The following is a 57,671-nucleotide window of genomic DNA, read 5'->3' as shown; positions in this document are numbered from 1 at the left end:
TCGGCGTTCTCCCCCGGCAGCGCGTCCTGAACTGCCGAGGTGAGCGCCTCGGCGTCGGTGACCGCACCCGCTGTTCCGTATCCGGCGGAGATGGCAAGTTCGCGAGAGCGTTGCGAGAGTGCGGCGAGGTCCTTCGCGCCGATCTGCCATCTCGCTCCGGTGAGCAGCCGAACGGCGGCGCTACCCGCCAGCGGATCGGCGACCACTCGGAGCATGGCGATCACGTCCGCCACCTCGGGTGTGTGCAGGAGCCCACCGAGTCCGACCACTTCGACGGGCAGACCTTTGGACCGCAAAGCCTCGGCCAGCGGGGCAGCATCGGCGTTGCGGCGGATCAACACCGCTGCCGTGGGCGTCGGGCGGTCTTCGGCACGTGCCGCCTCGTACTCTTCGGCGATCTTCTCCGCAACCCACTGACGTTCCTGTTCGACGTCTCCCAGCAGCGCCAGTCGAACGTCTCCGGCGACGGCTCCCGGCCGCGCACGAAGTGTGCTGACGGCCACACCGCGTCGGCGCAACGGTGCCGACGACAGGTTTGCCAATTCGAGAGCCTCCGGCGGGTTACGCCAACTGGTGAGCAGTTCGAGTGTCGGAGCCGGCTTTCCGTTGGCAAGCGGGAAGTCGGTTGCAAACCGTGGCAGGTTGGCCGCCGACGCGCCTCGCCAACCGTAGATCGACTGCATCGGATCGCCGACGGCTGTCAGCGCCAACCGGCCGTCGGCTCCCCCACCGAACAACGAGGACAACAACACTCGCTGAGCGTGACCGGTGTCCTGGTACTCGTCGAGAAGAACTACCCGAAAGCGCTCACGCTCGGTTTGCCCGACCTCGGGATGTTCGGAGGCGACACGGGCCGACAGCGACATCTGGCTGCCGAAATCCAATGCGCCTTCACGCCGCAGCGTCTCACCCAGCCGGGCAACGAGGGGCAGTAGCTCGATGCGTTTGTGTTGCACATCAAGGTAATTCAACAGCTCTTTGCTCGGCCCACCCCGCTGTTTCGGACCGGCGGGCAGAGTGTGAATCAGCTTGTCCAACTCGGTGTGAGCCTCGAGCAACTGCTCGGGGTCGACCAGGTGCTCCGCCAACTGACCGGCAAGGGCCAGAACGGTTTCGGTGATGGACCCCGGATTCTTGTCGGTGTCCAGATCACTGTCCCAGCCGCTCACGACGCGGTGCGCAACCTGCCACAGTTCGGTCTCGGACAACAGCGTCGCCGAGGGTTCGATCGGCAACAGCAGTCCGTGCTCGGACAGCAACCGTCCCGCGTAAGCATGGTAGGTACTGACTTCGGGTTCCCCGGCCAGAATCCGGGAACGCACTCCGCCGGTCGGGTCGAGTGCCCGCAAAACGTCCGAACCCGCCAGTCGCGCCAAGCGCTTGCGGATTCGCGACGTGAGCTGTTGTGCCGCTTTGCGCGTGAAGGTCAATCCGAGAACGGCCTCGGGATCGACGAAGCCGTTGGCCACCAGCCACACGACGCGAGCAGCCATCGTCTCGGTCTTACCGGCACCGGCACCGGCGACGACCAATGTCGGACCGAGCGGTGCGGCGATGACTGCCGCCTGTTCCGGCGTCGGCGGGTGTTGACCGAGCGCGACCGCCAGGTCGACAGGATCGATCTTCGGTCGGCGTGCCTTCTGCGTCGCGGCAGCCACTTAGTTACTCACCTGTCGTCCCTCGTCGTGTGCCGGGCAACTCGAGCGCACCGGGCAATGTCTACATCCGTCGTTGACCCTGGCCAGATACTGCGGCCCTTGGGTCGCTGCCGCTGCGTTGTGGATGACGTCTCGCCACATCTCGACGGCTTCGGCCGTCAGCGGCGGCTGAACTCGCTGCGCCGCACCGTCTTTCTTGTTGGACTTGGCCACGAATACCAGGCGTGCACCGCCGGGTTGTGTGGCCGGTTCGCCGGCAATCGCACCTTCGGCCGCTGCGACCTGGTACGCCGCCAACTGCGCGTGAGATTGCGCGGCCTCGTTGCTGACAGGGTTTCGCGCAGTCTTGACGTCGACAACCACCGGACGGCCTTCGGTGTCGCGCTCGAGCCGGTCGATCCGGCCACGAAGCTTGACCGCAGGCGCTCCTTCTTCGCGCGGTTCGAGGACCCCCTCGACCGCGACCTCGACGCCGACTTCGGTCAGTTCGCCGCGAGTTGCGTTCATCCAGGCGGTGAACGTCGCCAGCATCTCCCGAGTTCGATTGAGTTCGCGGCGCGAGTACCACTGCGATCCCAGATCGATGGATTTCCAGGCATTTTCGAGTGCCTTCTCGACCTGATCCGGTGGAATCCGGCCGGCCAATGCCTGCACCAAGGTATGGACCAGCGTACCGGCGATCGCATGAGTGTTGTCTCCGTCGCTGCCGCCATGACGCTCGAACACCCATCGGAGAGGGCATGTTTCGAGAAGCTCGATGGTGGACGGCGATAGTGAAACCGGTCCGTCCTCGGGCTGCCACATGGGAGCAGCGGTACTCGGCTCGGCTGTGCCGTACCACTGATCCGGGTGCGCGCCGCGTACCCCGGCAGCGGCCAGACGTGCCAACTGGCGAGCGGCCCGGGAATGCTTCTCGGGGTCGAAATGCGCGATGTCGGGATCACACACGACGCTGCGAAGCTGTGCGACCAGCGCAGGCAGCGACAGAACCCGGGTATCCCCGGTCTCGGGTGCAACGACGTCGAGATCGGAGGACGGATCGTCCGAGTAGGCGTCACCACGGATCAATTCGTCCACGAACCGCGAAGGCACCAAGTCGGTGTCCCCCGAAGCCGATTCGACTGCGGTGATCAGCAGACGGCGACGAGCACGGCTACAGGCAACCAGGAACAACCTGCGTTCTTCGGCCAGAAGCGGTGCGGTTCGCGAGAGTCGTTCGGCAGCCGAGTCACTGCCGTCGGAGACTCCGTTGACCAGGTCGATCAGCGCTTCGGTACGCAGTAGCGATCCGCGTGCCCGCAAACTCGGCCAGAGCCCCTCCTGCACACCCGCCACCGCCACGACCGCCCATTCGCGACCCGCCGCGGCGTGAGCGCTGACCACGGTGACGGCGTCGGGAGTGATGACCGATCGGCTCCGCGAGTCGGTCGGTATCTCCTGGCTAGTCAAGTAGTCGACGAAACCGGCGAGTTGCGAACGCGGCAACCGGTCGACGTAGTTGGCGGCCGCGTCGAAAAGTGCGACGACTGCGTCGAGGTCACGATCGGCCTGTGAGCCGATAGGTCCGCCGCGCGCCGACGCAGCCGCCCAGCGTCGTTCCAGCCCCGTCGCCTGCCATGCCGCCCACAGAACTTCTTCGACCCCGAGACCTCGCTCGAGAGGCACTCGGGCCTTGCGAAGGACCGACAGCACGCGATTGAGTGCCGCAGCTTCGACGTCTGTCAACTTGCCCATGAGGCGCTTGGACTGCGCACGATCCTCGTCGATCAGAATGAGCCGCAACAACTCCGAGGAGTCCCGATCACTTCCCGATGCCAACTCGACCCGGCGCAGGCCACGACGCAACCGGCGCAGGGTGACCGGCTCGGCGCCGCCGATGGGACCGGCCATCAGGGCAAGCGCGTCGTCGCCGGTGAACTGATCGCCGCCGAGCGCCCGAAGGACCAGCAGCAGGCCGGACACTCCGTGTTGCCTGGCCAGCGGCAATTCGGTGGCAGCGGTCGTGACGGGTACCCCGGCCGCGAGCAGCGCTCGCCGGAGAGGGGCGAGAGTGCGCGGGACCGACCGAACGATGACGGCCATGTCGGACCAAGCAATCCCGTCCAGCAGATGCGCCCGGCGCAAGGTATCTGCGACGACTGCCGCTTCTTTGGCCGTCGTACCGAGAACCCGCACCGACGCCCGCCCCGGCTCCTCATCGGTGAGATCGGATGGAACCGCGATGCGATGAGCAAGGTTGCCGGGCAGCCGCGCAGCGATCTTGGCCGCGATCGACGCGACGTCGGCGTTGTTGCGAAACGTGGTGGGCAGGACGATCTGGCGCTCGTCTCCGCGCTCGGCGAGTCCGAGTAGGAACGCCGAATCCGCACCGCGGAACCCGAAGACCGACTGATCGGGATCACCGGCGATGACCGTGCCCGCAGTTGCGGTTCCGATCAGCCGAACCAGCTGCGCCGCCTGCGGATCCAGATGTTGTGCGTCGTCGACGAGTAGGTGCCGGATCCGAGCGCGCTCGGAGCGAAGCAATTCGGGATCGGTGGCGAACGCGGTCAATGCCGCACCGATCAACTCGGCCGCGTCGAGTGCCGGCGCCGTCGCCTCCGGAGCCTCGACACCGACACTGCCGCGTAGCAGCACGCCTTGCTCGTAGGCCTCGGCGAACCGCCCGGCCGCCACCCACTCCGGACGGCCACGCTTCTTGCCGAGCTTGACCAGATCTTCGGGACCGAGTCCGCGCTCGTTCGCTCGCAGCATCAGATCTCGAAGTTCGACGGCAAAGCCGTTCAAACCCAATGCGGGTCGCAGGCGCTCCGGCCACCGGAGCGCACCGTCTTCGATGTCGCCGCGCAACATCTCTCGGAGCACCGAGTCCTGCTCGGCGCCGGTGATCAGGCGTGGCGGCGCGTTGCCGTGCGCTGCGGCTTGAAGCCGGAGTACGGCAAAGGCGTACGAGTGAACGGTGCGGACCAACGGCTCACGAGTTGCCTGCGGTCCGCGTTCTTGTTCGTACCCGAGCAACCCGGCCGTGATCTGCTCGCGGACCTGCGTCGCTGCCCGGCGCGACTGGGTGAGCACCAGGACCGATTCAGGATCTTCGCCACCGGAGATCTTCTGCACTGCCAGATCCACGAGAAGGGACGTCTTGCCCGTTCCGGGGCTGCCGAGTACCTGCCAGGGACTCCAGGCGGCCCCCGAGCCGAATGAAACAGGGCCGAACGCGAGTTGGAAAGGATCCTCGGACGGCGGCGCGAACAGCCGGGCCGTCCCTCCGTCCCATGTTCGGGGTATCGGAGACGGCGCAGTTCGGTGCACCAACCGCGCCCGCGGGATGGTGACCTTGCTGCGTGTTGCCGTCTCACTCACCCAGGCATTCCACCAGAGCGCACCGACAACTCACACATCGCCTGCTTCCGGCATGATTGACCTCGTGTCTGCACTCCATACGTATCTCTACGGACCCGTCGGGGCACCGGAGATCCTTTCGCTGCACGGTCTGACCGGTCACGGCCGACGTTGGCAGTCGATGGCCGAGAACCAACTGCCCCAAGCGCGCTGGATCTCGCCCGATCTGCGTGGTCACGGACGCTCGACCTGGGCTCCTCCGTGGAACATCGAATCCCACGTGGCGAGCCTGCTGGAGACGCTCGACGAACATGCCACCGGACCGGTGGTGATCGTCGCGCATTCTTTCGGCGGAATGCTGGCGCTGCACCTCGCGGCCACCGCACCGGAACGCGTTCGTGGGCTCGTCCTGCTCGACCCGGCGATCGGGTTGGATCCGACTTTCATGCAGGAAGTGGCCGAACTCACAATCGGCTCACCGGATTACACCGATGCGGCAGAGGCATACTCCGAGAAGATTCACGGCTCGTGGGGTGAGGTTCCCACCCAGGACCTCGACGTCGAGATGGCGGAACACCTGATCGAACTGGGCAACGGACGCGTCAACTGGCGCCTGTCCACGCCCGCGATCGTGACCGGGTGGGGCGAACTCGCTCGCCCGATCGTGCTGCCTCCGTCGTCGATGCCCACCGTGCTGGTTCAGGCGATGAAGGTCCAACCGCCGTACGTCACCGCCGAGCTCCGGGCAGCACTCACCGAGCACCTCGGTGAAAATCTGACCGGTGTCGAATTCGACTGTGACCACATGGTCCCGCACGTGCGGGCCGACGAAGTCGCCGCCCTCGTTCGCAGCATGCTCTGAAGGAACCGACATGGCAGCCACCACCGAAGAGCAGATCGAAGAGGTACGGCGCCTCATCGCGTCGATTCCGGCCGGTTTCGTGGCGACGTACGGCGATATCGCTGATGCTGCAGGACTTTCCAGTGCTCGCACGGTCGGTTGGATCATGCGAACGGACTCTGCCGACCTGCCGTGGCATCGGGTTCTCGGCGCCTCCGGCAAACCGTCGGCGCACCTGGCTCATCGTCAGATCGCCAAGCTCGAACTCGAAGGCGTGCCGATCAAGGACGGTCGGATCGACCTGAAGAAAGCTCGGTATCACTTCTGATTCACGTGTCACCGGTCGTCGTGACGCGGGCGATGGGGCAGCATGGAGGTATGACCGTCACGCCGCCGACAGCCGCCCTCATTCTGGCGGGTGGTCGCGGGACCCGAATGGGTGGTGTCGACAAACCCGGCCTGCTCGTTCACGGCCGCAGGCTCCTCGACATCGCGCTTTCAGCGACGGCGCATCTGGACGCCGTCGTCGTGGTCGGTCCACATCGCCCTGAACTTGATCCTGGCATCACTCAAACTCAGGAAACTCCGGCCGGAGCCGGCCCTGTCGAGGCGATCTGGGCCGGATTGTCTGCGACCCGGTTACCCGACGACGCCGTGGTGGTGGTCCTGGCGTCCGATCTGCCGCACATCGAGGCCGTATCAGTCGACGCTTTGATAGCTGCCACGTCGACGGACAGTCCGGTGACGTGTGCCGTGGACGAGAACAACCGAACCCAATTCCTGCTCTCCGCGTGGACATTTCGCGAGCTCCGGCAACGCCTGTCCACATTGCGGGAGAGTTCGGGGTTGGAGAATCAACCTATGAAAGCGATTGTCACCGAACCGTTCTCGACGCTGCGTGTCGCTGGTACCACTGACTGCGACACACCGGCGGACATCGACCGCGCGCGAAACCATCCGCGCCTGACGATCGAGCAAGCCCGCGCCGCCGTCAGGAACTCACTGACAGCATTGTCACCACACCGGGCCGCCCTCGCCGACAGTCTCGGAGCAACGCTCGCGCAGCCTCTCGTCGCCCTGGGTGATCTTCCTCGATCCGATGTCTCGGCGATGGACGGGTACGCCGTCTCCGGCGAGGGTCCCTGGCGAATCCGCACCGAGATCCGTATCGCGGGCGCCGACGGGCAACTCGAACTCGGTGAAGGCGAAGCGATTCGCATTGCCACGGGAGCACACCTGCCCCTCGGCGCCACCTCGGTGATTCGTGACGAGTATCTGTCCGTCGACGAGCCATCTCGGATGGTACGGAGACTGCCGGATGCGCCGCACCGCAACGACGCTCGACCACGAGGGGAAGATTGGACCACCGGATTCACGATCGCCCCGACTGGTACCGCGGTGACTCCGGCGGTGGTCTCCGCAGCTGCCAGCGGTGAAGTGTTCGACGCCCTCGTCCGTGGTCCGGTACGGGCACGCGTGACAGTCACCGGCGACGAGATCCGGCGGACCGGTCCACTGCGTGAAGGTCAGACCCGCGACTCCGTCGGTGGGATTCTCCCCTACCTATTGGAAAGCAACGGCGTACGGTGCGTGGCGAATTCGCACCTGAGGGACACGGCCGACAGTTTCGAGCGTGTACTGGCGGATGCGACTGAACAGGACCTGCTTGTTGTCATTGGTGCGACGGGCGGCGGCGCTGCCGACGAAATGCGCAGTGCGCTCGATCGACTCGGCGCTCGCACGATTGTCGGGCGAGTCGCCTCGCGCCCGGGCGGATCTCAGATAACGGCTGTCCTGCCCAGTGGTCGGGTGGTTCTCGGCCTCCCCGGCAACCCGTACGCCGCAGTGACCACCCTGTTGACGATGCTGCCCACCGTCGTGGCCGCCTTGACGGGAAGCGACACACCACCGCCACTGCTCGGCATCATCGAGAACGCCGCTGCGGTGACTTCCGATGCGGTACGCCTACTGCCGGTCACACAATCCGCCGACGGTCGCTGGCGCGCCGAACCGTCTGTACGTACCGCACACCTGGCGGGGTTGATCGGGCGCTCCGCGTTTGCACTCGTTCCGCCACACGCGGAAGACGGTGCCGTCGCCGAAGTGGTTGTCCTCCCACGCTGATCGGGTCAGTCGTTTGGGCGCCTACGCCGGTTGACCCCGACCACGCCGACCACTGTCGCAAGCACCAGCGAATACACGCCCCACAGCACTAAGAACGGCAGCAACCAGCCGGCATCAACGGTCTGACCGCGCGGTCCGACGCAGTACAGCGTGAAATTGGTGGACGTACCGTCGCCGTCGGAAAAGGTATCCGAGACGACCATCGCGCTCGATGTGGGAGCTTCACAGAAAATCGGCGCCAAATGAGCGACCTGTCCTGGCCAGATCACCGAAGACAGTAGTGCAGCAAAGATTCCCACGACCACGATCACCACTACCGAGATCACCAACGGAGCGATACGGCGGCTCACAGCGGGTGCACCAGGAAGGGAGTTCCGTCAGGCTCGAAGACCACCAGCGCCCGCGAGCGTGGAGATTCCACCATCACGGATGCGCGAATCGCCTCGGTGCGACTGACCGAGATCCCGGTGACTTCGCCGTCGTCGACACCGCTGTTCTCCAGCGCGTCGTCGACCAACTTCTCGAGGTTCGTCAATGCCGGCACTTGATCCAGCGTGAACGATCGTGCATCGAGATCGTCGGTGACACTGACTTGCACGGGGCTCGGCTCGCCGAGAATGACTCCGTCGAAAGAGAATCTGTCGAGCTGGGTCGGCTTCCCGGGGTCTCGAACGGTGACTCCGAGCGTCTCGATCGGGCTGATGTCGATGCTGGTCACCGATACCGCGTCGACGCCGTATCTATGTGCGAGGCTGTCGAACCCGCCTCGCACCAACTCCGACGTCATCCCACCGCCACGTTCGCGCATCTGATTGTCGAAATCCATCCGATCGACGGCACCGATACATCCGCTCAGACTCGTGGCCGCCAAAGCGATGGCTACCGTCCACAGCGCCGACCGCACCTGCGAGGACGCGAATTTCATGAGCGGAGCGTACCGCGAGTGTCCGGTTCCATCCCGGTGGACTGCGCGTCGCACGAATTACTGTCGGCGACTCGTGGGATCATCGCGCCATGAATCGTGTCGACGAAGGATTCGAACCGCCGGACGCATTGGTCGAGTGGTGCCGCTCCCGCACCTTTCCACTGCACGTCCTCGACGACGAAGCCACCGTCGACCTGGATTGGTGGAACGCCCACCTGAAGGACGCCGGCCACACCATCAGCCTGCGCGGGCGTGATCTCGACGGCAAAGTGATCACCGAAGGCCGAGCCATCGTTCAACGCAACGACCTTCGCCCGTCGAGCGATCTCGTTGTCGCCCAGCACGACGGCCTCGGACTACTGTTTCTCTGCGCGGCCTGGCAGGGCTCGCACGAGAGCCGACGGTTCACACGGCGGTTCCCCAACGTCTTCAATCCCCATCACCGCGAGGACGAGGATCCGCTGACCCAGATCACAGCCATTCTCGATCACTGCTCGAAAAACAAGTCGATGCCCGTCGTCCGGCGCGACACCTGGTCCGGGTGGCCACTCACCCCCGGTGTCGGGGTATCGCTGATGGCCGCTTTCATGTGGGCAGTGGGCGTACAGGACGAAGGCCGACGCGCTCAGATGATCGACCAGTACGGAGTCTCGACGCTCATCCACGAGGGCTGGCTCGAGGATCCTTCCGTCACCGGCTTCACGACGCGTCGCTACCGCCGGTACTGCGAACTTCTCGACAGCTGGGCCTATGCCGCCGGCACCCAACCCGAGATCGTCGAGATGTGGTTGGTGAAAAGGTGGAGTGCGCGATTGGCCCAAGCACGCAACGACGTGAGCGCCCCCACCCTGTTCTAACTCTCAGAACGGCTGCATCTCAGAACGGCTGCATCTCAGAACGGCCAGGCAGGGAGAGTCGGCAGCCCCACCCTCGTCGGCCTCCCAACCAACCAGGCCAAGGTCTCCGCGTCGGACAGTGACGGCACTCGTACACCCGGGACCGCCGTCTCCAGTGCGCCCAACTGACTGGCGAGAGTGAATTCCACGAACTCGGCAGGCCAGTCGTGGCAGGTGTAACCGATGTCGAGGTCCATCAGGTGAATCTCGATCTCGTTCCAGCGCAGGATCGGTAGATCGAATGCCGTCACAGGTTTGCGCCACGGCACCGGTGTGTCCAGTCGATCTGTCGGGATCTCGCACAACGCGTCGACCAGCCTCGTTCCCGAGAAGCGGTAGTCGAGGGCCAACAATTCAGCCGGGCGATCTGCGCCCTCTTCGATTGCAGCATTGCGCGCATCCGGCCCCCCTGGATACATCTCCCCCGATTCGCCGCCCTGCACGCCGGCAACAAATCTGCCCAGCGCGTCGGCGTTGCGCGACATGTGCGTCACGACGTGTCCCCGACTCCACCCGGGGAGCCCGGAGGGCTCCCGCGCCTGCTCTTCGGTCAGTGCACCGATGAGAGCCTGTGCCTTGACGTCGGATTCACGAACTGCTGCGACCAGGTCGGCATACGTCGGCGTTACGGAGTGAGACGTCATGCAGCGATACTAGTTCCCTTCGCGCACTCTCATACCGATTCACGACAAGGTCCACCACTCCCGGATCGACGCCGAGCGGTTCGGTCACACCATCGGCTCCTGCGGCGTGCAACCTTTCGTGGAACAGCCCGTGCGCGAGGAGGTACGAGGCGACAAAAACTCGCTTCGCGCCGCGAACGCGTGCTGCTGCAACAACATCGGCTACCTTCGGCTCCCCGGTCGCGATGTACCCGATGTCGACACGAGTCCCCGCCGCTTCGGCAAGCATCAGCGCAGCACGCTCGACGTCTCGCAGCGCCCGCGCATCGGACGACCCGGCGGCAGCAAGCACTGTCGCGTCACCCGGATTCCACCCCGCTTCGGTCAAGCGCCGAAGCAGCACGCGTGCAAGCGCCGGATCGGGTCCGAGTGCGGGCGTCACACTCACAGCCGAGTGCTCACTGATCGCCACTTCGCGTCGAACATCGGTGTGAACGTGGTAGCCGGACGCCAGGAACGCCGGTACGAGAATCGCTCGCCCCGGAGTGTCCCGGAGGACTTCCGAAGGTGACGGACCGAGCACATCGACAAAGGCAACGCGCGTGCGTCCGACGCGCGTGCCGACGGCGTCGGCCAGTGCGGCAACCATTTCCACGCCACGTGCACTACGCGTGCCATGAGCTACCAGGACGAGGACATCGTCATCGCGTTGCATAGTCACCGGGATTCTGTACGTAGTCGCCGGGGTCGAGGGCAAGTCGATAGCCCCGCTTGACCACCGTCTGAACGGCTTTGGGCGCGCCGAGGCACGCGCGCAATCGGGCGACGGCGGTCTCGACGGCATGGGTGTCGCCGCCGCCGCCGGGAAGAGAAGCCAGCAGTTCGTCGCGGGAGACGACTCGACCGGGGCTGGCACCGAGAGTGCGGATCAACGACATCGCAGCCGGCGGCAATTGCTTCACTTCACCGTCCACGACTACGCAACCGCCGCGAATGCTGATTTCGTGTTCGCCGGCTTGAATCTTGTTGGCTCGCTGCGGGAGTTCGTCGACGATGTGTCTCGCGAGCGCGCCCAGACGTGCCCGCGCCGGGGCTGTGGTCGGTACATTCAACGCTTCGAGCGGCGCCGAGGTGACCGGGCCGACGCACATGGCCGCCACCGGACCCCGCATCGCGTCGAGAATGTCTCCGAGATCCCCGGTCTTGTCGGCGCGCATCAACATCGAGGCTACGGCCGGTGCACTGGTGAAACTGACGGCGTCGATTCCGGCTGACGCTATGGCGTCGATCATCCGGTCGAGCAGCGTCGGATCCTCCGGCGGTTCCCATCGATAGACGGGCACCGCGATGACCTCGGCGCCGGCCTCGCGCAACACCTGACAGAAGTCGGGAATCGGCTCCCACTCGGTGGTCGCACCATGCAGTTGTACAGCGATCCGCTTTCCCGAGACACCTTCTGCCAGAAGATGTTCGAGCACCTCGGCGGAAGACTCGGATGCCGGTGACCATTCCTCACGAAGGTCGGCCGCGCGGATTGCTCCCTTGGCCTTCGGTCCTCGCGCGAGCAGACGAGCCGAGCCCAACGCGGATCCGAGATTTTCCGCCTCACCCCACCCGTCGGCTGCTTCCAGCCAACCCCGGAATCCGATCCCGGTGGTGGCGACAACCACCTCGGGAGGATCCGAGATGATCTGCTGTGTCACCCTTTCGAGCTCACGGTCGTCGGCCAACGGAATGATTCGAATCGCCGGAGCGTGAACGACATCCGCTCCCCGACGAGTCAGCAAGGTCGCGAACTCCTCGGCGCGGCGCGAAGCAGTGATACCTACCGTGAATCCAGCCAACGGCATGTCGTCACTCACGAGACTGCATCGGCGACAGTCGAGCGAACACCCTGCATCTGCAAGCTGTGTACCTGAACGACTCCAGCCCACACGCGAACGCCGTACACCGGCAGCGCAACCGACGAGTCGTCCAGCGCCCGGCCGTCGACCAGCGAGAACGCCTGCTTGAGCAGTGGCGAGACCACGATCGGCTCACCGTCCCGGTCGCCGACGAGTCCGCGAGACATCACCGCGGCGCGGCCGTACGGATCGAAGTTGCTGACAGCCCGGAGTGTGCCGTCCTCGAGTAGGAACAGTGCCACCTGCTCGCCGCCGCGAAGAAGCACGGCAACTCCGCGCCCAGGGATCAGATGGCTCAGCGGGCAGGCCGACGTCCATTCGAGTCGATCCGAATCCAGCTTGGCGATCTGCGCATCGATGACACTCATCGAAGTCCTCCTGTCGATCCGGCGACAACGTCGCGCGGGTTCTTGTCTACGTTTCTACGGATCCCGTGTTTCCCACGGGTTACGCGACTATTACCGGCGCGTGGGGATGCTCGGCATGCCCATCAGGACCGGAACCTTGCGCACTCCGGTCTCGTCGAACACAACCGTCGGGTCGGCTTCTTCCGGTGCGTTGACGAACGAGACGAACCTCGACAATTTCTCCGGATCACCCAGCACACCGGCCCATTCGTCCTGGTAACCCTCGACGTGCTTGGCCATCAGTGCCTCGAGTTCTTCGCCGATACCCAGGCTGTCTTCACAAATCACGGCCTTGAGGTGATCAAGTCCGCCTTCGAGTGATTCGACCCACGGCGCCGTGCGCTGGAGGCGATCGGCAGTACGGATGTAGAACATGAGGTAGCGGTCGATGTACTTGACCAAGGTCGCGTCGTCGAGGCCTCCGGCAAGCAACTGAGCGTGTTTGGGCGACTGTCCGCCGTTACCGCCCACATACAGATTCCAACCGTTCTCCGTCGCGATGACGCCGACGTCCTTGCCTCGCGCTTCGGCACATTCACGGGCGCAACCCGAGACGCCGAACTTGATCTTGTGCGGCGAACGCAGACCGCGGTAGCGATTCTCGAGGTCGACGGCCATACCCACCGAATCCTGGACACCGTAGCGGCACCAACTCGAACCGACGCAACTCTTGACCGTCCGGAGGGACTTGCCGTACGCCTGACCCGATTCCATCCCGGCGTCGACGAGGCGCTTCCAGATCGCGGGCAACTGTTCGACGCGGGCACCGAACAAGTCGATGCGCTGACCGCCGGTCACCTTCGTGTACAAGCCGAAGTCTCGCGCCACTTCTCCGATGACGATGAGTTGCTCACCCGTGACTTCGCCGCCCGGCATCCGAGGTACCACGGAGTACGTACCGTTCTTCTGGATGTTCGCGAGGAAGTGATCGTTGGTGTCCTGCAACGACGCCTGCTGGCGGTGCAGGATGTGATCGGAGTCCGTCGATGCCAGAATCGAAGCGACTACGGGCTTGCAGATGTCGCAACCGGCGCCCTTGCCGTACTTGGCGATCAGCGCCGAGAAGGTTCTGGTCTGCGTCGACTGGACGATCTGGAACAACTCGGCCCGCGACTGCGCGAAATGTTCGCACAGTGCCTTCGACATCACGACGCCGGAATCGGCCAGCAGCTGCTTCACGGTGGGAAGGCAACCGCCACAAGTGGTTCCGGCGCTGGTGCACGCCTTCACCGAAGCGATGTCGCATGCGCCGGCTGCGATTGCACCGCAGATGGCTCCCTTCGTCACGGCGTTGCACGAGCACACCTCGGCGTCGTCGGGCAGCGAGCCTGCACCCGGCTTCTCCCCCGCAGGCGAGATCAATGTCGCCGGGTCACCGGGTAGTTCGCGACCGACCAGCGGGCGCAGCGACGCGTAGGCCGATGCGTCACCGACAAGAATGCCGCCGAGCAGGATCTTCGCGTCGTCGGAGACCACGAGCTTTGCGTACGTCCCCTTGGACGCGTCGCTGAGGACGACTTCGAGGGCGCCCGGTGAGGTCGCCATCGCGTCACCGAAACTGGCGACGTCGACGCCCATGAGCTTGAGCTTGGTGGACATGTCCGCGCCCGGGAAATCCGCGGCGCCGCCGAGCAGACGATCGGCCACGATCTCGGCCGTCGTGTAACCGGGAGCGACCAGACCGTAGCAACGGCCTTCCACCGCAGCACATTCGCCGACGGCATAGATGTTCTCGTCCGAAGTCACGCAGCCGAGGTCGGTCAGAATGCCACCGCGCTCCCCCACTGCGATGCCCGCGTCGCGGGCCAGCTGATCACGCGGACGTACTCCGGCGGAGAAGACGAGCAGCGACGCGTCGATGGTGGAGCCGTCGGAGAGTTCGACCACGATTCCGTTGTCGGCCTGCGAAATTCCCGCCGTCCCGACTCCGGTGTGGACAGTGAGCCCGAGTTCGGTGACGAGGCGAGCGAGCAGTGCGCCGCCGCCCTCGTCGACCTGCATCGGCATCAATCGCGCATTGTGTTCGACGACGTGTGCCGTCATCCCCATGAGCGAGAGAGCATTTGCGGCCTCGAGTCCAAGCAAACCTCCGCCCACCACGACGCCGACAGCGCCAGGACCAGCCTTCTCGGCGGCGGCCCGGATATCGTCGAGGTCGTCGAGGGTGCGGTAGACAAAACATCCGTCGCCGTCGTGCCCCGGTACGGGAGGCACGAACGGATACGAACCGGTCGCCATCACCAGAGCGTCGTAGGAGATCGTCTCGCCGGTTGTCGTCGTGACCGTGCGTGCATCTTTGTCGATCGCGAGCGCGCCTTCCCCCACACGGAGGTCGACCAGGCTGTCGCCGACGTAATCGTTGCCGGCCAGTGCCAATTCCTTGGGGTCCCACGCTCCGACGTACGAGGACAGCCCGACTCGGTCGTACGCTGCGTACTGCTCGTCGCACAGTACGGTCACCGACCAGTTGTTCGTTTCGTCGCGCGAACGCAGTGCCTCGACGAATCGGTGTCCGACCATTCCGTGTCCGATGACAACAACCGACTTGCTCATGACGCCTACTTCCTGAGGTACGAGATAGTTCTGAGATTCTGCGGAACGCTCACGCCGTGACTGCGACCTTCGCCTCGTCGACGTCTGTGGTCAGCGTCGACGGCTTGCGCAGGAAGACGAACCAGGTGACTGCGATGCAGGCGATGTAGAAGGCCAGGAACACCCAGAAGGCCATGGTCGCCGACTTCGCGGGGCTGCTGTACGACGCGCGCAGCACCAGGTTGATACCGACGCCGCCCAAACCGCCTACCGCACCGGCAAATCCGATGAGAGCGCCGGAGATACTGCGCGACCACGTTGCCTTCTCGCTTCGATCCATGTGATCGAAGCTCTGAGCCTTCGCCTCGAAGATCGCCGGGATCATCTTGTAGACGGATCCGTTTCCGATGCCCGAGAGCAGGAACAGGGCGATGAAGCCGAGAACGAATGTCACCATGATCCCGGCGCTGGCGACGCCGGCGGTGTTGTCGTCCATCGTTCCGGCCGTCACGAGTATCGATGCCGCGAATGCCATGGCGACAAACGTCCACATGGTGATCTTGCCGCCGCCGATGCGGTCGGCCAGTTTGCCACCGAGCGGCCGGGCGATCGAACCGAGGAGTGGTCCGATGAAGGCGATCTGTGCTGCATGCAGCGCCGCCGCGGCCGGAGTGGCACCGCCGGCGAGGAAGTTGATCTGCAGAACCTGACCGAAGGCGAAGCTGAATCCGATGAAGGAACCGAACGTACCGATGTACAGGAAGCTGATCACCCACGACTCGGAGAACTTGAGTGCCTTGGCCATCGAGCGCAGGTCCGACTTCTGGTTGCCCAGGTTGTCCATGAACAGCGCGGCACCGACGGCAGCGGCCGCAATGAACACGAGATAGACAGCGCACACGATCCACGGAGCACGGTTACCGACGGTGGCGATCACCAGCAGACCGATCAGCTGGATCATCGGTACACCGATGTTGCCGCCGCCGGCATTGAGACCGAGCGCCCACCCCTTGAGGCGTTGCGGGTAGAAGGCATTGATGTTGGTCATCGACGACGCGAAGTTGCCGCCGCCGATACCTGCAGTGGCCGCTACCAACATGAACGTGGTGTACGACGCACCCGGGTTCATCATCAGGTAGAGCGTGAGAAGTGTTGGTACGAAGAGGAACAGCGCACTCATGACGGTCCAGTTACGACCGCCGAACCGTGCGGTGGCAACCGTGTAGGGAATGCGGAGGACCGACCCGACAAGCGTGGGCACTGCGACGAGGAAGAACTTTCCGGCCGCGTCGATGCCGTAGATATCCGTCGGCATGAACAACACCATCACGGACCAGATCGACCAGATCGAGAAGCCGACGTGTTCGGCTACCACTGACCAGATCAGGTTCCGCTTCGCGATGTCCTTGCCGCCGGATTCCCAGGCGTCGACGTCCTCTGCATCCCAATGCTCGATGTAATGACTCACCAGGGCCTCCTGAATATGTTGGAGACCCAAAGGTAGAAAACGGTTATTGCGCCGGTGCTGCGTGCGATGACCGCGAAGTCAATTGATCCTCACCCGGTAACAAGACCGGGTGTGAGCTAGTTTTTCGCAGGTGCGTGCCAGGAATCCTCGAGCATCCGAGGCTTGCATGCCTGGTAGGCGCCCAGGAGCACCACGATCACAGCGACGACGAGCAGGCCGAACGGCGCAGCGTATCCACCGGACACGTCGTGGAAAACGCCGAACAGGAGCGGACCGAGGCAGGCAACGGAGTAGCCGATGCCCTGGGTGAAGCCGGACAGTGCCGAGGAACCGATGTGCGAACGAGTACGCAGGTTGATCAGCGTGAGCGACATCGGGAACGTGCTCGGACCGAGGCCCAGGACGACAACCCACACGACCGGCGCCGCCATCGGGGCAAAGTACAACCCGCCCATGCCGACCAGGTAGCAGACGGCACACGCGATCACGACAGGGAAGGGATTGGCCATGCGGGCGCACAGCGTCGGTGCACCGAAAGCTGCGACGAGCCCGATCACCGAGAACATTCCGACCATCGTTCCGCCGAAGGCATCACTGGCTCCGGCGTCACGAAGGATCGAGGGAATCCACGTGAACATCGAATACGTGATCAGTGAGGTCATGCCGAACATGCCGGCCATCCCCCAGGCCACGGGAGAACGCCAGACCTGACCGCGTGGCTGTTCTGCCACTGCCGCAACCGAATCCGATGCATTCTCGACGGACCCGGCTTCGTTCGCGCGAGCCTTGCGCGAGCGAGCGAGGGTGATCAACCACGGCACTGCTGCGGCGAAGCCGAAGGCGGACCACCAGCCGATCGAGAACCGCCACCCGAAGGCGTCGGCAACCGGGACTGCGACGAACGCCGGAACGATGGTGCCGATCTGCACGGCCACGATGTAGACCGAACTCATGGTGGCGAGGCGATCCGAGAAGTACCGCTTGACCAACGGCGGGATCACGACATTGCCGATTCCCATGCCTGCCAGCGCCAGAGCCGAGAGGGCCAGCAACGACCATGTCTGAGACATCATGGCGCGCAACAGCATTCCGACGCCGGCCATGAGCATCGCGACGAGGGCCGTCCGCTCGAGCCCGATACGTTTCGCGATGGCGGGAGTGACGAGACCGAAGATGGCGAACATTGCGGTCGGAACCATGCCGAAGACACCGACGATCGAGGCGGAGAAGCCGATCTCGTCGCGAATCTCGGCCGCCAAGGGCGAGAACGAGGTCACCGCAAGTCGAAGTACGAGCGCAGACATCGCAATCGCAGCGAAGACGAGCACACGGCCTTGTATCAACGAGCGGGTTTCGGTTCTCTCCAGTTGAGCAGTCACCGGCAAATCATAGGATGACCGGACGAACTCGCACAAGCGCGGTAATCTAACGTCACATTCACACCACTTACCCGGACCCGAGGAAACAACCACGTGCAACCCGTTCGACGCGCAAGTCTCATCTCGCAGGTCACCGAACAACTCCGCAACGAGATCCGGAGCGGAACCTGGCCGATCGGTTCCAAAATCCCCACCGAACCGGAACTGTCGGAGCTGACCGGGACCGGTCGCAATACCGTGCGCGAGGCGGTCCAGGCGCTCGTACACGCCGGAATGCTGGAACGTCGTCAGGGATCGGGCACCTACGTCGTTGCCGTCTCCGACCTCGGTGGCACTCTCGGCAACTACTTTGCCGGTGCCCACCAGCGGGATGTACTCGAACTACGGCGCGCACTCGACATCACCGCGGCCACCCTGGCCGCCGCACGGCGAACCGAAGACGACATCGCCGAACTGACGCGGCTACTCGAGCTTCGCACCGCGTCATGGGAGGGTCAGGACGTCGACGCCGCCACCACCGCGGACGTCGCCCTGCACCGAGCAATCGTCGCGGCCAGCCACAACGAGGTCTACCTGGAGTTCTACGACTCCCTGCTCCCGGTCATCGAGACCACGATCCAACAACACATCGACGCGACCGGCGAGGGATTCCACTCGCAGCACGCGAACCTCGTCAACGCTGTCGTCGACGGGAACACCGTGGCCGCCTCGAACGCCGCACGCGAGTTGTTCGAGGGCCTGGTCTCGGACTTCGGTACCGGCGCCCCGATCTAGAGCAGCAAGCGCACGATGTCGGACGTACGGGCCAACCCCGGGAACGCGTCCGCCGTCGAGCGAGGATGCAGAACATGAACCGCCAAGCGGAACATCACCGCACGTAGAAGCATCTGCGGCCACTCGGGGAGATCTTCCCACCGGCCGACCAGTGCCTCGTCGGCACCGCCCCACGAGATCGCGTCGACCACAGCGACGGCGGCGGCCCACGCAGCCGGCCGCCAATACGGCGTGATGTCGGTGATTCCGGGCGCCATACTGCCCGAGAACAGCACTGTCCCGAACAGATCGCCGTGCACGAGCTGGTCCGGGCTCTGCACCGGCTTACGCAAAGTAGCGAGCCCGGCGATCAGTTCCAGACTTTTGCGACCGTCAGGAGTGGGCGTCTCGAGTTGCTCGACGCCCTTCGCGATCCTCAGCGGAACCGTTTCCCATGCCGCGCGATCAGCGGCGACGAATACGTCGACCTCGGCCCACGGCGGCACGGGCGGTTGCGCAAGGAAGCGCGGGCGCTCGAGCGAGGCCGTCGCCGCATGCAGTCGGCAGGACATCGAGACCACTTCGTCGTGACGTGGTTCCGGCGATCCGACGATGAAGGTGTCGGCACGCCAGCCCGAGACGACGTAACGACCGTCGGTCGAACGCACCGGTCGAGCCAGCCGAACGCCGTCGACTTCGAGGTTCTCTCGCACCTTCGCCGACCACGCTGCGCGGGCATGATCCGCGACTGCTGAAAGGACGACGTCTCCACACAGCCACCCGCCGTCCCAATCCGCACCGAGTGGGATGGGATCGACTTCACGGAGGCCGAAGGTGGAGCACACGTGCTGGGGAGGTTGGCCTGTGCTCACACCCCAACGCTACCGGTGCGCGGCGCCGCCTCCCGCGAGGCGCGCCTAGTAGACCGGCAGACTCGCATCCACCTGGTTCGCCCAGGCGATCGCGCCGCCTTGAACGTGGACCGCGTCGGAGAAACCGGCGTTCTTGAGAAATGCCAGTGCCTCGGCGGAACGAATGCCGGTTTTGCAGTACAGCACTATCTGCTTGTTCTGCGGCAACGTCGCCAGAGCTTCACCGGACAGGATGCGGTCCTTCGGGATCAGCACGGCCCCCGGCAGATGCATGATGTCCCATTCAACAGGTTCTCGTACGTCGACCAGCTCGATCGACCGTCCCTCGCCGATCATGGCCTCCAGTTCGGGCGCCGTGATCGTCGAACCGACAGCAGCGGCACTCGCCTCTTCGGACACGACACCGCAGAACGCGTCGTAGTCGATCAAGGCGGTGACCGGCACGCGGGTCGGATCACGCTGAAGGCGGATCGTCCGGAACGTCATCGCAAGTGCGTCGTAGATCATCAGGCGTCCGAGAAGCGGTTCGCCGATCCCCGTGATGAGCTTGACCGCCTCGGTCGCCATGATCGAACCGACGGTCGCAGGCAGGACTCCGAGCACACCACCCTCGGCGCACGAGGGGACCATGCCTGGCGGCGGCGCCTCCGGGTAAAGATCGCGATAGTTCAGTCCCGCGCCGTCCGGGGCGTCTTCCCAGAAGACCGAGACCTGCCCTTCGAAGCGGTAGATCGAGCCCCACACGTACGGCTTTCCCGCGATGACGGCAGCATCGTTGACGAGGTACCGCGTCGCGAAGTTGTCCGTACCGTCCAGGATCAGGTCGTACTCGGAGAACAGTTCGACCGCGTTGGAGTTGTCCAGGCGGAACTCGTGCAACCGGACGTGGACGTGCTCGTTGATTTCGAGAATCGACTCCTTCGCACTGAGCGCCTTCGGGCGTCCGACGTCGGAGCGTCCGTGAATCACCTGACGCTGCAGGTTCGACATGTCGACCTCGTCGAACTCGACGATCCCGATGGTGCCCACTCCTGCGGCCGCGAGATAGAGCAGTGCCGGTGAACCCAATCCACCGGCGCCGATGAACAGGACTCGTGCATTCTTGAGCCGCTTCTGACCGGTCATGCCTACGTTCGGGATGATCAGGTGCCGGCTGTATCGGGCAACTTCCTCCCGGCTCAACTCGGCTGCCGGCTCCACCAGTGGTGGCAATACGACGGGTGTTGCAGACACCGCGAAACACTCCTAGTTCAAGACGAGATCAGGGATTCTCGATCCGGTCACGCTCGGGGGTACGGCCACGGATTGAAGCGGCACGTGAGTCCGTTCATCGGAACGACGCCCTCGGGATCAAGCCTAGCGATGTCGTTGTTCGCGGTTCCGAAGGTCTGCTGCATCATGATCGGTGCGAGTCCGCCTTCGGTCTCGCACGGCTGATGAGCGGCGTATCCGATGGCATGGCCGACCTCGTGATTGATCTGATACTGCCGATACGAGCCGATGTCGCCCTGGAACGAAATGGCGCCTCGCACCCATCGCGGTTCGTTGAGCAGGACTCGGTCCATGCTCGGGTTGTAGCAGGATCCTTCGAGTTCGATTTCGTATCCACAGCCTTCGCGGATCGTCATCTGTGAGGTCAAGGAGATCCGGAAGTCCGGCTCGCCGGCGTCGACGCGCCGGAACGCGACCTTGGGATCGTTGGTCCAACTCTTCGGATTGGCCAGTGTCTGGTCGACCATGCGTCCGTACGATTCGTCTCCGCCGAAGCCGGTCGTGTCGACGCCGTCCTCGATCTCGACCGTGTACGTGAACTCGCGTTCGGTTCCCTGTCCGACCTTGCCCGTCGTACCTGGTACGACGTGCCACGTTCCACCCCCCGCGACGGTGAACGGACCACCGTCGGGAAGGGCACCGGACGGTATCGACGAAGCAAAAGTTCCGTCTCCGGCCGGTGGGGCACCGATGACATCGGTTCCGTCGGTGCTGTGCGCGAGGTCGGCGGTGGCCGACGTCTTGCTCGCGGAGTCTGTGGCGTCCGGCCGTACCGCATCGACGATCACAAGAATGGTGAGCACCACGAGAACCGGAATCGCGTAGGCCCGCCAACCGTAGGTCGAGACGAAGCGCCCGAGCTTGCTCTGCTTTCGCGCTGCCCGGTCCGGTCGCGGATTACGCGGGGTTCGGCCCACTTCTCGTTTGGTCGGATCCCATTGGGCGCGCAAAGGCTGATGGGAGGAAATGCCGCGATAGTCGCGTTCGCCGTAGGCACGATCATCCGGCACCTCCGGCCGACGTTCGTCGCGAGGCGCTCCAGTTCCGCTACGCATTCGACGTTCCTCACGTTCAGGGTTCTGCGTAGTTCGTCCACGCATGCGCGGTCCCCCTGGGTCAGTCACGTCGTCCAGAATCTCACACACGGCAAGTCGCTCGCCCGGGCTGACCGAAACTTGCTGGTCCTGGCGTGTCATGGCAGCCCGTCCTGTAACGAGAAAGACCGCTGGTCTCGCTCACCGAGGCACGCGCGACTCGCCCGGGCGACACACGGTATCGTTCATTCGGCTACGACCGGTGTGACGGAGGATACTGGCGGGTACGCACACGCGACTCGCGGATCCGCGCGCCGACCGAATTACTTTTGCTCAGATTGGAAGCGACATGACAGAACTCGCGGATCGGACTGACTCCGATCGCGGTACAACGGCTGGCAAGCCTGCCGGAACACGTCGCAGCACCCGCCTCCCCCGCGATGCGCGCCGCCTCCAGCTCCTCGCAGCTGCAAGTGAGGTATTCGTTGCGAACGGGTACCACTCGGCCGGCATGGACGAGATCGCCGAATGTGCCGGTGTCAGCAAGCCAGTTCTGTACCAACATTTCCCAGGCAAACTCGAACTGTACGTCGCTGTCCTGCAGAGTTACGTCGACAGCCTCATCTCGGGTGTACGCCAGGCCCTGCGATCGACGACGGACAACAAACAGCGTGTCCGCGCCGCGGTCCAGGCGTTCTTCGACTTCGTCGACAACGACTCCCAGGGCTTCCGCCTGGTGTTCGAGTCCGACATCATGGGCGAACCTCAGGTCCAGACACGCGTCGAACAAGCCACCGAAGCCTGCGTCGACGCCGTGTTCGACCTGGTGAGTCAGGATTCCGGACTCGATCCGTACCGCGCGCGCATCCTTGCGGTCGGTCTTGTCGGTGCCAGCCAGTTCACTGCGCGGTACTGGCTCGAGGCCGCGCGGCCGATCCCGAAGGAAGAAGCCGTGGAAATCACCGTGACCCTCGCGTGGGGCGGTCTCTCACACGTGCCGCTGCAAGCCGAAACGAAGTAACCGGAACCCGAACGAGAATGGGCGGGCAGTCTCACGACTGCCCGCCCATTCTGCTGTTACAGCTACGCGTCAGACGGTAGGCGCGAATCCGACCTTGCGGATATCGGACGGACCGATCTCCACGTACGCCACACGAGAAGCCTGCACCAGGAACTTGCGGCCCTTGTCGTCGACGAGAGCCAGAACCGGCTCGCGGCCACCGAGGACAGCCGCGACCAGTGTCTCGACCTCGTCAGGGGTCTGTTCGCTGTTGACGATGAGCTCACGCGGGCTGTCGATTACACCGATCTTGACCTCCACGGTCAACCTCCGAACTGTTCGTGAATTACATCCGTTGTCGACGCAAGGCTAATGCAGCAACGACCGCCCACGCTCCTCTGCACGCTGTGCCCAGAGCGAACAGGCACCTAGACGAGTCCGAGAATCGCCATCCGCTCGGCATGCTTTGCCTGCATGCCGTCGAACAACGCGACAACTCCGTTGAGGTCGCCGGAGGCGGAGATCACCAGATCGGTGAGATCTTCACGCTGCGCCAGCACGAACTGTGCCTGCGTGATTGCTTCGCCCAGAAGACGGCGTCCCCACAGCATCAACCGGTCCTTTGCGCGAGTACTGGCCTCCACTGCTGCCTTCACCTCGAGCACCACGAACTCCGAGTGGCCCGTCTGGGACAGCACGTCCTCGACGATTTCCGCGACATCCGCCGGGAGGGAGTGCCCGATCTCGCGATAGAAGTCGGCAGCGATTCCGTCGCCGACGTACGCCTTCACGAGCGATTCCAGCCACGTCGACGGTGTCGTCGACGCGTGGTAGTTGTCGAGAGCTCGAACGAACGGGTCCATGACGGCGAAGATCTCGTGGCCACGTTCCGTCAACGCCGTTTCCAGAGTCTCGAAGTGGTCCATCTCGGCGGCGGCCATGCTGGCGAACGCCACCTTGCCTCGCAGGTCCGGTGCCATTTGTGCGTCCTCCGCCAAGCGGTAGAACGCCGAAATCTCGCCATACGCGAGAACGGCAAACAAATCGATCACGCCAGGGTGATCGGAAGCGACTCGGCCTCCGGTTCCAGCGTCCGTCGAAGCATCAAGATCGTGTGCGCCCATGACTACGAACTGTAGTGCTTCGACGGCCGACGCGACCGGCAAGGACCGCATGTCCGATTCGGTGATCTTCGACATGTCATCGCGAGGGACGGACAACGTGCAGCTACAATGGTCTTGGGAGTTCGCCAGTTCCCCCGGGCCATTTGGTTAGCCGGGACGGCTGTATTCACACGAACCCCACCGATAATGTGCGCGCACCTGCATCGACGGTTGTCGCCCGCTTCGCCGAGATCTCCGGACGGTTCGAATTCGTCCGAGTGGAATTCAGTGCTGAGGCGTAGGCATGACCGAAGAAAAAGAGGGCATCGACATCGGCCGACTTACGGCCTGGCCCCTTACCTTGTGCGTGCGTACCGCCACGAGGAAAGGCTAGTCCCCTGAGCAAGATCACTGTCGACCACGAAGACGAAGCAACCGAGAACACCGTTTCCGTCCAGCTCGACGACACCCATGTACCCCCGAGCTTCGCCGAACTCGGTGTCCGCGACGAAATCGTCCGCGCACTGAACGAGATCGGCATCGAGCGCACCTTCGCCATCCAGGAACTCACCCTTCCGTTGGCTCTCGCCGGTGACGACCTCATCGGTCAGGCCCGCACCGGAATGGGCAAGACCTTCGGTTTCGGCGTCCCGCTCCTGCATCGCATCGTCACCGCCGAGAACGGCACAGCTGTTCTCGACGGCACGCCCCGCGCTCTGATCATCGTTCCCACCCGCGAGCTGTGCATCCAGGTCGCCCGCGACCTCGAGAACGCCAGCAAGTACCTCCGGGTCGGCGACCGCGGTCTCCAGGTTCTGCCCATCTACGGCGGCCGTCCGTACGAGGCGCAGATCTCGGCACTCCAGAAGGGCGTCGACGTTGTCGTCGGCACCCCGGGTCGCCTGCTCGACCTCGCCAACCAGTCGCACCTGATCCTGGGCAAGGTGGGCGTTCTCGTCCTCGACGAGGCCGACGAAATGCTCGACCTGGGATTCCTCCCCGACATCGAACGCCTCATGGGCATGGTCCCCGACAAGCGTCAGACGATGCTCTTCTCCGCGACGATGCCCGGCCCGATCATCACCCTGGCTCGCACCTTCCTGACGCAGCCGACGCACATCCGCGCCGAAGAGGCCGAATCCTCCGCGGTGCACGATCGCACCAGCCAGCACATCTACCGTGCACACGCGCTCGACAAGGCCGAGATGGTCGCCCGCGTCCTGCAGGCCGAAGGCCGCGGCGCGACGATGATCTTCACCCGCACCAAGCGCACAGCCCAGAAGGTGGCCGACGATCTCGCGGAACGCGGCTTCTCCGTCGGTGCCGTCCACGGTGACCTCGGCCAGATCGCCCGTGAAAAGGCGCTGAAGGGCTTCCGTAACGGCAAGGTCGACGTTCTGGTCGCCACCGACGTCGCTGCCCGCGGTATCGACATCGACGACGTCACCCACGTCATCAACTACCAGTGCCCCGAGGACGAGAAGACCTACGTCCACCGCATCGGTCGTACCGGCCGCGCCGGACGCACCGGCATCGCCGTCACGCTGGTCGACTGGGACGACATCCCTCGCTGGCAGCTCATCGACAAGGCACTGAGCCTCGGAATCCCCGACCCGGTCGAGACCTACTCCAGCTCGCCGCACCTCTACGAAGAGTTGTCCATTCCGGCCGATGCCAAGGGCACTGTTCGCAAGGCCAAGGCCGCCCCGGAGAAGGCAGCAACGGACAAAGCAGCAACGGACAAAGCAGACGCGCCGAAGTCGACCGACTCGGACGGCAACGAAGAGAAGGCCGCTCCCCGCCGCAACCGGACCCGTCGCCGCACCCGCGCCGGCGCTTCGACCGACGCCGCGACGTCCACCACCGCCGGCGCCACCACAGCTCCCCCTTCGGCACCCGCGGCAACCGCTGCCGAGAACTCGGACGAAGACGGAGCGGCCAAGCCGCGTCGCCGTCGGCGTCGTCGCCCCGCGGCTTCCGCGACAGCAGGCGCCGCAGAGTAAGCTGCCGATGTGCTGGCTCCCGAAAGGCGTACTCGCTCAGATGTCATCGGTGCGCTGGCAATCGCGCTGGCCGTAATCGTGGCGGTGACCGTTGTGTGGTTGCGCAGTGATGCGCGCGGAACCACCTCGGTCACCGCCGAATCTCCACTCCCACCTCTGTCGACGTCGGTGTTGTTACCCGACATCCTGAAGCAGACGTGGGAATCTCCCAGTGCCGACTCGACGGCACCGATCACCGTCGGAAATGCCGTCGTCACCGCCGACGGCTCCGAGGTGATCGGCCGCGATCCGGCAACGGGCGAAGAAGTATGGCGATACGCGCGCAACATTCCGCTGTGCGGCGCGATCGGTTCGTGGGATCGCGTCGTCAGCGTCTATCAGGACGATCGCGGTTGCTCTCAGGTCACGTCGCTGGTCGCCGACACCGGCGCCCGAAAGGACCAGCGCAACAGCGACGCCGATTCTGCGGTCAGCCTTTCAGCGGACGGCACCTACCTGATTTCGCGCGGCAGTGAGCGAATGGAGCTGTGGCGCTCGGACCTCGTCCGAACCCTCGAGTACGGCCGGGTCGACGCGAAGGTCAACCCCAACAAGCAACCCCGCACCGGATGCACGCTGCTCGACGCTGCGTCGAGCGCCAACCGAGTCTCGGTACTCGAGCGCTGCCCCGGTGAAGCCTCCAACAGGTTGACGGTGATGAATCCCGCACCCAAGGACGCCCAGGAACCCGAAGAGTACGGATCCGCGATTCTCCTCGACTCCGAGGGCGCCCGCCTGCTTGCCGTGGCCGGCGAAAAGACGGCCGTCTACCTCCCTGCCGCCAACGGAACCGTTTCTCGCATCACCATTTTCGACGGATCCGGCAATCCGATCGTCGACTATCCGATCGAGGGAACGGTGACCGAAGGCGCCCGCACCCACGCCGACAAGGCTTCGATCACGTGGTGGACCGGCTCGCAGACCGTCAACCTGCGCCTGAGCGATCTGGCTCCGACGTGGATCGTCAACGGAACGTCCGGACCCGGAAGCATGGTTGCCGGTCAGATGCTCATCCCCGTTCCGGGCGGCATTGCAGCCGTCAGTCCGTCGGACGGAGCGGTGCAGCGCATGATCGCAGTCGACCGCGGTGAGACGGCGACACCGATCGTGCTCGCCAGTGCGGGCGAGACGATTCTGGAACAGCGCGGCGATACCTTGTTCGCGCTGCGCTAGAAGCTCACCTTCCTCAGATCGCCAGCTCCGGCGCGAAAGTCACGACTTCGTTTCCAGCCCAATGCTTTACGAGATTGTCCGCGAGTTCACGATAGGCATCCGCACCCTTGTTCTTTCGTCCGGCGAGGACCGTCGCGCCCGACGCGGACGCCTCGGCGAACTTGACGGTGCGTGGGATCGGAGGCGCCAGAACGGCCAGGGAGTAGCGGTCGCTGACGTCGGCGAGCACGTCGCGACTGTGCGTGGTTCGAGCGTCGTACAGAGTCGGAAGTGCGCCGAGCAGAACAAGATCCGGGTTGGTGATGGCTTGGACTTCACGAACCGTACGCAGCAGCTGTCCGACGCCGCGGTGTGCGAGGGTTTCGCATTGCAGTGGAACCAGAACCGACTGCGCCGCAGTCAATCCGTTGAGTGTGAGCACACCCAACGACGGTGGGCAGTCGATGATGATGACGTCGTAAGAGCCCAGGAGCGGAGACAGCGCCCGCTTGAGCGCGAACTCTCGACCGGGTCGCATCAGGAGCAGCGCTTCGGCGCCCGCGAGATCGATCGTGGCCGGCAGGAGATCCATACCGTCGTCCGTCTTCAGCACGGCGTCGACCGCGTCGAGATCACCCGCCAGGACCTCGTTGACCGAACGCTCGAGGCGATCCGGGTTGTGTCCGAGCGAGAACGTCAGGCAGCCCTGCGGGTCGAGATCCACCACCAAGACTCGTTGTCCGAGCGCGGACAAAGCCGCACCGAGAGAAGCGACGGTAGTGGTTTTAGCCACGCCGCCCTTTTGATTCGCCACTGCGAGAACCGTCGTCACACGTAGATCCTTGCGCACTTCGCGCCAGGAGGCGAGCTACACACGCGAGGCAGCCTGCAATGATGGTCGACATGACCTCCCAGTCCGCCCCCTCGTCGATCCCCCTCGGTGCTCGCGTCGTACTCATGCGCCACGGTGAAACCGAGTGGGCACGCACCGGGAAACACACGGGCCGGACCGAGGTTCCGCTGACTCCGCTCGGCGAGATGCAGGCAACCGCGACCGGAAATCGCTTGCGAACCCTCGACCTCCGGAACCCCATGATTCTGACGAGTCCGCGGCTGCGCGCACAGTTGACGGGTGATCTCGCCGGCCTGCCGGAAGAGCGAACCTGGGATGCACTGTCCGAATGGGACTACGGCGATTACGAAGGCCTCACGACGCCCGAGATCCGCGCAACGGTGCCCGATTGGACCGTCTGGACGCACCCGTGCCCCGGCGGCGAGCAGGCCGATCAGATCCACGCCCGGACCGACATGGTGCTGTCGATGGTGCGTTCGCAACTACCCGAACGCGACGTGATCCTGATCGGGCACGGCCACTTCTCACGCGCACTCATCGCCCGCTGGCTCGAGCTCCCGGTGACGGAAGGAAAGCGTTTCGCCTTGTCCCCCGGCGCTTACTCGGTTCTCGGTTACGAGCACGGCGCCACCCACCTCGTCCATCACAACGTGCCGCCGCTCGTCGAGGCTTGAGGCCTAAGATTCTCCCTATGATCCGACGCGCCACGCCCGCAGACGTCCAGCCGATCACCGACATGATCTACGAGTTGGCCGACTACCAGAAGGCCCTCGACGAGTGCACCGTGAAGGCGGAACAGATCGGCGAGGCGTTGTTCGGGCCGGCCGCGACGGCCTTCGCGCACGTCGCTGTGAATTCGGCCGACGACGTCGTCGGCATGGCGTTGTGGTTTCGCAATTTCTCGACGTGGGACGGCGCTCACGGCATCTACCTCGAAGACCTGTACGTCAAGCCCAGTCAGCGCGGATCAGGCCACGGGAAGGCTCTTCTAGCCGCGCTCGCCAAGGAGTGCACCGACAACGACTACACCCGGCTGTCCTGGTCGGTGCTCAACTGGAACACCCCCTCGATCAAGTTCTACGAGTCACTCGGTGCCGACGCGAAGACGGAGTGGACCACGTATCGCCTGACCGGCACCCACCTCGGAGCTCTCGCCGCCGAAGCTGAGTAGGACCGAAGCAGGGTAGGCGTTCCGTCCTACTTGTCCCGCGGCTCGTCGGTCTCGTCCGGGCGTCCTTCTTCCGGCGACACCTCGTCTGCGTACGCTCCGTACTCCGCTGCCATCCATCGAGACGTCGGAGCCGAGAACAGGCAGCCCAGAGCGCCGAGAACGACGACACCCAGAACGATGCCGAGCGGCACCTGATGCGAATCGGTCAGGAGCGACCAGGCGACCGGCAGGAGCAGCAGCTGAGCGACGACGGCGATTGCCCGGCCCCACCGGCGGCCCGTCAGCAAAGCGATACCGGCAGCCAACACCGCGCCGCCGAGGATCGCGACCCACGCGGCAAATCCGTATCCGTTGGTGACGCTCTGATCGTGGCCGGTTGCACCGCGAATCACTGCGACGATCGCGAACCCGGCGGCAACCAGCCCTTGCAGCGTCACGAGGGCACCTGCCCATGTGACTGTCTTGGGCAGGGCGTTCGGACTGGCGGTATTCGGCACGAGGCCAGCCTAGAACACGACACCGGATAGGCTCATGCCCCGTGCGCGCACTGCTGATCGTCAACCCCAATGCCACCTCCACCACCGCTGCCGGTCGTGACCTGTTGGCACACGCCCTCGAGAGTCGGGTGCGACTTACTGTGGCGCACACCACACATCGGGGTCATGCCGCCGAACTGGCGCGCGAAGCCCACGAAGACGGCTTCGGCTCGGTGATCGTCCACGGCGGCGACGGAACGGTCAACGAAGTGGTCAACGGACTGCTCGGGTCACCGCATCCCGCGTCGATGAAATCGGTTCCGGTCGGTCCGATCCCGACGATCGCTGTCGTCCCGGGAGGCTCGGCAAACGTTTTCGCGCGCTCACTCGGTATTGCCGCCGACCCGATCGACGCCACGAACCAACTCGTCGACCTCCTCTCCGAACGGACCAGGCGCCGAATCGGGCTCGCACACTGCGACAACCGTTGGTTCACGTTCAACGCCGGAATGGGCCTCGACGCCGATGTGTGCGAGGCCGTCGACGCCAGCCGTAAGAACGGTGACGCCGCCACACCCGCCCGGTATGTCCGAACCGCGATCGCGGCGTTCTTCCGTGCCAAGCGAGCCGAACCAGCGCTGACCGTCCACCTTCCCGATCAGGATCCCGTCTCCGGAGTCCACTACGCATTCGTCTCGAACTCGAGCCCGTGGACATATCTGGAAGAGCGTCCCGTCCACACCAATCCGGGAACGACCTTCGACAGTGGACTCGGCATCTTCGCCATGACGAGCACCAAAGTTCTGCCGTCCCTGCGGGTTGTGCGGCAACTACTCGCACGCGGCGCGGAGCCGAAATCGAAGGTCCTCTTACGCACCGACGACGTCCCGACAATCACCATCGAATCGTCGCGACCGATCGGACTCCAGATGGACGGCGACTACATCGGACTTCGTGAAAAGGTCGAATTCACCTCGGTCCCGGATGCACTGGAAGTGTTCGCACCGATTGCGACGTGAGTCAGGCAACACGTTTGACCTGCAAAAACTCTGGTGCCAAAAGGTCGAAATCGGGTAAAATGCCGGTGACGCCCAGGTGGCCGTCAGGTGTGTCACAAATTAGTGAGTTGGCCCACGAACCCGTTCAAACCTATTGACATACCGCGAGTTCGTGAAAGCATTCACAAGTAACAGTGCGGAAACATTGATGACGCACACACAAACTCATTGGTACCAAATGGTGTGAATACACACCCAATTAAGGAGCGAAAAAAGATGGACTGGCGCCACAACGCAATCTGTCGCGACGAGGATCCCGAACTGTTCTTCCCTGTGGGAAACAGTGGACCGGCCCTCGCTCAGATCGCTGATGCCAAGGTTGTCTGCAACCGCTGCCCCGTCACCGCCGAGTGCCTGTCGTGGGCTCTCGAGTCCGGCCAGGATGCAGGCGTCTGGGGCGGAATGAGCGAAGACGAGCGTCGCGCACTCAAGCGTCGTAACGCACGTACCCGTGCACGCACTTCCGTCTAGGTAGAACCGAGACGTTCGACTCGCGGCGGAGAACAGCCCCTCTGCACAGTCGAAGACGACAGCCCGGCACCACATGGTGCCGGGCTTTTTGTCTGCTCGAATCGCTAACGCGGCTCGAATCAGTAACGCGCAGAACGTCTACCGAGCGGCACACGCAGAACCGCGTCGGTACCGCCTCCGCTTCCCGGGTGCAGTCCGAGCGAGCCACCGAGCTCGGCTCCCAGCAGAGTCCGCACGATCTGGAGTCCGAGGCGATCGGATTTCTCGAGGTCGAAGTTCTCCGGCAGGCCGCGCCCGTTGTCGTGGATGATCACGTCCAACCAGCGTGCAGAACGCTCGGCACTGAGTGTGACCGTGCCGGTCACGCCCGGATCGAAAGCGTGCTCGATCGCGTTCTGCACCAACTCCGTCAGCACCATGACCAGCGGGGTGGCGCGCTCGGCGGAGAACACTCCGAAACTGCCCTCACGCCGAATCGTCACCGGCACACCTACTCCCGCGACATCGGAGAGCATGGGAACCAACCGGTCGATCACCTCGTCGAGATCCACCTCTTCGTCCACCGACATCGACAAGGTGTCGTGAACGAGGGCGATGGACGTCACGCGTCTCACCGACTCTGTCAACGCTTGTCGCGCTTCGTCGTTGCCGGTTCGCCTGGCCTGTAGACGCAGAAGCGCCGCGACGGTTTGCAGATTGTTCTTCACTCGATGGTGAATCTCGCGGATGGTTGCGTCCTTGCTCAGCAGAGCGCGATCACGACGCTTGACCTCGGTGACGTCGCGGACGACGACCGCAGCACCGACATGCCGGCCGCCAGGCTTGAGAACCAGGGCCCGCAGCAGAACGGTCGCCCCGCGCGCCTCGATCTCCATACGGCGACCGGGCTTGTCCGCCAACGTATCTCGGATGTATCCCGCAGCTTCCTGAGACTCGAACGGGTCGGTGACCAACGAACGGGTCAGCGCTGCGAGGTCTTGACCCACCAGATCCGAACTCAGACCCATCCGGTGATAGGCCGAGAGCGCGTTCGGGCTGGCATAGACGACTGTGCCTTCGGTATCGAGACGGATGAAGCCGTCGCCCGCACGTGGGCTCGAGTTCGTGTCGGAGCGCGATTCTCGGATCGGGAAGGTTCCGTCGCTGATCATCTGACACAGGTCTTCGGCGCAATCGAGATACGCGAGTTCGAGCGGACTCTGCGCTCGCTGGTGCGACAGGTTGGTGTCGCGGCTCAGAACAGCGATGACTCGCCCGTCCAGACGCACCGGAACGGCTTCCCGACGCGGCGGCATTCCTTCACGCCACGTCTCGTCTTCCCCGCGCACGACGCGGCCCTCCACGAGAGCGCGAAGAACCTGCGGGTGCTCGGACTCGGAAACGACCGTTCCGACCGCATCCTCCGGAAAAGCCGTCGATGCCGTTGTCGGCCGGCAATGCGCGACGCAGATGACCGTCCCCTCGGATCGGTTCTTCTCCGATTCGGTGCCCACCCACAAGAGAACGTCGGCAAAGGAGAGGTCGGCGAGCAGTTGCCACTCCCCCACGACGCGCTGGAGATGGTCGACCGCCGCACCGGGAAGGTCGGTGTGTTCGGCGAGGAGGTCGCTGAGAGTGGACATCGTCCGGCTTAGGAGATCACGGCGATCAGATCGCCTTGCTGAATCACGTCGCCGACCTTGACGCCCACCGTCGTCACCGTTCCCGGAACCTCGGCCAGGACGGGAATCTCCATCTTCATGGATTCGAGGATGACCAGGGTGTCGCCGTCCGCAACGACGTCTCCCTCGCTCACGACGACCTGGTAGACCGTCGAAACCATCTCGGCGCGCACGTCTTCTGCCATCGTGAACCTCACTTCTGTCGGAACTGCACTCTGACCACGAAAATACGTCGACGGATCACTCGATCGACCTGCCAATGGAACCACACCGGCATCGGCGTGAAACAATGACGCGAAAGAAACAGAAGGGAGACCAATCATGGGTAAGCGTGGTCGTAAGAAGCGCAGCCGTAAGGGCAACGCCGCTAACCATGGCAAGCGTCCAAACGCCTGACATGTAGCGCAACAAAACGTCCGAGGGGCGGGGAAGCATTGCTTCCCCGCCCCTCGGCGTTACTGCCTTCCGACTGCTGCCGCTCAGATCTTCGCTGACGGGCTAGCTGTCGGTTTCGGTAGTCGTTATGACGATGGTCCGACGCAACTCGACGGTGAGCCTCTGACGCAGGCTTTCCGGCGCATGGTCTCCGCCGCACTTACGGTTGATCAGGCTCTTGACCTTCTCTTCGATCCCGTAGGCCTCGAGGCACGATCCACAATCGTCGATATGACGCTGCAGGCGAGCACGACTCGAATCGTCGCATTCACCGTCGAGCATCAACCAGACGTCGGCGATGACTGCCGAGCAGTCGAGCCTTTCGAATTCGTCCTGCTCACTCATCGTGTGACACCTTCCGTCTCGGTGGCTGCGACTGTGGCTGTGTCGACCGCGCCGTCCCGATTGAATCCCCGGTCTTTTGCGACATCGGCCAAAAGACCACGCAATTGCTTGCGACCACGGTGCAGTCGCGACATCACCGTTCCGATGGGTGTGCCCATGATCTCCGCGATCTCCTTGTACGGGAATCCTTCGACATCGGCGTAGTACACGGCCATACGGAATTCCTCGGGAAGCGACTGCAGCGCCGCCTTGATGTCGTCGTCAGGCAACGCGTCGAGCGCCTCCACCTCGGCCGATCGCAGCCCCGTCGAAGTGTGCTCGGCGGTGGCGGCCAACTGCCAGTCGGTGATCTCGTCCGTCGGATACTGCGCGGGTTGGCGCTGCTTCTTGCGGTACGAGTTGATGTAGGTGTTCGTGAGAATCCGGTACAGCCAGGCTTTCAGGTTGGTACCGGCACGGAACGAACGGAAAGCGGTGTACGCCTTGACGTACGTCTCCTGCACGAGATCCTCGGCATCAGCCGGATTCCGCGTCATGCGCAGGGCAGCGCCGTACAACTGGTCGAGCAGCGGGAGCGCGTCGCGCTCGAACCGGGCAATCAACTCATCCGCAGTTTCGGGCGTTTCGGACACTGCGCCGTCGATAGGTTCAGCTACCCCTGACGGTTCGTCCTTGGGCCGGTCGTGTTCCAGCACTCTGATCCCTTCACTAGCCGTAGGGATCAAGGTTACCGCCAACTGAAGATCCGACCCACGGGCCGGTGGTGGCTCACACACAGCCAGCACGGTCGCTCCTTCGCTTCTCGGGACAAGTTTCATCAACTGGTACCAACACGGGAGTCAGCGACTCTGTTCCCGGCCTGGTCGGATGCACCTGTCGGCGATCCACATAGGGTGTTCCTCATGGCCGGAACAGCGACCCCTGCGACCGTACTTCTCGACAAGTCGAAGACACCGCACCGCGTCCACAGCTACGACCACGATCCTCGCGCCGAATCTTTCGGCGACGAGGCGGTCACTGCACTGGCAGAGTCGACAGGTGTCGTGGCTGCCCAGATCTTCAAGACCTTGGTCGTCAAACTCGACACCGGCAAGCTCGCCGTCGCGGTTCTGCCGGTCCCGGACAAGCTCTCCCTCAAGGCTGCAGCCGCTGCCCTCGGTGCGAGCAAAGCCGTCATGGCCGATCGCGCCGAAGCCGAGCGCTCGAGCGGCTACGTCTTCGGCGGTATCTCACCGCTCGGCCAGCGCAAGAAACTGCCGACCGTGATCGATGCGTCGGCGCTCGACTGGGACCGCGTTCTCTGCAGCGCCGGCCGACGCGGCCTCGAAATCGAGCTGGCTCCGACGGACCTCGCGCAGCTCAGTGGCGCGGTCACGGCGCAAATCACGGCGGGCTGAGTATCCGGTCGCTACGGTCTCACCATGCGACCACACCTGAAGACTCTTGCACTGACCGCTGCGACGGCAGCTCTCACCGTCTCGCTGACGGCCTGCGGGAGTTCGGACAATGCCGCCAAGGAAGTCACGGTAGTCGGATCAGGGCAGGTCCGCGGGGCGCCGGACATCCTCAATGCCGACATCGGCATCGAGGTGGTTGCCCCGGATGTATCGGGAGCGGTCTCGGAGGCGAATGACAAGGCCCGTCAGATGATCGACGCGATAGTCGCCGCCGGGGTTGCCCCCGAGGACGTGCAGACAAGCGATCTGTCCGTCCAGCCGCAGTACGACGCCAGCGGCGGACCGTTCGTCGGCGGCAACGTGACCGGCTACCGGGCGACCAACTCGGTACGAATCGTCGTCCGCGATCTCGACAAGGCCTCTTCTGTCCTGGACGCCGGCATCGCGGCGGGCGGAAACGCGGCACGGCTCGGTAACGTCGCCTTCGCCATCGACGACGACTCTCAGCTTCTGGCCGACGCTCGCACCCGTGCCTTCGAGGACGCGAAGAACCGTGCCGAGCAGTACGCGGATCTGTCCGGGACGTCGCTCGAAAACGTCGTGACCATCACCGAGGCACACGACACGAGTGGCGGTCAGACCATGCGCGCTCCCGACGCCTCGATGTCCGACATGGTTCTCGCCCCGGGAACCCAGCAGGTCTCGTTCGAAGTGACCGTCACCTGGGCTCTCGGCTGACTGCTAGAGCAGGCTGATCTGCTCGCCGGCACGGTCGACGTCCGGCTCAATCAACTCGTGCCCGTTGTTCTTGACACTGTTGACCAGCGGCCGGACTCGATCGACGTCGATCCGCTCGAAGAGGTCCGGTACCGCTTCGAGCAGAGCCGAATCGACGGTGTTGTCGGGATCGAGCCACGCCTCCCAGCGGTCACGAGGCAGGGCGAGGGGCATGCGGTCGTGAACCTGCTCGAGGTGACCGAGAGAGTCGACCGTGACGATCGAGCAGCTCAGAACGGGGCTCGCGTTCTCGACACTCGGGTCCCGCCAGGCAGACCACACGCCCGCCATGAACAGCCGTGATCCGTCGTCGGGGTGCATGTAGTAAGGAATCTTCGCTGCCTTCTTCCCGCCGGTGGCCTCGGTCTGCCACTCGTACCACCCGTCCATGGGGACCAGGCAACGCTTGAACTTGAAGGCGGTCCGAAACGCCGGCTTCTCCGCCAGCGAGTCGGCGCGGGCGTTGAACAGGACCGGGCCTTTGCCCAGTTCCTTGGTCCACGACGGCACCAATCCCCACCGCATCCGCCGAATCCTCTTGCTCGGATCGCTGTCGGGGTTCTCCCGATCGTGGCGTTCGACGACGGTCAACACCTCGGTCGTGGGGGCCACGTTGTAATCGGCTTCGACGGGCGCCGAGTGGTCGGTCTCGTCGAGCGCGTCGAGTTCCACCGCCAGGGTGGCCGGGTCCGCTGTGGTCGCATACCTTCCGCACATGACACCCAGGGTGGCACGGTTTCGACCATTCCCCCACCGATGAGAGAAGATGGACCATGTGAGTCTGAGTCTGTGGAGCGCCCCGAGGGCCCAAGCACCCGTCGATGCAGTGGTGACGCTGCCCGGATCCAAGTCCATCACCAATCGAGCTCTGATTCTGGCCGCACTTGCGGATGGCCCGTCCACGATCACCGGTGCACTCCGCAGCCGTGACGCCGACCTGATGATCGCAGCTCTGCGTGACCTCGGCATCGGCGTCGAGGAAGCCGGTGATGCGACCACGCTTCGCATCACCCCTGGACCCCTGCGCGGCGGCGAGGTCGACTGCGGCCTGGCCGGCACCGTCATGCGCTTCCTGCCGCCACTCGCCGCGATGGCCGACGGCATGGTCCACTTCGACGGCGACGAGCAAGCACGCACACGACCGCTCGGCACCATCTTGGAAGCACTGCGCAGTCTCGGCGCTCGGATCGAGGGTGACGCACTCCCGTTCACCGTCACCGGAACCGGATCCCTACGCGGCGGGACGGTCACCATCGACGCATCCGGTTCGTCGCAGTTCGTCTCCGGTCTCCTGCTCTCGGCTGCTGCGTTCGAAGAGGGTGTCACCGTTCACCACGACGGCAAGCCCGTCCCGTCCATGCCACACATCGACATGACCGTCGAGATGCTCCGCGAGGCCGGAGTTTCCGTGACGACGCCAGCCACGGGCGGTGACGCGGACACCTGGCGTGTGGCACCGGGGCCGGTGCGCGCCGTGGACTGGGCGATCGAACCCGATCTCTCCAACGCCACACCGTTCCTGGCCGCTGCCGCAGTGACCGGCGGAACCGTCAGCGTCCCGATGTGGCCGTCGTCGACGACGCAACCCGGCGACGCGATCCGCGGGATCCTCGCCTCGATGGGGGCCGACGTCACTCTCGCCGATGGTGTCCTGACCGTCCGCGGCCCGGAGAAACTGCGCGGCATCGACATCGACCTCCACGACGTGGGAGAGCTGACCCCCACCGTGGCGGCCCTGGCGGCCCTCGCCGAGGGCACCTCGCATCTACGAGGAATCGCGCACCTGCGCGGGCACGAGACAGACCGTCTCGCCGCCCTCGCCGACGAGATCAACAAACTCGGCGGCTCCGTCACCGAAACCGATGACGGCCTGACGATCGTTCCCGCGGAACTCCATGGCGGACAATGGCTCTCGTATGCCGACCACCGCATGGCAACAGCCGGCGCCATCATCGGCCTGGTCGTCGACGGCGTCGACGTCGACGATGTCGGAACCACCGCCAAGACACTGCCCGGCTTCGAGAACATGTGGATCGACATGCTCGAGAGTTCGCCGGCGACACCGAAGGCAAGCTTCTGAGTCCGCGGCAGTACGACGAGTCCGACGTCCGGGTACGCCCGGGGCGCGGATCCCGCCCCCGTACGAAGACTCGGCCCGAACATCTCTCGGCCGAATCGGGGATGGTGGTGTCGAAGGATCGTGGCCGTTGGGGTTGCGTCCTCGGCGGCGATCCCGACCGGCTGATCGTCACGATGCGCGCCCGCGAACTTGGCCGAACCCCCATCGTCGTCGGCGATCAGGTGGACATAGTCGGCGATCTGTCGGGCAAAACCGACACCCTGGCGCGCATCGTCCGGGTCTCCGAGCGTTCGACGGTTCTGCGACGGACCGCCGACGACACCGATCCCTTCGAACGTATCGTCGTCGCGAACGCGGAGCAGCTTCTCATCGTCGTGGCACTCGCCGATCCCCCACCGCGCACCGGCTTCGTCGAGCGCGCACTGGTCGCCGCCTACGTGGGTGGCCTGACGCCGATCGTCTGCCTGACCAAGAGCGACCTCGAACCGCCGGAGGAATTCGCGAGCACGTTCGCCGACCTCGACATCCAAGTGGTCGTCGCCGGTCGCGACGATCCCCTGGACGAACTGACGCAGATCCTCGAGCACAAGTTGACCGCCCTGATCGGACATTCCGGCGTCGGAAAGTCGACACTGGTCAATCGCCTTGTCCCCGATGCCAATCGAGCGGTCGGCATCGTATCCGGCGTCGGCAAGGGCCGGCACACGTCGACGCAATCGGTGGCACTACCGCTCGCCGGTGGCGGCTGGGTGATCGACACCCCGGGCATCCGTTCGTTCGGTCTGGCGCACATCTCGCCCGAGAACGTGGTGGCGGCGTTCTCGGATCTCGCTGCGGCGATCGAGGATTGCCCGCGCGGATGCACGCACCTCGGACCGCCGGCAGATCCCGAATGCAAGCTCGACCTGCTGGAGGGCAAATCAGCTCGACGCGTCGTCGCTGTGCGACAACTGCTGGAAGCGATCAAGTCCAACGATCAGTACTGAGCGCCCCCGAGCGACGTTCCGGGCGAGAACAGCAAAGCGGCCCGACACCATCGAATGGTGTCGGGCCGCTTGCTGTCTACGGTCAGCGCAGTCGACGATCAGCGCAGGCCGAGGAGGCTGCGCAGCTTTCCGCTCTTGCGCTTACGTGCGATGGCGCTCTTGAGGCCACTGCGACGCCCGGTCACGGGATCGACAGTCGAGGTCAGTTCGCCGTCGAACATCCGCTCCGACGCCGTCTCGGGCGCATTGTCGACGGTGTCCTTGAGGTACTTGTTGGGCAGCGACAGCTTGGCGATGGTTCGCCAGGACTTGGCGTACTGCACGGCAAGCGGGCCCGTCGTGTACGGCAAGTCGTACTTGTCCGCGAGCTGACGCACCGTGACCGCGATGTCCTTGTAGCGGTTGCTGGGCAGATCGGGGAACAGGTGGTGCTCGATCTGGTAGCTCAGGTTGCCCGTCATGAAGTCCATGAGCGCGCTGCCCTCGATGTTGGCGCTGCCGAGCATCTGACGCAGGTACCACTGAGCCTGCGTTTCCTTGTCGATGTCTTCCTTGGTGAACTTCTCGGCACCGTCCGGGAAGTGGCCGCAGAAGATGACCGCGTTGGTCCACACGTTCCGCAGAGTGTTGGCGGTGAAGTTGGCCGACAATGTGCTCTTCCACGCCGGGCCGGTGATGGCCGGGTAGATGACGTAGTCGCGCAGGACCTGCTTGCCGATCTTCTCGCCGACCTCACGCAGCTTGCGCTGCGTCTCTTCCTTGTCGGCGCGGCCCTTGGCCACCTTGCCGAGCTCGAGGTGCTGAGCGGCGATGCCGTACTCGAAGAACAGCGCGAGCAGCGTGTTGTAGACCAGGTTGCCGGCGTTGAAGGGCTTCCAGCGCTGATCGCGGGTGACGCGGAGGAGTCCGTATCCGACGTCGTCGTCCATTCCGAGGACGTTGGTGTACTTGTGATGCAGGTAGTTGTGGGTCTGCTTCCAGTGCGCAGACGGGCCGGTGACGTCCCACTCCCACGAGGTGGAGTGGATCTCCGGGTCGTTCATCCAGTCCCACTGCCCGTGCATCACGTTGTGCCCGAGTTCCATGTTCTCGATGATCTTCGAGAGCGTCAGCAGGCCAACTCCGGCGAGCCACGCCGGACGACGACGGCTGGCGAAAAGCACTGCGCGGCCGCCGATTTCGAGCGAACGCTGCAGACGAATGACGTTGCGCACGTATCGCGCATCCTTCTCGCCGCGCGACTCCTCGATGTCGCGACGAATCGCGTCGAGTTCGCGGCCGAGCGCTTCGATGTCGGCGTCCGTGAGATGTGCGTATTCCTTGACATCTGCAATCGCCATGGAAAGCCTCCTAGCAGTGAGTTAGGCGCAAAGTAGTAAGTGCAGAACGATCATCGATTCGAATCGTTCAGATCAACTGCACCTACTGTAGCGTAACTTACGGCACCGTAGGTTAGGTTTTTCCCGATGTAACCTATATCACTTCCGGCGCTTCGGCATGCGGGAACGGGCCTGCGACTTGAGTGCGGTCAACAAACCGAGACGCTTACCGGTGATCGGATCGGTACGAAGGTCCTCGACCATCGCCATGGCTGCGTCCCGGAATCCCGAGTCGCGGAACCGCAGTTCCGAAGACGTTTCCGGAGCATTGTCCGAGGTTGCGGTCAGCCACTTGTCCGGCAAAGCCAACTTGTGGATGGTGCGCAGAGCCAGAAGATACTGCTTGAAGAGCGAACCGGTGGTGTACGGGAGATCGAACTTCTCGCACAATGCACGCATCTTCACAGCGATTTCGGGATAGCGGTTGCTCGGCAGATCGGGAAACACGTGGTGCTCGATCTGGTAGCTCAGATTGCCGCTCATGAGTCCCATGAGCTTGCCGGAATTGAAGTTCGCACTACCGAGCATCTGGCGCAGGTACCACTCGTGACGAGTCTCCTGCTCGAATTCGGCAACCGTGAACTTCTCGGCACCGTCCGGGAAGTGGCCACAGAAGATGACGACGTACGCCCACAGGTTGCGCACGAGGTTCGCGGTCGCATTGGCCGACATGGTCGACTTCCACGCCGGCCCCGTCAGCGCCGGGAACAAGATGAAGTCCTTGCCCACCTGACGAAAGATCTTGCGCGCGAAGTCTTTGTTCGCCTGCGAGTTCAGCTGCCCCTTTTCCGCGCCCTCCAACTCGGCTGCCGCCGTGAGGTCGTGCAGCGCGATGCCCCACTCGAACGTGGCCGCCAAGATCACGTTGGCGATCGGCTGGAAGAGGTTGATCGGCTTCCACGGCTCGTCACGAGTCATACGCAGAATCCCGAAACCGAGATCCTCGTCCATACCGACGACGTTGGTGTACGTGTGGTGCTGGTAGTTGTGGGCGCGCTTCCAATGCTCGGAAGGACCGGTCTGATCCCACTCCCACGAGACGGAGTGAATCTCGGGATCGTTCATCCAGTCCCATTGCCCGTGCATGACGTTATGCCCGAGCTCCATGTTCTCGATGATCTTCGACAGGCTCAGCAGGGTCGTGCCGACCAACCATGCCGGTCGGTACCGACTGCCGAACAATGCGATACGCCCGCCGAGCTCCAACGCCCGCTGGACGCGAATGACGCGACGAATGTAGCGGGCGTCCCGGATCCCACGAGAGTCTTCGATGTCGAGTCGAATCTGATCGAGTTCACGTCCGAGAGCTTCGACATCGGCCTCGGTGAGGTGCGAAAACTCTTTGATATCGGTGATGGCCACCGTGGTCCTCCGTGTGCCTAGAAGCTATGCGTCCAGCGTACAGTCGCCGGCGGCGGCGGAGATGCACGTCTGGATGCGCTCGCCCTCCGCGTGCTGTTTTCCCGAGCGTAGGTCGATCGCGTGGCCGGCGACGAGAGGTACGACACACGTCTGGCAGATGCCCATGCGGCAACCGAACGGCATCAAGGCACCGGACTGCTCGCCTGCCTCCAGAAGCGTCGTCGCACCGTCGACGGTGATCGTCTTACCCGACTTCTCGAACGTGACCGTGCCACCGTCGGCCGAAGCATCGATGCGCGATACGGCGAACCGCTCCATGTGGAGTCGATCCTCGATGCCTTCCGCCTTCCAGACGTCTTCGAGCTCGTCGAGCAGCGGGAGGGGTCCGCACGCCCAGGTGTGGCGCTCGCGCCAGTCGGGGCAGACCGTGTCGAGAGAACTGAGTTTGAACTTTCCGTCACGTCGCGTGAGTTGCACGTGGCTCACGAAGTCCTCGTGCTCGGCGTGCAGTGCTGTGAGTTCGTCGGCGAACATCACGTCGGATTCCGTCGGAGCCGAGTGGATGTGCATGACGTCGGGCAATTGACCGCGCCGGTTCATCGTCCGCAACATGCCCATGACCGGAGTGATGCCACTGCCGGCGGTGATGAACAGGATCTTCTCCGGCGGCGGATCCGGCAACGCGAAGTTGCCCGAAGGCGTGGCCAGTCGAACGATGGTTCCCGACGGCACGGCCCCGCTGACGAGGTGGCTCGAGAGAAAGCCCTCGGGCATGGCCTTGACCGCGATGGAAATGCGCTTGTTCTCCCAGTTGGGAGGCGAGGTAAGTGAGTACGACCGCCAATGCCAACGGCCGTCGATATGCAGACCGATGCCGATGTACTGCCCCGGCTGGTAGTTGAAGTCGAATCCCCAACCCGGCTTGATGACGATGGTCGCCGAGTCCGTGGTCTCGGGCCGGACTTCGACGATCTGGCCGCGCAGCTCGCGGGCAGACCACAACGGATTCGCGAGGTGCAGATAGTCGTCGGGAAGCAATGGTGTGGTCAGCCGAGCCGCCGCACCGCGAAGCAGATTGAGCTTCGACCGCGCTGCCGGAACTACCGACGCTGCCGGTGCCTCGATCCAGTCCTTCAGACCCATCAGACCTCCACCTCTCACCTTCCGAACCCACTGCCTACGGTACCGTAGGTTATCAGGTTACGGTACCGTAGGTTACTTCACGGTAAGCACATTCACAGCAGGTCGAGCATGAACGGCAACTCCTGCGCGGCGTACCACGCCAACTCGTGGTCCTCCGCGTCACCGAGCGTGAACTCGGCATCGGCGTCACCGAGATCCGCCGCGTCGACTATGCCAGCAGCGCGCTCGATGTCCGATTCTGCCTGTTCAAGGTCGACATGCACAGATGCAACCTGAGCCATCGTCACAGGACCCGCCAATCGGACTACCGAATCGTCGAGATCGGGCCGTAACTTCACATCGGCATCGTCGACGTCGGCGGCAACGACAGCACGCCGGAAGGTGACGTCACCCTCGGTTCCGGCGATCAGTCGCAGCGACGCACGCGCAGCCTCACCCATGGCGACCTCGGCCAACTCGTCGTCGTCCCCCGCCGCGTACGACTCACGCAGAGTCGGGGTGACCGCAAAAGCCGTCCGGCTCATCGGGTCGAACTCCTGATCTGCGACCAACTGCTGCAAAATCTCGACCGTCGCCGGTACGTACACCCTCATGAGACCACCTTCATGCTCGTTCGTCACCGACTCGCATCCGTCAATTCCTCGAGTGACTCGAAGATCAGCGAACGAACGACGTCGACGTCCGACATCGCGTCACGGTCGGCATTCAAACCGTAGTAGACATTCCCGTCGTACGACGTCAGGGCGATGCTGAGTGTCTGATTCTTGAGTAGTGGCGACACGGGATACATCTCGAGCATCCGAGCCCCACCGAGGTAGAGCGGAAATTGCGGCCCTGGCGCATTGGTGATCATCAAGTTGAACATTCGCTGCGACAGACTGCTGGCCGCACGCGAGCTCATCGCATGCAGCGTCGCCGGCGCAAACCCGGACATTCGCACCATCGTCTGCGCGGTGACCCGCCGACCCTGACGCGCGAATGCCTCCGTCGCATGGGCCACGTGCGAGAGCCGAACCACCGCGTTGGGTTCACCGACAGGCAGGTCGATGAGGAACGAGGAAACATGTCCGGGCGCTTGCGGATCGTCGACGTCAGGACTCTCCGGGCCGTCGGTGTAGACCGACATGGGCACCATCGCTCGCACGATGGTCGCCTCGGTCACCGGTTCACCGCGCGAGAGCAACCAGTTCCGCATCGCCCCTGCGATGACGGTCAGAATCACGTCGTTGATCTCGCACCCGTACCGCGCGCGAATACGTCGATAGTCCTCCAGAGACGTCTTGGCCACCGCAAGGCGTCGATTGCGCGAAATGGTGGCGTTGAGCGGGCTCGACGGGGCTACCTGCGTCGCCGTTCGAACCACTTCCGCGAGTTTCCCGAGTGCACTCACAGCCTCGGTGACGGATGTGGTCACGTCGTTGAACGCTGCACGCGCCCGTGCGATCCCCTCCCCCGGGCTCGTCACGAGATCCGCCAGTGCACTGACCAACAAGCTGGTATCGCTCGGCGGCCTGGCGGGCATCCACAATTCTTCGGGGCCTGGCGCTCGATTCTTCTCCGGATCGAAGATCACCTGACTGATCTCTGGAGCCGCCTCGCCGTCCACCAACGACGAATGAGACTTCGTGAAGATGGCAAATCTGTTTCTGGTCAGCCCCTCGACCAGGTACATCTCCCACAACGGCCTCGTGCTGTCGAGTGGTCTCGACGTCAGCCGCGCGATCAGATCCATCAGCTGTTCGTCGGAACCTGGTTTGGGCAGAGCCGATCGGCGTACGTGATAGGTGATGTCGAAATCCGAGTCGTCCACCCATACCGGGCGGGCCAGACCGAACGCCACCTCACGCACTCGCTGGCGGTAACGCGGAACCGATCCGAGCCGCTCTTCGACCAGTCGAAGCAACTCCTCGTGATCGATCCCGTTTCGCAGTTGCCTGAAGATCCCCAACGAGCCGACATGCATCGGCGTCGTCCCGGCTTCGAGGAAGTAGAAAGCGGCATCCTGAGTCGTCAGTCTGTTCACCATGGCTTCGTGTCCCCTCCTTCGCCGAGATCGAACAGAATCGACAACTCCTCGATGGTCGATTCCGAGCCGACGTGATGGACCCCGACCATCCCGACGGCCACAGCCGCCCGGACGTTGATTTCGAGATCATCCACGAAAACGAAATCCTCCGGCTCGACGCCCAAACGACTCGCTGCCAACAGATAGATCTCGGCGTCGGGCTTCGCCATCTCGACATCACCGGACAAGATCACGTCGTCGACCAAGACCCCGTCGCCGAGATCCCGCAACCACTGAGCACTGGCGCCGCCGGGATCGTTGCTGACGATTCCCGTCACGATTCCGCGGGCCTTCACCGCGCGCACGACCGCGCTCAAGCCGTCGAGATCCGATCCCGGACCGAACAACACGCCACCGACATCCAACAGAAGTCCCCGCACGCCATCACCCTAAGTCGCGATGGTGATCACGGCGACATCTCGAGCGATTCGTGTCATGCTTCTCACCATCGCTCGGGGGAGCGAAGTCCGAGACAGCTGTCTCGGACGCAGGATCATCCGGGGGGATGTCATGGAGCAGGACTGCAAGATCGTTCTCGAGCCGGCGCCGCAATTCGAGCCTCACCCGCATACCGTCGTGCTGTCGCGGCCACAGTGCCGGCCAGACCGAACGCAGTGCCGAACAGACCGGATGCTGCGTCGCCCGCGAAAGACGCCACACAACGGAACGTCGCCCAGTACCGGGTTCACTCACGCTCCGGAACCGCGGCCGGTAGGTGCCGACATCTTCTGGAACCGATCACTACGTCTGGTTCTCGAAACCGTCGACCGACGACGAAATCCGCGGCAGCTCAAGGGCGTGTTGGCGCCGTCCGTCCTGGAAGTTGTTGCGCGACTTTACACTTCGGATTTCTCGGCCCGGAAGCTGGGCGGCGCGGCCGTTCACCGCACCCACGTTCAAGCAGTGTCGGAGAGTACCGCCGAAGTCTGTGCGACGTACACACGAGGCACGCAGACTTTTGCCGTCGCAGGCCGGATCGACCACACAGACGAAACAGGCTGGACGGTCACCGCACTACACGTGGTGTGACCGTCCAGCCTGCCGAGTACTGACTGCGCTAATACCTCAGCGCTTGCGCTTGGACTTCGGAGCTCGATTGCTCTTCGACTGCGTCCGTGCGGCTTCACGACGTTCGCGACGAGAGGCGGCACCGTCGCCGGTGTCGGCAGCCGAGTCACGTGTTGCCTTTGCCTTGCCGTCCTCGTCCGGGCCGGTGTACGTCAGACGCGACGGACCTTCGTCGTCAAGTCCCTTGGCGCGCAACGCCGTCGGGGCGGCAGTTCCGGCTGTCCTGGCCGCGGCTTCCTGCGTGGGGAGCGGCTTGGGCGCCGTGGCGGACGCCGCGGCGGCAGAGCCCGCGGTGACGGAAATTCCACTTGCGGGCTGCGCCGGAGCCGCCTCGACCTGCAGGTTGAAGAGGAATCCGACGGACTCTTCCTTCAATCCGTCGAGCATGCCGATGAACATGTCGTAACCCTCGCGCTGGTACTCGACCAGCGGATCGCGCTGGGCCATCGCACGCAGACCGATTCCCTCCTTGAGGTAATCCATCTCGTAGAGATGCTCACGCCACTTACGGTCCAGGACCGAGAGGAAGACACGACGCTCGAGTTCACGCATACCGTTTTCGCCGGCGATCGCATCGATCTCGGCTTCGCGCTTCTTGTACGCCGCGTGGGCGTCTTCGAGCAAAGCGGTTCGCAGGTCGTCACGGCTCAGGTCACTGTTGATGCCTGCGCCGTCCTCCCCGGCCAACGTCTTGTGATCGATGCCGACCGGGTACAGCGTCTTCAGCGCAGTCCACAGCTGCTCGAGATCCCAGTCCTCGACGTATCCCTCGGCGGTGGCACCGTCGACGTAGGCGGTGACCACGTCAGTGATCATCTGCTCGACCTGGCCTTCCATGTCCTCACCCTCGAGGATCTGGCGGCGCTCCTTGTAGATGACCGTTCGCTGCTGGTTCATGACCTCGTCGTACTTGAGGACATTCTTGCGAATTTCGAAGTTCTGCTGCTCCACCTGGGTCTGAGCGCTCTTGATGGCCTTCGAGACCATTTTGGCTTCGATCGGGACGTCGTCGGGCAGGTTCAGGCGCGTCATGATCGACTCGAGTGCCGAACCGTTGAAACGGCGCATGAGCTCGTCACCGAGCGAGAGGTAGAACCGCGATTCGCCGGGATCACCCTGACGTCCGGAACGACCACGCAACTGGTTGTCGATTCGGCGCGATTCGTGACGCTCGGTGCCCAGGACGTACAGGCCACCGGCATCGCGGACCTTCTCGGCGTCTGCCTTGACCTCAGCCTTGACCTCGTCCAGGACTGCGTCCCAGGCTGCTTCGTACTCGTCCGGCGTCGTGACCGGGTCGAGCCCCTTCTTGCGCAGCGCGATGTCCGCGATGATGTCCGGGTTACCACCGAGCACGACGTCGGTACCGCGGCCGGCCATGTTGGTCGCGACGGTGACCGCGCCGGAGCGACCGGCCTCGGCGATGATGGTCGCTTCCTTCTCGTGGAACTTGGCGTTGAGGACGTTGTGGGCAACGCCGCGCTTGGTGAACTGCTTGGACAGGTACTCCGAGCGCTCGACGCTGGTGGTACCGATCAGGACGGGCTGGCCGTTCTCGTGGCGCTCGACGACGTCGTCGACCACCGCGTCGAACTTGGCTTCCTCGGTCTTGTAGATGAGGTCGCCGTTGTCGACTCGGACCATCGGACGGTTGGTCGGGATCGGGATCACACCGAGCGTGTAAGTCTGGTGAAGCTCGGCAGCTTCCGTCTCGGCGGTACCCGTCATGCCCGACAACTTGTCGTACAGACGGAAGTAGTTCTGCAGGGTGATGGTGGCAAGGGTCTGGTTCTCCGCCTTGATCTCCACCTTCTCCTTGGCCTCGATCGCCTGGTGCATGCCCTCGTTGTAGCGGCGGCCGACCAGCACGCGGCCGGTGAACTCGTCGACGATGATGACCTCACCGTCGCGGACGATGTAGTCCTTGTCCTTGGTGTAGAGCTCCTTGGCCTTGATCGCGTTGTTCAAGTAGCTCACCAGCGGCGAATTCGCGGCTTCGTACAGGTTGTCGATACCGAGCTGGTCCTCGACCAGTTCGACGCCCGCCTCGTGCACACCGATGGTGCGCTTGCGGATGTCGACCTCGTAGTGAACGTCCTTCTTGAGCAGCGGCGCGATGCGCGCGAACTCGCTGTACCACTTGCTGGAGCCGTCGGCCGGGCCCGAGATGATGAGGGGGGTTCGGGCTTCGTCGATGAGGATCGAGTCGACCTCGTCCACGATGGCAAACGCATGGCCACGCTGGACCAGGTCGTCCAACGAATGCGTCATGTTGTCGCGCAGGTAGTCGAAGCCGAACTCGTTGTTGGTGCCGTACGTGATGTCGGCTGCGTAGGCGACGCGGCGCTCGGCCGGCGTCATGCCCGAGAGAATCACACTGGTCTCGAGGCCGAGGGCGCGGTGAACGCGGCCCATCCACTCGGAGTCGCGCTTGGCAAGGTAGTCGTTGGTGGTGACCACGTGGACGCCGTCACCCGCGATCGCGTTGAGATAAGCCGGAAGAACCGACGTCAGAGTCTTGCCCTCACCGGTCTTCATCTCGGCGACGTTGCCGAAATGCAGGGCCGCGCCACCCATGATCTGCACGTGGAAGTGCTTCTGATTGATCACGCGCCACGACGTCTCACGGGCCACGGAGAAAGCCTCGGGCAGCAACTCGTCGAGAGTTTCCCCGGCGGCATAGCGCTCACGGAACTCGGTGGTCTTGGCTTTGAGTTGCTCGTCTGTCAGGCCTTCGACATCGGGCGACAGAGATTCCACATGCTCGGCGATGTGCTTGAGCCGCTTGACCATGCGACCTTCACCAACACGGAGCAGCTTCGATAGCGACAGCGACGGCACAGTCTTCTTCGTCCTCAATCTTCGGCGACAGGGGGTCACACACTGAAAATCCGGCCGGGGTCCGAAAACTCCGGCCGGATTCCATGGTAGGCGCTACCGGCGGCGAGCGAGCAAACCCACCACCGATTGGGTCATGTCAGGCGGATCAATCCGTAGTCGAAAGCGTGACGACGGTAGACGACGGACGGCTTGTCCGACTCCTTGTCATGGAAGAGAAAGAAGTCGTGTCCGACCAGTTCCATCTCGTAGAGAGCGTCGTCGATGGTCATCGGCTCGGCCGGGTGATCCTTCGTGCGGACCACGCGTCCCGGGCCGTCGTACTCGTCCGGCTCTTGACCGTTCAGCGAAATGTCCGGTGTGACTCCGAGTGAGTCTGCGTCGACGAGGGAGGCGGTTGCCTCCGCGACGGACACCGGTCGCTTGTCGCCGTAATGGACCTTCTTGCGGTCCTTGGTTCGACGGAGGCGACTCTCGAGCTTGTCGATCACCGATTCGAAGGCGGCGTAGAAGCTGTCTGCGGACGCTTCGGCTCGGGCCACCGGGCCTTTACCTCGAGCGGTGATCTCGACGCGCTGGCAACTCTTGGCCTGTCGTCGGTTGCGTTCATGTTGCAGTTCCACGTCGAAGTGGAATATGGAGGGGTCGAAGTGTTCGAGTCGCGCCAGCTTTTCCGAAACGTAGATTCGGAAGTGATCGGGGATCTCGACATTTCGTCCCTTGACTACGACGTCGGATCTCGGAGCTGCGGCATTCTCGGAACGCTCGATGGTGGCGTCCTCGATGAAAAACGAGGCTTGCGAAGGGGTCGTCACTCGTACCTCCCAATTACGGCCCCGCCCCACGGTGGGCGGCGGCAAATTCTGCAAGTACCGAGAGGGGATCCGCCCGGCACCAGTATCGAAGTACCACCTCCTACCAGTATTTTCGGGTGTGCCGCCGACGCTAGTACGTAACGCGCGCGAGTGCCACTGTTCCAACGAAATTCATCTAAGCCCCTGCAAGGACAAGCACGAGAGTTGTCCGAATCCCACTGAGCGAGAGGGCCCGAACCGACTCTGCCGCAGTCGCTCCCGTGGTGAGGACGTCGTCGAGCAGGACGATGTCACTGTCCCCGGCAATCGAAGAGATCGCAGTGGTGTCGAGAGACACATGACCGTTCACGTTGGTCACCCGGTCGGCCGCGGACAGTCCCACCGAGTCACGTACACCTCGCGTCATCCGGAGAATCGGACAGACACGTACCGGACGACCCGCGACAGAACCAATTTCCCGCTTTCCGCGCATACTTTCGGCTATCCGGCGAACCGGATCACCCCCGCGAGATCGCGCCGCTCGGGCGCGCGTGGGAGCCGGCACCAGCACGATCGGCGGACGACCCCCGCTGCCGAGCTCGCCCCACCGTTCCAGAGTGGCCAACGCGTCGGCCACAGCGATCCCCAGAGGCATCGCGAGGTCCCGACGACCCCGTTCCTTCATCTCGATCACACTGCGCCGCCTGGGGCCGTCGTAGCGGCCGAGTGCCCAGACGGGCACGCCCGGATCCACGCGCGGACTCAGTTGAAGCGGATGATCGCGCAGCAGTTCCGCGCACTCACCGCACCACAGAGTCCCCGAGCGGCCGCACCCACCACACTCGCGTGGCAACAGCAGGTCGAGCAGACCGGCACCGAATTTCTTGTCCCCCATGGCCGAATCATGAACCTGAGCACCGACATGCATCGGAGCGCAGACATTCACCAGAGCGCAGAGGCGTCAGCCAGGCAGAACCGGAATCGCCTTCTGTCCGGTCAGCACGGTCACCTCACGCCAGCGGCGATCCCCGGCGGGGTCGTTGTTGTTCAGTTGGAACACCGCACGCGCGTCGGCGACGTACTCGGTGGTCGGCGACGCATCCACGGAGGTAACGGGAGCGGTCAGGTTTCCACTCGGCAGCGCGTCCATTCGTGAGCCGTCGATCGCGACCTGGACGACCGGTATGTCGGCTCCACTGCGCGCGATCACGATGGTGTCGCTGTTGCTCCAGTCGAGTGAGAGCGCGGTACTGCCCAAGCCGGAGGCCACTGCGCGTGGACTCGTCAGGGCATAGACCCCGCTGGCGGTGCGCACGACCACAGCCAGGTAGACCTTGCCGTCGATGATCATCGCCGCTCGTACGCCGTCCCGCGACAGACGCAGTTCCGAGATCGTCGAACCGACCGACGTCAGGGCCCCGACATCGACGTTGGTGACCGACACCCGGCCAGTGCCTGGTTCACGGACGACCCGAACGACGGTATTGCCGTTCACAGCCGTCCAGACCGCGTTGTTGTCCAACTCCCACGAAGGCCTGGTGATGGCGCTGCCTTCGAGTACCGGAACGGACCCTTCGCCGTATGTCCCGAGCGACAAGTCGAATCTTGTGCCGGGATCCGGCCGAGCGGTGTCCGCGACGGCTGCCACCAACTTGCCGTCCCGTGAGAGAGCAGCCGCCGTGAGGTTGCCCGCATTGCCCGCGAAACCGGGCACCGGAGTCGCCTCTTGCTCGGTGACACTCACCAGTGAACCGTTGCGCAGTGCGTGCAGTCCGACGGTTGCACTCGTGGTGGCCAGTGGGTTGGTGGATGCGACGTCGGCGGTGGTCCAGCCGTCGGCATGAGCCGCGTCCAGCGGTTCGCCGTCGATCTCCAGAACGTACGGCCCTGCCACATCGGCGTTGGCGAGCGTCCAAATGACCTGTGCTGCAAACAAACCGCGAGTAGCAGCATCCATCGGGTTGTCAAGGCGGAAGTTGATGCGCACACCACCGAGACCGACTCCGACCTGCCCCGGCTTACCGTCGGCCTTGGTGATCGGACCGATCACCGACACGCCATTGCCCAGTTCGTTTCGCACAGCCGGCGCCAGCGCTGCCTTCGGTCCGTCGATCATCAGACCGATCAGCTGAGCCGCCACCTGGTCCTGCCCGCCGGAGATCCAGCGAAGATCGGGGACGACCGTCTGGCTGGTGGGGTCGAGGAAGAACAACGACTTCCGCTGGTAAGCGCCGAGGAACTGCGGACGCTCCATGATCACGCCGGGAGGCAGATCACTGATCCGCCATTCGCCGTCGGTCAACGCCAGGGTCATCCTCGCTTCGAAGCTGCCCTCTTCGGGAACGTACAGTCCTCCCGGGTCGAGGCGACCGACCTTGTTCACACGAATCGTGTAGACGGCTTCGGTGCTGGTTCGAGAAACCGAGAGCACATCGACCTTGTCGACGATGACAGCACTTGCCGCGTCGTCCCAACGCGCCGAAGCGTCCTTGGTCAGGTACTGACGGGCTGCGGCGTGCCGGTTGGACGGATCGGTACTCGCCTTTACGAAGTCACGTACCAGCAGGTCCGGCTCTCGCCCCGATGCCGGTGATTCGACGGAGGTTCCGGGCACGGCTGTCGCCAGAGTTCCGATTGCCTGTGGCGACGAGGACTCCGGCAAACTCGCGCATGCACCGGTCAGCAACAGAACGCTCAGGGTTGTTGCGAGAAGTCCCAGACGACGGCGGGTTCCGATCATGATCGATCCCCACCGTTGGACTCGTTCCGTGAGTCAGTTTCGCGCGGAGTCGGCAAGGACGATGTGACCTCGCCGACGGTATCGGCGACGATGTCGGCTTCGCTCGGCGCGCGGACGAATTTGGTGGTCGTCGGCTTGAGTGGCAGCGGACTCGACACGACTTTCTTGCCACGGGTGCGCGAGAGCGTCAGCCGGAAGCAGGCTCCGACTCCCGGTTCGCCCCAGGCCTCGAGCTTGCCGTCGTGCAGATTCGCGTCCTCGACACTGATTGCGAGGCCGAGTCCGGTGCCACCACTGCGGCGCACACGGGACGGGTCCGATCGCCAGAACCGGTTGAAGACCAACTTCTCCTCGCCCGGACGCAACCCGACGCCACTGTCGCGGACGATGAAGGCGAGGGCATTGTCGTCGGCGCGAAGGCGAAGCAGAATCGGCTTCCCCTCACCGTGGTCGATGGCGTTGGCAAGGAGATTTCGCAGAATGCGTTCGACGCGGCGCGGATCGACATCTGCCATGACCGGCTCGTCGGGCATGTCCACGATCAGTTCGGTGCCGGATTCGCGGGCGAGATGGCGAACCGTGGAAACGGCCGCTCGCGCACACATACGGACGTCGAGTTGTTCGGACGCAAGTTCCGCGACACCGGCGTCGTGGCGGGAGATCTCGAGGAGGTCCGCCAGAAGCCCTTCGAACCTGTCCAGTTCGGCGACAAGCAGTTCCGACGACCGACGCAGCATGGGGTCGAGGTTCTCGCTGCCGTCGTAGATCAAGTCGGCTGCCATCCGGACCGTGGTCAGTGGTGTGCGCAGTTCATGGCTGACATCGGAGGTGAAGCGTTTCTGGAGGCTGCCGAACTCCTCCAGCTGGGTGATCTGTTTGGACAGACTCTCGGCCATCTCGTTGAAGGACATGGCCAGGCGCGCCATGTCGTCCTCGCCGCGGACCGGCATTCGTTCCTTGAGTCGGCCGTCTGCGAAACGCACCGCGATTCGCGAGGCCGATCGGATGGGAAGCACGACCTGTCTGGCAACCAACAGCGAAATCGCCGCCAAGAGCACCAGCAACACGGCTCCACCGATCAGCAGGGTGCTTCGAACAAGAGACAGACTTCGGTCTTCGCTGGCGAGCGGGAAGATCAGATACAGCTCGAGTCCCGATATCGACGACGCGGTGGGACTACCGATGATCAGCGCGGGTCCGGAGTAACCGTTCGGGTTGGACACCGTCGCGAATTGGTAACTGATCTGGCCGCGTTTGACGAACTCGCGAAGGTTGTCGGGGATCTGATCGACCGGTCCCGAACTAGTCGGCTGGCGCGGCCCGTCCCCTGGCACGATGAGCACCGGGTCGAAGGTGCCGGCCGAACCGGAGGCCTGGCCCGAGGTCTGGTTTCGACGGCTCGTCAGTCCGGATGCAGCGCTTTCCAATTGAACGTTGAGCGCCGTCGAATCGTCGACGCCCGCGAGTTGGTCTTCGACGATGCCGCGGGCTCGGTCCATTTCCTCGGTCGCCGCGGTGATCTTCGTTTCCAACAGCCGATCGGTGATCTGGCTGGTCAGCACGACACCGAGAATGACGATGACGATCAAGGACAACGTCAAAGTCGAGACGACCACTCGCAATTGGAGCGAGCGTCGCCACGTGTGCGCGAGGGTGTTGCTCATCGAGTGACACCACCGCAGAAATGGCGTCAGCCGTCGGTTGAGACGACGACGCCACCTGGAAACTCCGCTCACGGCGGTCCGGCCTTGTAGCCGACCCCCCTGACCGTCAGAACCACTTCGGGATTCTCGGGATCAGTTTCGACCTTGGCGCGCAAACGCTGAACGTGCACGTTCACCAGGCGGGTGTCGGCGGCGTGGCGGTATCCCCACACCTGCTCGAGGAGGACTTCACGGGTGAACACCTGGCGCGGCTTGCGCGCCAATGCGACCAGCAGGTCGAATTCGAGTGGTGTGAGCGAGATCTGCTCGCTGCCGCGGCTGACCTTGTGTGCCGGAACGTCGATCACGATGTCGGCGATGCTCAGCAGCTCGGCCGGCTCCTCTTCCGTACGGCGCAGGCGAGCACGCACCCGCGCCACCAGCTCCTTCGGCTTGAACGGCTTCATGATGTAGTCGTCCGCACCGGATTCGAGGCCGAGCACGACGTCGACGGTGTCGGTCTTGGCCGTCAACATCACGATGGGCACGCCGGAATCCGCACGCAGAACCCGGCATACGTCGATCCCGTTCATTCCGGGAAGCATGAGATCGAGCAGGACGAGGTCGGGCCGGGTCTCACGCACTGCCGCGAGCGCCAGGGTTCCGTCGCCTACCACGTAGGGATCGAAACCCTCACCACGCAGCACGATCGTGAGCATCTCGGCGAGTGCCGTGTCGTCGTCGACAACCAGAATCCTTGGTTTCATATCCCTATCGTTGCATCTCGGAGCGATGAATCAGACCGTTACGAGGCCGTGCGGCGTGCCGCGTCTTTCCCTCTACTGTGCCGGAAAGTTCGAATCCCGGCCGCAAGGGTGACCGATCACGCGAAATCCGCGAGCCTGCGCGCCAGTTCGGCCGGGTCCGTCTCCGGCCCCACGATCCACCAGGGCGAGACCCAGTCCGTCGCTGCCAACTGCTTGTAAAGCTCACCGGTTCTGGCCTGCAGGCCGCCGTCGCGCTCGTAGGCGTCGAGCTGACGCGACGCGTCCTCGGCCTCACGCGAGCGGGCACGCTGCTCGGCCAGAGCTACCGGCACGTCGAGGTACAACTGCAGATCGGGAGCGGGAAGAGCGAGTCGACCCAACTCCAATTCACGGACCCAGGCGACCATCTCGCCGTCCACGCCCTGATGCGCGCGCGCCGCGTTGTAGGCGGCGTTGGACGCCACGTAGCGGTCGAGGAGAACAATGTCGTTGGCGGACAACAGGTCCGAGATCCGATCCGCCGCACCCGCGCGGTCCAGGGCGAACAGGACTGCCATCGCGTTCACGGATTCAGCCAGGTCTCCGTGCGATCCTTTGAGTGCCTCGGCAGCAAGATCTGCGTGGATCGACTTCCCGTACCGCGGAAAATCCAGAGTCGCGATCGACGTGCCGCCGCGGCGGAGTTCGCTCTCCACTTTGCCGATCAACGTTCGCTTTCCAGCGCCGTCGAGGCCTTCCAATGCCACCAGTGTTCCCACGGCGGACAAGCCTATCCCCCGGCCTGCTTGCGCAGACCGGGGGACGGCGGACGCTACATCCTCAGCGACGAATCACCGGGTCAGTAGCGGTAGTGCTCGGGCTTGTACGGGCCTTCGACGTCGACGCCGATGTACTCTGCCTGATCCTTCGTGAGCTTGGTCAGCGTGCCACCGAGTGCCTCGACGTGGATCTTGGCGACCTTCTCGTCGAGGTGCTTCGGGAGGCGGTAGACCTCGTTGTCGTACTCGTCCGGCTTCGTCCACAGTTCGATCTGCGCGATGACCTGGTTGGAGAAGCTGTTGCTCATCACGAACGACGGGTGGCCCGTCGCGTTGCCGAGGTTGAGCAGGCGGCCTTCGGACAGCACGATGATCGAGTGGCCGTCGGCGAACGTGAACTCGTCGACCTGCGGCTTGATGTTGATCCGCGTGACGTCGCCGGACTTCTCGAGGCCGGCCATGTCGATCTCGTTGTCGAAGTGACCGATGTTGCCCAGGATGGCCTGATGCTTCATGGCCTTCATGTGCTCGAACGTGATGATGTCCTTGTTACCGGTGGACGTGATCACGATGTCGGCCCAGCCGATGGCCTGCTCGACTGTCTTGACCTCGAAGCCGTCCATGAGCGCCTGCAGGGCGTTGATGGGGTCGACCTCGGTGACCGCGACGCGAGCGCCCTGGCCGCGAAGTGCCTCGGCACAACCCTTGCCGACGTCTCCGTAACCGCAGACCAGCGCAGCCTTGCCGCCGATCAGAACGTCGGTGCCGCGGTTGATGCCGTCGAGCAGCGAGTGGCGCGTGCCGTACTTGTTGTCGAACTTGCTCTTGGTGACCGAGTCGTTGACGTTGATAGCGGGGAACGTGAGTTCACCGGCAGCGGCAACCTGGTACAGGCGCAGAACGCCCGTGGTGGTCTCCTCGGTGACGCCCTGGACGGACTCGGCGATTGCCGTCCACTTGCCCTTGTCGGACTCGAGGGACTGACGCAGAAGTGCAAGGAAGACCTTGTACTCGTCGGAATCCTGGTCGTCGTCCGTCGGCGGGACGACGCCGGCCTTCTCGAACTGTGCGCCCTTGAGCACCAGCATGGTGGCGTCGCCGCCATCGTCGAGAATCATGTTGGCAGGCTCACCCGGCCAGGTCAGCATCTGCTCGGCTGCCCACCAGTACTCTTCGAGGGTTTCACCCTTCCAGGCGAAAACCGGAACGCCCTTGGGCTCTTCCGGGGTGCCGTGCGGACCGACGACGATGGCGGCGGCAGCGTGATCCTGCGTGGAGAAGATGTTGCATGAAGCCCAGCGGACCTCGGCGCCGAGCGCGGTCAGCGTCTCGATCAGCACCGCGGTCTGAATGGTCATGTGCAGCGAGCCGGAAACGCGAGCGCCCTTGAGCGGCAACACCTCTGCGTATTCGCGACGAAGCGCCATGAGGCCGGGCATCTCGTGCTCTGCCAGACGGATTTCCTTGCGACCGAACTCCGCGAGCGAAAGATCTGCAACTTTGAAGTCGATGCCGTTACGGCTCTCGGCCACGGGCGTTGTTGAAACTGAGGTCGTCATCTGCCTCTCCTGGTTGACGTGCATACTCTGCACAAGCCTATCGGTGTACCAGGCTATCGGTTAGACGCCCTCTCCCGCCCGCCCCTCTACTGCGCGGCCCTCGCGCGCCACGTCGATGAACGGCCCGAGCAGTATGCCCAGATCCTCCGCCACCGAAGCCTCGGACTCCGGCGGCATCGAAATGTAGCTCAGCCCGAGACGCGCAATCGCCCTGGCCAGAATTCCGGCGTCGGCGGGTGACGCCTGAATCCACCCTCGCTGGAAACTCTCCGCAAGCCGCGACGACGCGCGCTCGATGATGACCGCACTGTCGGTGGTGATCAGGCGAAGCAGGTCCGGCTTGGCCTCACCGGTGAGCAGAGAGATCACCAACGGGTCGGTTGCACTGGAGGCGAAAAACGATCCGAAACCCGCCGTCAATGCCTCGACTGCACGTCCGTCGTTCGCCACCATGGCCTCGTCCACCGCGTCGACGAAGCGGTCAGCAAGGCGAAGCGCGTACGCCTCGGCAAGCCCTT

55 protein-coding genes (2 of these 55 only partly in view) are annotated in these 57,671 nt (G+C 63.9%); 17 read left to right on the top strand and 38 right to left on the bottom strand.

Features of this window, described 5'->3' with window-relative positions; all coding sequences use genetic code 11:
• Positions 1-1,658, bottom strand: the 5' portion of a protein-coding gene (locus P0M12_RS23360) for an ATP-dependent DNA helicase (protein WP_065352233.1). 1,735 nt of this gene lie to the left of the window's left edge; 1,658 of the gene's 3,393 nt are visible here — the first part of the coding sequence; the start codon lies at positions 1,656-1,658; its stop codon lies off the left edge, out of view.
• Complete coding sequence (locus tag P0M12_RS23355) at positions 1,659-5,021, bottom strand: ATP-dependent DNA helicase (protein ID WP_277376890.1); 3,363 nt, start codon at positions 5,019-5,021, stop codon at positions 1,659-1,661. It abuts the gene before it with no gap.
• A gap of 52 nt (positions 5,022-5,073) precedes the next feature.
• On the opposite strand from P0M12_RS23355, the gene P0M12_RS23350 reads away from it, so the two are divergent.
• From P0M12_RS23350 to P0M12_RS23340, 3 genes are read left to right on the top strand one after another with little or no spacing between them, the layout of a single operon-like run.
• Positions 5,074-5,862 carry an alpha/beta hydrolase gene (locus tag P0M12_RS23350; protein WP_042922178.1) on the top strand — a complete coding sequence of 263 codons (789 nt, stop codon included), beginning with the start codon at positions 5,074-5,076 and terminating at the stop codon, positions 5,860-5,862.
• 10 nt (positions 5,863-5,872) lie between these two features.
• Positions 5,873-6,169: an MGMT family protein gene (locus P0M12_RS23345; RefSeq protein ID WP_003942322.1), complete on the top strand. Its 297-nt coding sequence runs from the start codon at positions 5,873-5,875 to the stop codon at positions 6,167-6,169.
• 50 nt (positions 6,170-6,219) lie between these two features.
• Positions 6,220-7,965, top strand: coding sequence for an NTP transferase domain-containing protein (locus P0M12_RS23340; RefSeq protein ID WP_277376889.1), 1,746 nt, complete (start codon positions 6,220-6,222; stop codon positions 7,963-7,965).
• A gap of 5 nt (positions 7,966-7,970) precedes the next feature.
• Here P0M12_RS23340 and P0M12_RS23335 read toward each other — a convergent pair whose 3' ends face one another.
• Both P0M12_RS23335 and P0M12_RS23330 read right to left on the bottom strand, forming a co-directional pair.
• Entirely contained in the window at positions 7,971-8,315 is a 345-nt protein-coding gene (locus P0M12_RS23335; protein ID WP_054826395.1) for a hypothetical protein, read from the bottom strand.
• Positions 8,312-8,890: a hypothetical protein gene (locus tag P0M12_RS23330; RefSeq protein WP_042922177.1), complete on the bottom strand. Its 579-nt coding sequence runs from the start codon at positions 8,888-8,890 to the stop codon at positions 8,312-8,314. The genes P0M12_RS23335 and P0M12_RS23330 overlap by 4 nt, the downstream gene beginning before the upstream one ends.
• Positions 8,891-8,979: 89 nt before the next feature.
• On the opposite strand from P0M12_RS23330, the gene P0M12_RS23325 reads away from it, so the two are divergent.
• Positions 8,980-9,747, top strand: a complete 768-nt coding sequence (locus tag P0M12_RS23325; RefSeq protein WP_003942311.1) for a hypothetical protein — start codon at positions 8,980-8,982, stop codon at positions 9,745-9,747.
• Positions 9,748-9,782: 35 nt separating this feature from the next.
• Here the strand turns inward: P0M12_RS23325 and P0M12_RS23320 are convergent, their stop codons facing one another.
• The 7 genes from P0M12_RS23320 to P0M12_RS23290 form a co-directional block, all read right to left on the bottom strand.
• Positions 9,783-10,430: a maleylpyruvate isomerase family mycothiol-dependent enzyme gene (locus P0M12_RS23320; protein WP_007731241.1), complete on the bottom strand. Its 648-nt coding sequence runs from the start codon at positions 10,428-10,430 to the stop codon at positions 9,783-9,785.
• Positions 10,375-11,124 (bottom strand): sirohydrochlorin chelatase, encoded by a 750-nt coding sequence (locus P0M12_RS23315; protein WP_037130090.1) that lies wholly within the window; start codon positions 11,122-11,124, stop codon positions 10,375-10,377. Before P0M12_RS23315 ends, P0M12_RS23320 begins: the two co-directional genes overlap by 56 nt.
• Complete coding sequence (locus P0M12_RS23310; protein WP_003942336.1) at positions 11,111-12,271, bottom strand: uroporphyrinogen-III synthase; 1,161 nt, start codon at positions 12,269-12,271, stop codon at positions 11,111-11,113. Before P0M12_RS23310 ends, P0M12_RS23315 begins: the two co-directional genes overlap by 14 nt.
• The gene (nirD, locus tag P0M12_RS23305) at positions 12,268-12,681 is read right to left on the bottom strand and encodes a nitrite reductase small subunit NirD (RefSeq protein ID WP_003942316.1); all 414 of its coding nucleotides are present in this window, start codon (positions 12,679-12,681) and stop codon (positions 12,268-12,270) included. The genes P0M12_RS23310 and nirD overlap by 4 nt, the downstream gene beginning before the upstream one ends.
• Positions 12,682-12,771: 90 nt before the next feature.
• Positions 12,772-15,273: a nitrite reductase large subunit NirB gene (gene nirB / locus P0M12_RS23300; protein ID WP_277376888.1), complete on the bottom strand. Its 2,502-nt coding sequence runs from the start codon at positions 15,271-15,273 to the stop codon at positions 12,772-12,774.
• A 49-nt stretch (positions 15,274-15,322) separates the two neighbouring features.
• On the bottom strand, positions 15,323-16,723 hold the full coding sequence (locus tag P0M12_RS23295; protein ID WP_085989607.1) for a nitrate/nitrite transporter: 1,401 nt from the start codon (positions 16,721-16,723) through the stop codon (positions 15,323-15,325).
• A gap of 113 nt (positions 16,724-16,836) precedes the next feature.
• Positions 16,837-18,099: an MFS transporter gene (locus P0M12_RS23290; protein ID WP_064112602.1), complete on the bottom strand. Its 1,263-nt coding sequence runs from the start codon at positions 18,097-18,099 to the stop codon at positions 16,837-16,839.
• 93 nt (positions 18,100-18,192) lie between these two features.
• Between P0M12_RS23290 and P0M12_RS23285 the strand changes: the two genes are divergently transcribed.
• Positions 18,193-18,873 (top strand): FadR/GntR family transcriptional regulator, encoded by a 681-nt coding sequence (locus P0M12_RS23285; protein ID WP_003942319.1) that lies wholly within the window; start codon positions 18,193-18,195, stop codon positions 18,871-18,873.
• Here P0M12_RS23285 and P0M12_RS23280 read toward each other — a convergent pair.
• The 3 genes from P0M12_RS23280 to P0M12_RS23270 are packed head-to-tail and all read right to left on the bottom strand — an operon-like array spanning position 18,870 to position 22,006.
• Positions 18,870-19,724: a TIGR02569 family protein gene (locus P0M12_RS23280; RefSeq protein ID WP_007731227.1), complete on the bottom strand. Its 855-nt coding sequence runs from the start codon at positions 19,722-19,724 to the stop codon at positions 18,870-18,872. The genes P0M12_RS23285 and P0M12_RS23280 overlap by 4 nt on opposite strands.
• 45 nt (positions 19,725-19,769) lie before the next feature.
• Positions 19,770-20,957 (bottom strand): adenylyltransferase/sulfurtransferase MoeZ, encoded by a 1,188-nt coding sequence (gene moeZ / locus P0M12_RS23275; protein WP_277376887.1) that lies wholly within the window; start codon positions 20,955-20,957, stop codon positions 19,770-19,772.
• A 47-nt stretch (positions 20,958-21,004) separates the two neighbouring features.
• Positions 21,005-22,006, bottom strand: coding sequence for a DUF3152 domain-containing protein (locus P0M12_RS23270; protein ID WP_003942287.1), 1,002 nt, complete (start codon positions 22,004-22,006; stop codon positions 21,005-21,007).
• Positions 22,007-22,379: 373 nt separating this feature from the next.
• Here P0M12_RS23270 and P0M12_RS23265 point away from each other — a divergent pair, with 373 nt between their 5' ends.
• Positions 22,380-23,051 carry a TetR/AcrR family transcriptional regulator gene (locus tag P0M12_RS23265; RefSeq protein WP_003942309.1) on the top strand — a complete coding sequence of 224 codons (672 nt, stop codon included), beginning with the start codon at positions 22,380-22,382 and terminating at the stop codon, positions 23,049-23,051.
• 69 nt (positions 23,052-23,120) lie between these two features.
• Here P0M12_RS23265 and P0M12_RS23260 read toward each other — a convergent pair whose 3' ends face one another.
• Together P0M12_RS23260 and P0M12_RS23255 are read right to left on the bottom strand one after the other, a co-directional pair.
• Positions 23,121-23,351: a DUF3107 domain-containing protein gene (locus tag P0M12_RS23260; RefSeq protein ID WP_003942312.1), complete on the bottom strand. Its 231-nt coding sequence runs from the start codon at positions 23,349-23,351 to the stop codon at positions 23,121-23,123.
• Positions 23,352-23,458: 107 nt separating this feature from the next.
• A complete protein-coding gene (locus tag P0M12_RS23255) occupies positions 23,459-24,154 on the bottom strand; it encodes a ferritin-like fold-containing protein (protein WP_029255047.1) in 696 nt (231 codons plus the stop codon).
• A gap of 377 nt (positions 24,155-24,531) precedes the next feature.
• On the opposite strand from P0M12_RS23255, the gene P0M12_RS23250 reads away from it, so the two are divergent.
• Positions 24,532-26,136 (top strand): DEAD/DEAH box helicase, encoded by a 1,605-nt coding sequence (locus P0M12_RS23250; RefSeq protein WP_030534998.1) that lies wholly within the window; start codon positions 24,532-24,534, stop codon positions 26,134-26,136.
• 9 nt (positions 26,137-26,145) lie between these two features.
• Complete coding sequence (locus P0M12_RS23245; RefSeq protein ID WP_030534999.1) at positions 26,146-27,348, top strand: PQQ-binding-like beta-propeller repeat protein; 1,203 nt, start codon at positions 26,146-26,148, stop codon at positions 27,346-27,348.
• A gap of 13 nt (positions 27,349-27,361) precedes the next feature.
• On the opposite strand, the gene P0M12_RS23240 is transcribed toward P0M12_RS23245, so the two are convergent.
• The gene (locus P0M12_RS23240) at positions 27,362-28,159 is read right to left on the bottom strand and encodes an AAA family ATPase (RefSeq protein WP_030535000.1); all 798 of its coding nucleotides are present in this window, start codon (positions 28,157-28,159) and stop codon (positions 27,362-27,364) included.
• A gap of 71 nt (positions 28,160-28,230) precedes the next feature.
• On the opposite strand from P0M12_RS23240, the gene P0M12_RS23235 reads away from it, so the two are divergent.
• Together P0M12_RS23235 and P0M12_RS23230 are read left to right on the top strand one after the other, a co-directional pair.
• Positions 28,231-28,854, top strand: a complete 624-nt coding sequence (locus P0M12_RS23235; protein ID WP_080552758.1) for an acid phosphatase — start codon at positions 28,231-28,233, stop codon at positions 28,852-28,854.
• Between the two features lie 17 nt (positions 28,855-28,871).
• Positions 28,872-29,351, top strand: a complete 480-nt coding sequence (locus tag P0M12_RS23230) for a GNAT family N-acetyltransferase (RefSeq protein WP_003940724.1) — start codon at positions 28,872-28,874, stop codon at positions 29,349-29,351.
• Positions 29,352-29,377: 26 nt separating this feature from the next.
• Here P0M12_RS23230 and P0M12_RS23225 read toward each other — a convergent pair whose 3' ends face one another.
• Complete coding sequence (locus P0M12_RS23225) at positions 29,378-29,848, bottom strand: hypothetical protein (protein WP_007731217.1); 471 nt, start codon at positions 29,846-29,848, stop codon at positions 29,378-29,380.
• 41 nt (positions 29,849-29,889) lie between these two features.
• Here P0M12_RS23225 and P0M12_RS23220 point away from each other — a divergent pair, with 41 nt between their 5' ends.
• Both P0M12_RS23220 and P0M12_RS23215 read left to right on the top strand, forming a co-directional pair.
• Positions 29,890-30,846 (top strand): diacylglycerol kinase family protein, encoded by a 957-nt coding sequence (locus P0M12_RS23220; protein WP_064074944.1) that lies wholly within the window; start codon positions 29,890-29,892, stop codon positions 30,844-30,846.
• Between the two features lie 255 nt (positions 30,847-31,101).
• Positions 31,102-31,356 (top strand): WhiB family transcriptional regulator, encoded by a 255-nt coding sequence (locus P0M12_RS23215; protein WP_003940950.1) that lies wholly within the window; start codon positions 31,102-31,104, stop codon positions 31,354-31,356.
• A gap of 119 nt (positions 31,357-31,475) precedes the next feature.
• On the opposite strand, the gene P0M12_RS23210 is transcribed toward P0M12_RS23215, so the two are convergent.
• From P0M12_RS23210 to P0M12_RS23195, 4 genes are all read right to left on the bottom strand, one after another.
• The gene (locus P0M12_RS23210; RefSeq protein WP_003940890.1) at positions 31,476-32,978 is read right to left on the bottom strand and encodes a histidine kinase N-terminal domain-containing protein; all 1,503 of its coding nucleotides are present in this window, start codon (positions 32,976-32,978) and stop codon (positions 31,476-31,478) included.
• Positions 32,979-32,986: 8 nt separating this feature from the next.
• The gene (locus tag P0M12_RS23205; protein WP_007731208.1) at positions 32,987-33,202 is read right to left on the bottom strand and encodes a biotin/lipoyl-binding carrier protein; all 216 of its coding nucleotides are present in this window, start codon (positions 33,200-33,202) and stop codon (positions 32,987-32,989) included.
• Between the two features lie 313 nt (positions 33,203-33,515).
• Positions 33,516-33,797: a mycothiol system anti-sigma-R factor gene (rsrA, locus tag P0M12_RS23200; RefSeq protein WP_003940722.1), complete on the bottom strand. Its 282-nt coding sequence runs from the start codon at positions 33,795-33,797 to the stop codon at positions 33,516-33,518.
• Complete coding sequence (locus P0M12_RS23195) at positions 33,794-34,441, bottom strand: sigma-70 family RNA polymerase sigma factor (protein WP_085989606.1); 648 nt, start codon at positions 34,439-34,441, stop codon at positions 33,794-33,796. Before P0M12_RS23195 ends, rsrA begins: the two co-directional genes overlap by 4 nt.
• A gap of 258 nt (positions 34,442-34,699) precedes the next feature.
• Here P0M12_RS23195 and ybaK point away from each other — a divergent pair, with 258 nt between their 5' ends.
• Together ybaK and P0M12_RS23185 are read left to right on the top strand one after the other, a co-directional pair.
• Entirely contained in the window at positions 34,700-35,194 is a 495-nt protein-coding gene (gene ybaK / locus P0M12_RS23190) for a Cys-tRNA(Pro) deacylase (protein ID WP_058039127.1), read from the top strand.
• 24 nt (positions 35,195-35,218) lie between these two features.
• Entirely contained in the window at positions 35,219-35,932 is a 714-nt protein-coding gene (locus tag P0M12_RS23185; RefSeq protein ID WP_030535006.1) for an SIMPL domain-containing protein, read from the top strand.
• A gap of 3 nt (positions 35,933-35,935) precedes the next feature.
• On the opposite strand, the gene P0M12_RS23180 is transcribed toward P0M12_RS23185, so the two are convergent.
• Entirely contained in the window at positions 35,936-36,688 is a 753-nt protein-coding gene (locus tag P0M12_RS23180) for an SOS response-associated peptidase (RefSeq protein WP_277376883.1), read from the bottom strand.
• Between the two features lie 49 nt (positions 36,689-36,737).
• Between P0M12_RS23180 and aroA the strand changes: the two genes are divergently transcribed.
• Both aroA and rsgA read left to right on the top strand, forming a co-directional pair.
• A complete protein-coding gene (aroA, locus tag P0M12_RS23175; protein ID WP_209908159.1) occupies positions 36,738-38,051 on the top strand; it encodes a 3-phosphoshikimate 1-carboxyvinyltransferase in 1,314 nt (437 codons plus the stop codon).
• On the top strand, positions 38,000-39,037 hold the full coding sequence (gene rsgA, locus P0M12_RS23170) for a ribosome small subunit-dependent GTPase A (protein WP_007731200.1): 1,038 nt from the start codon (positions 38,000-38,002) through the stop codon (positions 39,035-39,037). The genes aroA and rsgA overlap by 52 nt, the downstream gene beginning before the upstream one ends.
• A 98-nt stretch (positions 39,038-39,135) precedes the next feature.
• Here rsgA and P0M12_RS23165 read toward each other — a convergent pair whose 3' ends face one another.
• From P0M12_RS23165 to P0M12_RS23140, 6 genes are all read right to left on the bottom strand, one after another.
• Positions 39,136-40,377, bottom strand: a complete 1,242-nt coding sequence (locus P0M12_RS23165; protein ID WP_003940700.1) for a fatty acid desaturase — start codon at positions 40,375-40,377, stop codon at positions 39,136-39,138.
• 138 nt (positions 40,378-40,515) lie between these two features.
• The gene (locus P0M12_RS23160; RefSeq protein ID WP_003940901.1) at positions 40,516-41,778 is read right to left on the bottom strand and encodes an acyl-CoA desaturase; all 1,263 of its coding nucleotides are present in this window, start codon (positions 41,776-41,778) and stop codon (positions 40,516-40,518) included.
• Between the two features lie 24 nt (positions 41,779-41,802).
• Positions 41,803-42,921, bottom strand: a complete 1,119-nt coding sequence (locus P0M12_RS23155) for a ferredoxin reductase (RefSeq protein WP_003940928.1) — start codon at positions 42,919-42,921, stop codon at positions 41,803-41,805.
• 92 nt (positions 42,922-43,013) lie between these two features.
• Positions 43,014-43,514 carry a hypothetical protein gene (locus P0M12_RS23150; protein ID WP_277376882.1) on the bottom strand — a complete coding sequence of 167 codons (501 nt, stop codon included), beginning with the start codon at positions 43,512-43,514 and terminating at the stop codon, positions 43,014-43,016.
• 23 nt (positions 43,515-43,537) lie between these two features.
• Entirely contained in the window at positions 43,538-44,947 is a 1,410-nt protein-coding gene (locus tag P0M12_RS23145) for a wax ester/triacylglycerol synthase family O-acyltransferase (RefSeq protein ID WP_007731194.1), read from the bottom strand.
• Positions 44,941-45,366, bottom strand: coding sequence for an HAD-IA family hydrolase (locus P0M12_RS23140; RefSeq protein WP_003940859.1), 426 nt, complete (start codon positions 45,364-45,366; stop codon positions 44,941-44,943). Before P0M12_RS23140 ends, P0M12_RS23145 begins: the two co-directional genes overlap by 7 nt.
• 130 nt (positions 45,367-45,496) lie before the next feature.
• On the opposite strand from P0M12_RS23140, the gene P0M12_RS23135 reads away from it, so the two are divergent.
• Positions 45,497-46,015, top strand: coding sequence for an Rv3235 family protein (locus P0M12_RS23135; RefSeq protein ID WP_277376881.1), 519 nt, complete (start codon positions 45,497-45,499; stop codon positions 46,013-46,015).
• Between the two features lie 36 nt (positions 46,016-46,051).
• Here P0M12_RS23135 and secA read toward each other — a convergent pair whose 3' ends face one another.
• The 9 genes from secA to P0M12_RS23090 all read right to left on the bottom strand — a co-directional run.
• Positions 46,052-48,895: a preprotein translocase subunit SecA gene (gene secA, locus P0M12_RS23130; protein ID WP_050654900.1), complete on the bottom strand. Its 2,844-nt coding sequence runs from the start codon at positions 48,893-48,895 to the stop codon at positions 46,052-46,054.
• A 131-nt stretch (positions 48,896-49,026) separates the two neighbouring features.
• Entirely contained in the window at positions 49,027-49,707 is a 681-nt protein-coding gene (raiA, locus tag P0M12_RS23125; protein WP_003940893.1) for a ribosome-associated translation inhibitor RaiA, read from the bottom strand.
• A gap of 175 nt (positions 49,708-49,882) precedes the next feature.
• Positions 49,883-50,614: a ComF family protein gene (locus P0M12_RS23120; RefSeq protein ID WP_003940811.1), complete on the bottom strand. Its 732-nt coding sequence runs from the start codon at positions 50,612-50,614 to the stop codon at positions 49,883-49,885.
• A gap of 33 nt (positions 50,615-50,647) precedes the next feature.
• Complete coding sequence (lpqB, locus tag P0M12_RS23115; RefSeq protein WP_042450111.1) at positions 50,648-52,426, bottom strand: MtrAB system accessory lipoprotein LpqB; 1,779 nt, start codon at positions 52,424-52,426, stop codon at positions 50,648-50,650.
• Complete coding sequence (gene mtrB / locus P0M12_RS23110) at positions 52,423-54,162, bottom strand: MtrAB system histidine kinase MtrB (RefSeq protein WP_064688948.1); 1,740 nt, start codon at positions 54,160-54,162, stop codon at positions 52,423-52,425. The genes lpqB and mtrB overlap by 4 nt, the downstream gene beginning before the upstream one ends.
• On the bottom strand, positions 54,159-54,836 hold the full coding sequence (gene mtrA, locus P0M12_RS23105) for an MtrAB system response regulator MtrA (RefSeq protein WP_003941013.1): 678 nt from the start codon (positions 54,834-54,836) through the stop codon (positions 54,159-54,161). Before mtrA ends, mtrB begins: the two co-directional genes overlap by 4 nt.
• A 116-nt stretch (positions 54,837-54,952) precedes the next feature.
• A complete protein-coding gene (locus tag P0M12_RS23100; RefSeq protein WP_064112583.1) occupies positions 54,953-55,594 on the bottom strand; it encodes a dTMP kinase in 642 nt (213 codons plus the stop codon).
• 80 nt (positions 55,595-55,674) lie between these two features.
• Positions 55,675-57,153, bottom strand: a complete 1,479-nt coding sequence (ahcY, locus tag P0M12_RS23095; RefSeq protein ID WP_003940766.1) for an adenosylhomocysteinase — start codon at positions 57,151-57,153, stop codon at positions 55,675-55,677.
• Between the two features lie 60 nt (positions 57,154-57,213).
• On the bottom strand, positions 57,214-57,671 hold the 3' portion of the coding sequence (locus P0M12_RS23090; protein WP_063316632.1) for a TetR family transcriptional regulator. Its footprint extends 184 nt past the window's final position; the window shows 458 of its 642 coding nt (coding positions 185-642); the start codon falls outside the window, past its right edge; it ends in the stop codon at positions 57,214-57,216.

Source organism: Rhodococcus sp. RCBS9, from assembly GCF_029457415.1.
In the GTDB taxonomy this organism is placed as follows: Bacteria; Actinomycetota; Actinomycetes; order Mycobacteriales; family Mycobacteriaceae; genus Rhodococcus_F; species Rhodococcus_F qingshengii.
This window is presented reverse-complemented; position numbering and strand designations above follow the sequence as displayed.

Excerpts from the sequence above, each read along its gene's own strand:
- P0M12_RS23205 (WP_007731208.1), bottom strand. The coding sequence starts at position 33,202 with ATGGCAGAAGACGTGCGCGCCGAGATGGTTTCGACGGTCTACCAGGTC.
- lpqB (WP_042450111.1), bottom strand. The coding sequence starts at position 52,426 with ATGATCGGAACCCGCCGTCGTCTGGGACTTCTCGCAACAACCCTGAGC.
- ahcY (WP_003940766.1), bottom strand. The coding sequence starts at position 57,153 with ATGACGACCTCAGTTTCAACAACGCCCGTGGCCGAGAGCCGTAACGGC.
- P0M12_RS23325 (WP_003942311.1), top strand. The coding sequence starts at position 8,980 with ATGAATCGTGTCGACGAAGGATTCGAACCGCCGGACGCATTGGTCGAG.
- P0M12_RS23340 (WP_277376889.1), top strand. The coding sequence starts at position 6,220 with ATGACCGTCACGCCGCCGACAGCCGCCCTCATTCTGGCGGGTGGTCGC.
- P0M12_RS23185 (WP_030535006.1), top strand. The coding sequence starts at position 35,219 with ATGCGACCACACCTGAAGACTCTTGCACTGACCGCTGCGACGGCAGCT.
- P0M12_RS23180 (WP_277376883.1), bottom strand. The coding sequence starts at position 36,688 with ATGTGCGGAAGGTATGCGACCACAGCGGACCCGGCCACCCTGGCGGTG.
- P0M12_RS23330 (WP_042922177.1), bottom strand. The coding sequence starts at position 8,890 with ATGAAATTCGCGTCCTCGCAGGTGCGGTCGGCGCTGTGGACGGTAGCC.
- P0M12_RS23255 (WP_029255047.1), bottom strand. The coding sequence starts at position 24,154 with ATGGGCGCACACGATCTTGATGCTTCGACGGACGCTGGAACCGGAGGC.
- aroA (WP_209908159.1), top strand. The coding sequence starts at position 36,738 with ATGGACCATGTGAGTCTGAGTCTGTGGAGCGCCCCGAGGGCCCAAGCA.
- P0M12_RS23350 (WP_042922178.1), top strand. The coding sequence starts at position 5,074 with ATGATTGACCTCGTGTCTGCACTCCATACGTATCTCTACGGACCCGTC.
- rsrA (WP_003940722.1), bottom strand. The coding sequence starts at position 33,797 with ATGAGTGAGCAGGACGAATTCGAAAGGCTCGACTGCTCGGCAGTCATC.
- P0M12_RS23215 (WP_003940950.1), top strand. The coding sequence starts at position 31,102 with ATGGACTGGCGCCACAACGCAATCTGTCGCGACGAGGATCCCGAACTG.
- P0M12_RS23135 (WP_277376881.1), top strand. The coding sequence starts at position 45,497 with ATGGAGCAGGACTGCAAGATCGTTCTCGAGCCGGCGCCGCAATTCGAG.
- P0M12_RS23155 (WP_003940928.1), bottom strand. The coding sequence starts at position 42,921 with ATGGGTCTGAAGGACTGGATCGAGGCACCGGCAGCGTCGGTAGTTCCG.
- P0M12_RS23230 (WP_003940724.1), top strand. The coding sequence starts at position 28,872 with ATGATCCGACGCGCCACGCCCGCAGACGTCCAGCCGATCACCGACATG.
- P0M12_RS23345 (WP_003942322.1), top strand. The coding sequence starts at position 5,873 with ATGGCAGCCACCACCGAAGAGCAGATCGAAGAGGTACGGCGCCTCATC.
- nirB (WP_277376888.1), bottom strand. The coding sequence starts at position 15,273 with ATGAGCAAGTCGGTTGTTGTCATCGGACACGGAATGGTCGGACACCGA.
- nirD (WP_003942316.1), bottom strand. The coding sequence starts at position 12,681 with ATGAGTGTCATCGATGCGCAGATCGCCAAGCTGGATTCGGATCGACTC.
- P0M12_RS23165 (WP_003940700.1), bottom strand. The coding sequence starts at position 40,377 with ATGGCGATTGCAGATGTCAAGGAATACGCACATCTCACGGACGCCGAC.
- P0M12_RS23150 (WP_277376882.1), bottom strand. The coding sequence starts at position 43,514 with ATGAGGGTGTACGTACCGGCGACGGTCGAGATTTTGCAGCAGTTGGTC.
- P0M12_RS23315 (WP_037130090.1), bottom strand. The coding sequence starts at position 11,124 with ATGCAACGCGATGACGATGTCCTCGTCCTGGTAGCTCATGGCACGCGT.
- P0M12_RS23265 (WP_003942309.1), top strand. The coding sequence starts at position 22,380 with ATGACAGAACTCGCGGATCGGACTGACTCCGATCGCGGTACAACGGCT.
- P0M12_RS23145 (WP_007731194.1), bottom strand. The coding sequence starts at position 44,947 with ATGGTGAACAGACTGACGACTCAGGATGCCGCTTTCTACTTCCTCGAA.
- mtrA (WP_003941013.1), bottom strand. The coding sequence starts at position 54,836 with ATGAAACCAAGGATTCTGGTTGTCGACGACGACACGGCACTCGCCGAG.
- P0M12_RS23320 (WP_007731241.1), bottom strand. The coding sequence starts at position 10,430 with ATGACGTCTCACTCCGTAACGCCGACGTATGCCGACCTGGTCGCAGCA.
- P0M12_RS23120 (WP_003940811.1), bottom strand. The coding sequence starts at position 50,614 with ATGCATGTCGGTGCTCAGGTTCATGATTCGGCCATGGGGGACAAGAAA.
- P0M12_RS23235 (WP_080552758.1), top strand. The coding sequence starts at position 28,231 with ATGACCTCCCAGTCCGCCCCCTCGTCGATCCCCCTCGGTGCTCGCGTC.
- P0M12_RS23210 (WP_003940890.1), bottom strand. The coding sequence starts at position 32,978 with ATGTCCACTCTCAGCGACCTCCTCGCCGAACACACCGACCTTCCCGGT.
- ybaK (WP_058039127.1), top strand. The coding sequence starts at position 34,700 with ATGGCCGGAACAGCGACCCCTGCGACCGTACTTCTCGACAAGTCGAAG.